Genomic DNA, 55135 nt, shown 5'->3' on the forward strand with positions numbered 1-55135 from the left:
TGTTCACCCGGTCCAGCAGGGGCGTGCGGCTGGTGGGCTGAAGGTCGGCTGTCGGCTCGCTCATGGCTGGCCTCCGGCGTGAGAAGGTAGGGCGGCGGGGAACATCCCCCCAGGGTAGCGGAAGGGGACCATCAGGGCTTCCCACCAAAGTTGCGCCCGGTCAGCAGCAGGCCCTCGGGCGTCCGCACGTCGCCCACGAAGGGCGAAAACCAGAGCTGCTGGGTCTGCGGAAACAGGCCGCCCACGTCGTCGCTGATCTGGCGCGTGACCACCCACACGTCGAAGCTCCCGGCGGGCGTGGTCACGCGGCGGCGGTCCTGCACGTCGTAGCGGTAGCGCAGGGTGCCCTGGGTCTGCACCTTGCCGTCGTCGCTGGCGAGCGTGACGCGGCTCTGGCCCTCCCAGCTCAGGCCCACACGCCAGGCACTCTCGGCGGGGGCCTCGGTCCAGGCGGGGTCCAGGCGCACGGTCACGCCCGGCTTGCGAAAGCCCAGGAGTTGCACCCCGGCCCCGCTGATCTGCCGGTACCACGTCTGGTCCGCGCCGCGCCCGGTCAGTTGAAAGGCCAGCGCGGGCTGCCCCGCGAACAAGGTCGGGCCGAGGGCACGCAGCGTGTAGGGCAGGCCGCCCGCCGCCTCGCCTTCCGGCAGGTACGTCCAGCCCAGGCCCGTCTCGCGCGGGTAAAAGGACACGCTGCTCACGCTGGTGCTGGCCTGCACGGGCGGCGCGGCGGTCTTGCTGGCCGCAGGCGCGCACGCCCCCAGCAGCAGGGGCAGCGCGAGCAGGGGCGCGGCCCACCGGGAGGAGGGACGTCGGGAGGAAACACGGCCTCGCATAGGGTTCAGGGTAAGGCGCGTCACCGGTTTATTCTGTCAGCATTCGCGGACTTTGCCTGACCGGGCGGGTCACTTCTGCCAGGACAGCCAGAGGAGACAGGCGCGGCGGGCACCAAAAAAGGGCGTGCCGGACGCCCCTTTTTGCCCCTCCTGCCGGGAGCCGGCGTGTTCAGCGAACCTCACCCCCACCCGTTCCGACCGGGAAGGGGCGGCCCAGGGAGTCCACCACGCGCACGTCGCGGTAGCGGCCCGGCACCCGCACGATGGTCCAGGGGCTGGTAAGGGCCTGGGTCGTGATGCTGCCGGGGCCGGGGGCGGTCACCGTCACGGTCAGCGTCAGCGTGTCGTCCTGGGCCGTGGCCCCGGTCACGCGCACGCCGTAGCCCCCGGTGGCCCGCTGGCCCAGGAATACACCGACCACCGTGTCACTGGCGGGCAGACTCGGAACGCTGGGCGTGCCCGTCTGCCGCCCGTAGGCGATGTTGTAGAGGGCACTGAGGGCGGATTGCGTGGTGGCGACCTGCACGGCGGCGGTGCTGGCGCTGGCATTGCTGCCGCTGGCGAGTTCAGTCAGGTTCACGCGGCCTCCGGGCGTGGGTGCAGTTCCGGTCGGGGTGCCGGGGGTCGTGGTGACGGTGCCGGTCGTGGCCGTGACGGTGGGCACGCCCGCCTGCACGTACAGCGCGGTCCGGCGGTACTCGCCGGGCGCGGGTTCCACGCTCAGGGGCGCGTCGGGCACGCTGGCCGGGTCCAGCACGGCAATCGCCAGCGCGCCCTGATTCAGCAGCACCGTGCCCAGGGCGTCGGCCTCGGCGTCGGTCAGGTTGCCCGCGCCGCGCAGGCCGCTGACGGGTGTGCCGCCCACGCCGCTGCCCGTGCCCGCGTTCAGGCGGGTCCAGGTCCGGCCGTCGGTGTAGTAGACCGTGCCGCCCGCCTCGTTCATGGCGACGTTGAACAGGCCCCGCGTATCGCGCGTGACCGAGAGCTTCGGCGTCAGGGTGCTGGTGCCCAGGCGGTACACGGCCTTGCCGTTCACGCTGAGGGTGCCGGGCACCGCCAGCGGGTCCTGCACCTGGGAGCGCAGCTCTGCGGCCGTTCCGCCGAGCTTCACGCTGGACTGGGCGCTGCCTCCCAGGTTCCCGTACACCCATACCAGGCGTTCCTGGCTGCTGCCGTACAGCAGCGCCTCATGAACCTTCAGGTTGCCGGGTCCGGTCATCGTGCAGCCCGCGAGAAGGCCCGCGCTCACGACGAGCGCGGCGGTCAGGGTCTTGGTCATGCGGTCAGCTTAGGGGGCGTGCCTGACCGCCGACTGAAGGTGCCCTTGAGCAAATACCCACAGAGCAGCGGCCCTCGCCACAACGGGCGGGCCTCCTGAGTTCAGGGCCGCGCCAGCAGTTCCCGCGCGTGCGAGAGCGCCGCCTCGGAGGTGTTGCCGCTGAGCATGCGGGCGATTTCCTCCAGCCGCTCCCCCGGCGACAGCAGGCGCACGCGGCTGACGGTGCGGCCGTCCTCCACCTGCTTTTCCACCTTGTAATGGTGGTCGGCGCGCGCGGCGATCTGGGCGAGGTGCGTGACCACCAGCACCTGCCGCTCCCCGGCCAGCCGCGAGAGCTGGTCGGCCACCGCCAGCGCCGCCGCCCCGCCGATGCCTGCATCCACCTCGTCGAAGACGACGGCGGGCGTGTCGGCCCCTAGCACCGTGCTGATCGCCAGCATCACGCGCGACAGCTCGCCGCCCGAGGCCACGTCGGCCAGCGGTCCCAGGTCCTCGCCGGGGTTGGCGGTGAAGTGCAGGGCCACGTCGCTTCGTCCCGCCGGGCCGGGCTGGGGCAGGGGCGAGAGGCGGAATTCCAGCCGGGCGTGCGGCATGCCCAGCTCGCGGATGACCCCCACCAGTTGCCGGGCGAGCGGCCCCGCCCTCTGCGTGCGCGCCGCGTCCAGCGCCTGACCGGCGCGCCCGACCTCGCGCTCCAGCCGTTCGGCCTCGGCCTCCAGCGTGCCCGCGTCCTGCTCGTCGCGGGTGAGGGCTGCGAGTTCCTCCTCGGCCCCCGCCTGAAAGGCCAGCACGTCCTCCAGCGCCGGGCCGTACTTGGCGCGCAGCTTGCCCAGCGCCGAGAGCCGGGCTTCCACCCGCGCGAGTTCTTCGGCATCGGGGGCGCTGTCCTCGGCCACCCCGCGCAGCTCGCCCACCACGGCCTGCACGCTGTCGAGGGCCGCCCGCAGGTCTTGCTGAAGCTGGGCGCTCGTCTCGTCGTACTTCGCCCCGGCATTCAGCGCCCGCACCGCCTCCGCGATCAGGCCCGCCGCGCTCGTCTCGCCGTCCGAGAGCAGCTCCAGCGCCCCCGCCGCCCCCAGCGCGATGGTTTCGAGGTTCGACAGCCGGGTGAGTTCCGCCGTGAGCGGTTCCTCCTCACCGGGCTGGGGGGCCACCTCCGCGATCTCGCGCACCTGGAACTTCAGCAGGTCAAGCTGCCGCGCCCGCTCGCGCTCGCCCGTGCGCAGCCGCTCCAGGCGGGTCCGTGCATCGGTCCACGCGCGGTAGGCGGCCTGGTAGGAGGCCAGTTCGCCGGGCACCTGTCGGTCGAGCAGCGCACGCTGGTTGGCGGGGGTCAGCAGGCTGACCGCGCTGTGCTGCCAGTGGATGGTCAGACGGCCCGAGGCCCATTCCTGAAGCTCGCGCACGCTCACCACCTCGCCGTCGAGCCGGGCCGTGCCGCGCCCCTGGGTGGTCACGCGGCGGCTGGCGCTGAACTCGTCGCCGCCCTCCCCGCCCCAGAAACCCGTCACCAGCAGGCCGTCCTCGCCGCTGCGGATCAGATCGGTGTTGGCGCGCGACCCCAGCAGCAGCCCCAGCGCGTCCACGATGATGCTCTTGCCCGCGCCCGTCTCGCCGGTAAAGGCGCTGAAGCCGCCCCGCAGCTCCAGCGTCAGGTCGCGGATGGTGGCAAGGTTGCGGACCTCCAGCCGCGATAGGGCCGCCCCCGCCGCCACCGGGGACGGCGCAGGCGGGGGCGGCGCGGAGGGAGCTGTGGCGGCGCGGGCCTTGCGGGTCACGCTCCCGAGTGTAGAGCCTCGGGACGGGGGCAGAGAGGCGCGCGGGTTACGGTGTCGCACCCGGCGCGGAAGGTGAGCCGCCGGGCGGCCAGAACATGAAACCCACGTTACGTTTTCCCCACACTCCCCGCCGGAGCTGCCTCCACAATGGGCCGCATGGTTGCCCCGCCTGCTGCCCTGGCGGGCGCGGGACACGAAAGGAGCATCACATGAAGAGCAACGATACCGGCGTGAGCGGCACCAGCCTGCTGCTGCTCGGTGGCCTGGCGGCCCTGGCCCTGAACCGCAATGCCCGGCAGAGCCTGGTGAGCGGCACCCGTGGCCTGCTCGACACGGCCCACGACACCCTCGACGAAACCGTCAAACCCGCCCTGGTGAGTGCCGCCCATCAGGCCCAGCACGCTGCACAGGTTGCCGCCCACAAGGGCGCGGAGACGCTGGAAACGCTGCGCGAGGAGGTGCCTGGCCGCCTTCAGCCCCTGCTGGAGAACGCGCAGGAGATGGCGGGAAGCGTGGCCGGGAAGGTGGCGGACAAGGCCGCCGACCTCACCCGTGAGGCCCGCAGCGCCGTGCAGGATGCGCAGGAGATGGCCGCCGAGCGCCGCCAGGAGGCCCAGAAGGCCCTGGACCACGTGAAGCACGAGGCGGGACACGACCTCAAGCACGCCCGCAAGGCCGGGCAGGCCCTGCTGGCGCAGGCGGAAGGCCGCGTGCAGTCGCTGGCCGGGCAGGCCCAGGACCTGGCCGAGGACCGCCGCCGTCAGGCCCGTAAGGCGCTGGAGCAGGCGCAGGAGCAGCTCGGGGACCACCTCAAGGACGCCCGCAAGGCTGGGAAGTCGCTGCTGTCGGAAGCCGAGGACCGGGCCGAGGACCGCCGCCGCGAGGCCCAGAAGGCCCTGGCGCAGGTGCGTGACCAGGCCAAGCACGACCTCAAGAAGGCGCGCAAAACCGGCCAGTCCCTGCTGGCCGAGGTCGAAGACCGTCTGGCGAGCCAGCGCCAGGACATCGAGCGTGAGCTGGCCCGCGCCCGCCGCCACGCCGAGAAGGAGCTGAAGCGCAGCAAGCGCCGCTGGGACGCCGACAAACTGGAACGCGCCGTCGAGCAGCGTATCGCCCCTGCCCGGAAGCAGGCGGCCCGCGACCTCGCCCGGCTGGAAAAGCAGGGCAAGGCCAAGCTCCGCGCTGCGAAGGCCAGAACGCACCAGAAGAGTGCCCAGGCCACCACGGACGGGGGCCTCGGGGGCGGGACGGTGGCCCTGCTGCTGCTGGGGGCCGGCGGTGTAGTCCTGGCACGCGTGCCCGCCGCGCGGCAGGCCGTGCTGAACGCCGTCGGCAGTGTCAGCCCGGAAGCCGCCGACCGCCTGCACCGCGCCGGTCGCAGCGCCCGTAACCTGGTGGGCACCATGTGGCTGGAGCGCATCGAGGAACCCGCCGCCCAGCCCCCGGCTCCCGCACCGGCCAAGGCCACCCAGGCAGGCACGACCGGCGGCACCTGGGGAGCCGCGGTGGAACCCGGCGCACCCGCCGCCAGCCGCCCCACGCCCGACGCTGGCGCGGCCAGCACCGGCAGCGCCAGCGGTGCGGGCCAGGCCGGGAATACCAGTCAGGCGGGGGGCACCGGTCAGGCGGACACCCGTAAGCCCAACTGAGGCCACACAGAACGACCACACAGAACAGCAGCCGGGCCGTCCTCCCCAGGGCGGCCTCTGCCTTGGCTGCGGCCCGCCAGAGCGGCCCCAGCTTCCGGGGTCGCGCGCTACACTCGGGCGGATGTCCGCCACGTCTGACGCGCCCCTGGCCCTGATCGGCCACTCGCCCCAAGCCGCCCGCGCCTTCCGGGAGGTGGGGGTGGTGGCGCTGAGCGTCCCTGGCGACGACCTGGGGCCGGTGCTGGAGGCCTGCCGGACCCTGCGCTTTACCGGGGCGCTCGTTCACCCCTCGCGCGAGGTGGCGGTGGCGGGAGCCGTGGACCTCGACCCGGACGCGCGTCGGGTGGGGCGGGTGGACGCGGTGGCCTTTACCGGCGGCGCGGTCGGTGGGGGTGCCCACGGCACCTACAGCCTGGCCGACGCCCTGATGGACGCCCTGGAGGAAAGCGGCTACGCAGCGCGCGGGGCCAGCGCCCTGTTCCTGGGAGGCGGCGCGGACCTCGCGCGGGCGCTGCCGCTGGTGCGCCTGGGCTTCGAGCATGTGGGCGTTGCCGCCGACAGCCTCCCTGACGCCGAGCGCTTTGCCCGCGACCTGCCCGCCAGCCTGCGCGCCTTTGCGGTCAGCCGCCGCGACCCGGCCCTGCTGTCCCTCGCCGAGCGGGCGGACCTGATTGTCCTGACGGGCGGCAGCCTCCCGGCGGGCCTGCTCCAGCCCTACCACACCCTGGCCGACCTCACCGGCCAGGGCACGACCGGCACCAGCGGCGCGGCCCACCTGAACCTGTCGTCCCTCCCCACCCTGCGCCTCTCGCGCCAGTTGCTCCACGCCACCGGCCAGCGCTACCGCCCCGAGGACCTGGCGGAGCTGGTGGGCATGCTGGACTGAAGAGCGGGGCGGAAGGCAAATGGCAGAAGGCCCTTCTCTCGCCTTCTGCCATCCGCCTTCTGCCAGCTAATGCGTACTGCGCGGGTCCAGCACGTCCCGCAGGCCGTCGCCCAGCAGGTTGAAGCCCAGCACGGTCAGGAAGATGGCGAGGCCGGGGAAGAGCATGGTCCAGGGGGCGTCCACGTAGTACTGGCGGGAGTCGCTGATCATGGTGCCCCACTCGGGCAGGGGCGGCTGCGCGCCGATGCCCAGGAAGCCCAGCGCGGCGACCTCGATGGTGGCGGTGGCGATGCTCAGCGCGCCCTGCACGATCAGCGGCGAGAGGCTGTTGGGCAGCACGTGGCGGAAGATCATGCGGCCCTGGGTGGCCCCGAGTGCCCCGGCCGCCTGCACGAACTCGCGCTCGCGCACGCTCAGCACGACCGCGCGGGCCAGGCGCATGTACACCGGCACCTGCACCAGCGACACGGCCAGCATGGCGGTGACGAGTTGCGGGCTGTGCAGCGCGAAGAGGCGGTCGAGGGCGGCGATCGGCAGCGGCGGGTTGTCGCTGGAAAAGATGCTGGCAAAGCCGATGGCGAGCAGGATGCTGGGAAAGGCCAGCATCACGTCGGTCAGGTAGCCCATCACGTTGTCGAACCAGCCGCCGAAATACCCGGCGAAGACGCCCAGCAGCGTACCCACGATCAGCGCCAGCACCGTGCTGACCACGCCCACCTTGAGGCTGAGCTGCGCGCCGTGCAGCACCCGCACCGCCACGCTGCGCCCCAGGTTGTCGGTGCCGAAGGGGGCCGCCCAGACATTCACCTGCCCACTGGCCGGGTCACGGTAGATGTCGGCCACGTCCTTGTTCCACAGCGCGGCCACGCTGGGCGGCTTGAGGTTCAGGCGGTAGTTGCGGTCGGTGGTGGGGTCGTAGGGCCGCAGAACCGGGGCCAGCATCGCCAGCAGCACGAAGGCGGCCACGATGATGGCCCCGACCTTGCCGGGGGTGCTGCGCCGGAAGCGCCGCCAGAAGAGGCTGGGCTGCCGCTTGCGGGCGGCTCGGGGAGGGGAGAGGGTGGTCATGAGATACCTCGGGGAGTGGTGAGTAGGGAGTGGTCAGTGGGAAAAGCTCGGATGGGAGCAGACGCGCCGGCTGCTGTTTCCACTCACCACTGACCACTTCCCACTTACCGGTATTGAATTCTCGGGTCCAGCATCGCGTAACTGAGGTCCACCAGCAGGTTCGCCACGCTGACCACCAGGGCCGCGAAGATCACGCCGCCCTGGATCACCGGGTAGTCGCGCTGGCTGATGGCGTCGTACAGCCAGGACCCCAGACCGGGCCAGGAGAAGATGGTCTCGGTCAGCACGGCCCCGCCCAGCAGGGCACCCGCCTGGAGGCCGATCACGGTGACGACCGGCAGCAGCGCGTTGCGCAGGGCATGCTTGAGGGTCACGGCGCGGCCGCCCAGCCCCTTGGCGCGGGCGGTGCGCACGTAGTCCTGCCCCAGCACTTCCAGCAGACTGCTGCGCGTGATGCGCGCGATGATCGCCAGCGGAATGCTGCCCAGGGCGATGGCCGGGAGAATCAGGTGCCGCAGGGCGTCCCAGGCGGCGGCGGGCTGGCCGCGCAGCAGGGCGTCGAGCACATAGAAGCCCGTGAGCGGTTGCAGATTCGTCTCGTTGCCCAGGCGGGCGCTGGGGGGCAGCCAGCCGAGTTTCACCGCGAAGAAGTAGGTCAGCAGCAGGCCCAGCCAGAACACCGGCATGCTCACGCCCACCAGGCTGATCGTGGTGGCGAGGTTGTCCCACACGCTGTTGCGCCGCAGGGCCGCCAGAATGCCGGCGGGCAGGCCGATCAGCAGGGCGAACAGCAGGGCCGCCAGGCTGAGTTCGGCGGTGGCGGGAAAGCGGGCGGCGAGTTCGTCGCGGATGGGGATGTTGCTCTTGATGCCGCTGCCCAGGTCGCCGTGGAGAAGCTGGCCGACGTAGCGGGGGTACTGCGCGTCGAGGGGGTGGGCCGGGTCCTGAAGGTTGAGAAACCAGGGCTTGTTCAGGCCGAGCTGTTCGCGCAGGGCGGCGGCGGCCTCGGGGGTGGCACGCTCGCCCAGCAGGGCGGTGGCCGGATCGCCCGGAATCGAGCGCACGAACGCGAACACCACCACGCTGATGCCCACCATCACCAGCACCGTTCGCAGGATGCGCCGTATCACGTAACTGCCCAAGGGATTCTCCTCATGCTCTGGTCGGAATGTTCCGCTGAAAAGGGGGTCGAAAAGGGGGAGGCGGGGCGGGCCAACGATCTCGCCCGCCCCGCCCGCGCGTTCCTGGAAGGACTTCTACGGTTGCCGTCCAATCCGTTCTCGAATCAGGAAAGCGCCGATTCGGTAACTCCTTTCCCGGCAACCGTTGGGTTCCTCCTCGCTCTGCTTCGCAGTCGTCGTGAACGGACGCCCCTGGGGACGCCACTCCTCAGCTTTGCAAGTCCGCTCGGGTTGAACAGTTCCTGTCACTGTTCAAGCGGAATCCGTATTACTTCTTGCCGGTGACGGTGATGTTGTTAAAGGCCTCGCTGCCGAGCGGGCTGGGCACCCAGCCCTTCACGTAGCTGCGGGCGGCGGCGAGCGGCTGGCTGTGCGCCACGGGCACGCGGTAGGCGGCCCCGTAGGTGATGTCGTGCACCTGCGCGTAGACCTTGGCCTTGTCGGCGCGCGTCACGGCGGCGCGGCCCTGTTCCAGCAGCCGGTCGAGCTGGGGCGACTTCCAGTTGATGTCGTCGCCCGCGTTCGGCCCGTAGTAGGCGCTGTAGAAGTTGTCCGGGTCGCCGTAGTCGCCGGTCCAGCCGATCATGTACATGTCGAAGCCGGGTTCCTTGTTGCGGTCCTCCAGGTACTTGGCCCAGTCCTCGGTCTTGAGGTTCACCTTGATGCCGATGGCGCTCAGGTCGGCGGCGATGGCCTCGGCAATCGGCTTGGGCTGCGGGAAGTAGGGGCGGCTGACCGGCATGTACCACAGGTCCACGGCAAAGCCGTTGGGGTAGCCCGCGTCGGCCAGCATCTTCTTGGCGGCCTGGGGGTCGAACTTGTAGTCGTCGGGGACACGGGGGCTGTTCGCCCAGGCCAGCACCGGCGGCAGGAAGCTGGCGTTGCTGATGCCCAGGCCCGGCCAGAAGGCCTCCACGATGGCCTTTTTGTTGATTGCCATGCTGATGGCCTGGCGCACCTTGTCGTTCTTGAGGTACTGGTTGCGGTTGTTCATGCTGACAAAGCCCACGTTGAAGGAGGGCCGCTTGACTGCCACCAGGCTCTTGTCGGCCTGCACGCTCCTGAGGCTGTCGGGCGTCAGGTCGTTGGCGAAGTCGATGGTTCCGGCCTTCAGCTCGTTCAGGCGCTGCGAGGCGTCCTTGATCGAGCGGATCACGAGCTGATCCACCTTGGGCTTGGTGCCCCAGTACAGCTTGTTGGGCAGCAGCGTCACGCGGTCGCCGGTGCGCCAGCTCTGGAACATGAAGGGGCCGGTGCCGATAGGCTTGCTGGCGGGCGTGCCGTACTTCGCGCCGTCCTTTTTGATGGCCGCCGGGCTGGCGATGCCGAAGTAGCCGGAGCCGATCACGTCCGGAAACACGCTGCTGGGCTTGTTCAGCTCGAAGCGCACGGTGGAGTCGTTGACCTTCACCACGTTCTTGAGGATGGAGGAGGCGTCACCCTTGTAGCCGCCCATCAGCTGGCCCCAGATCTCGTAGGTGTGGCCCTGGTCGCGGTAGCCGTAGGCGTTTTTGGGGTCCCACCAGCGGTTCACGTTGAAGATCACGGCGTCCGCGTTGAAGGGGGTGCCGTCGTGGAACTTCACGTTCTTGCGGAGGGTAAAGGTCCACTGGGTCGCGTTGGCGTTGGCCTTCCAGGCGGTGGCGAGGCCGGGCACCGGCTCGGTGGTGCCGTCCTTGAAGTCCACCAGCGTGTCGTAGATCTGGCGCTGCACCGCGATGCTGATGCCGTCGGTGATGTTGCCGGGTTCCAGGCTGACGGGGTCGCCGTTGTTCCCGAACACGAGCGTGGCGGCCCCAGCAGTGGGCAGCGTGGCGAGGAGGGCGGTCAGCAGCAGTTTCTTCATGGAGCCTCCGTGTGCCGCTTCATGTGTCCGGCCAGGCATGACCCTGTTCCGGTACGGCCCCGCCTGCCGGGTGGCAGGCGCAGGGCCTCTGAATGGCAGCTAAAGCACAAGTGTGCGTTCAGGGTAGGGGTGCTCAGGAACGGTGTCAAGGGAAACGGTTCAGGGCGTGGGCGTCAGGTCGCCCAGGTCGGCGCGGGGCTGCGCTGGCCCCAGGGTCACCTCCTTCTCGGCGCGCGGTTCGTTCGCCTCGCCCACGAGGCCGTTGCCGTTGCGGTCGCGGCCCCCGATCACCTGGAAGGTATCGTCGGGCAGGTAGGCGGTGAAGCGGCCCAGGGCGTCCAGTGCGGGCTGGAAGACCCGGCCCCGGCTGCCCTGCACCCGCAGCCCCAGGGTGTCGCTGACCGCGGGTGCCCCCAGCGCCGCCGCCGCGTTGATCAGGCCGTACCCGAAGTCCTCGTCGCGGCCCGGGGTGCCCAGATCGGTCGCGGTCGCCACCAGGCGGGCCAGCGTGTCGTCGCGCCCCTGCGTGACACCCTTGCTGAGCAGCAGGGCGGCCAGCGCGCTCACCTGCGGCGCGGCCTGGCTGGTGCCCGCGTAGGACTGGTACATGGGCTGGTTTTTCGCGTAGTTCCAGTCGGTGGAGAAAATCTGATCCGGGTAGGGTTCGCCGTTCAGCTTCGCCCCGTTGAAATAGGTCGGTCCCCGGTTGATGTCCACGCCCCCCGGCGCGGCCAGCATCACCTGCGGGTAGCTGTTGCTGTAGCCGGCATGCGAGGGCGCGCTGCTCCCCGAGAGGGTCACGGCCCCGACCGCCACCGCGCCCTCGCATGCGGCGGGGTAGTAGGGCACGCTGCCGTAGCCGTTGCCCGCCGCGACCACCACCAGCGCCCCCGCGTGCGTCGCGTCGGCCACCGCCTCGCACATGGGCCGGGCGGTGTCGGTGCCCACATCGCCCCCCAGGCTGAGATTGATGACCTGGGCGGGGTGGGGGTTGTGGTATGTCTTGCCCTCCAGCGTGATGTCCAGCCCCGCCGCGTAGCGCACGGCGTTCACCACGTCCGCGACCTCGGCGTTGTCGGCGGCGTCAATCACGCGGATGGGCAGCACCTTGACGGGGGCCTTGTAGGCGGCCCCCACCACGCCGCTGGTGCTGCATGCCTCGCAGCCGGGAAAGCGCGGCATCTCGCCCCAGCGCGCCGCGATGATGCCGGTGACGTGGGTGCCGTGGCTGCCGCCGGTGCGCGTCGGGGTGTTGGGGTCGGTGGGGTCGGTGTCGGGGCCGTCGCCGTCGCCGTTGTCGTAGGGGTGTGTGTCTGTGGCGGGCCGGAAGCCCAGCACGTCGAGCGCCCCCTCGTCCGGGCCGTACAGCGCGCCCTGAAGGTCGGGGTGGTCGAAGCGGACGCCCGTGTCTACCACTGCGACCGTCACCGGACGGGTGTAGCCGCCCGCCTCCATGTCGCGCCACACCGCGCCGTAGCCCAGCAGCCGGTAGGCCCACTGGAGGCCCGCGTACTGGTCGGTCGGCACCACGGGCGCGGCGAGCGCCTGCCCGCTCACCTGCTGCCCGTGCAGCACGGCGTTCGGCACGGCGTATTCCACATTCGGGTCGGCCCGCAGCGCGGCCAGCGCCCCCGCCACGTCGTCCGTCTCCAGGTGGACAGTGCGCCCGCCCAGGTCATCCCGCGCCGCACGGGGCACGTTCAGGCGGTCCACCGTCTGCCGGGTGGTGGCCTGCGCCGCGGTACTCAGCGAAGCGGCCGACACGGCGCGTCCCAGTGCGACCGCCTGCGCCGCCGCCGAGCGGTACTTCACGATGACGCCGCGGGCCTCCGGGACCTGTCCGGCCGGGCTGGGCGACTTTGCGCCCCCCACGTCGCTGCCCTGAATCCGCGCGGCGTCCACCACCCGCCCGGTCAGGGTGTACTGGTCCGCCGTGACCGTGAAGGTGGTCTTTCCACTCTGGCCCCCCTGCTTCCAGCTCACCGTCACGGCGGCGCTGAGCTGCGGCTGGTCCGCCGTGGCCGGCGTGCCCTGGGCACGGTCTGCCGTGAACTTCAGGGCCATTGGGCCGCTGCCGCTCAGGGGCGAGACTGTCAGCCACGCGGGCAGGCTGGCCGTGTCCACCTCCCAGGTGCCGCTGAAGGCCTGGGACGCCGTGCCCGTGGTCGCCGTGCCGAGCGGAACCGTCTGCGCCGAGGGCGTGGGGGGAGTGCCGGGAGTGCAGGCAGCCAGCAGCAGGGCCAGCGTGAGCAGGACGGGAGCGCGTTTCATGTGTGCCCCAGGATGCCGCATCCTGGCTGACGGTTTGTGAAGGCGGGTGGGCAGTGGCCCTCCGGCGGGGCAGAATGTGCGCCGTGCCCAGCGGACGTGTCCATAACCTCATCAACATCGCCACCTACAGCGTCCTGGCCGCCGGGGTCCTGCTCGCCACGCGGCAGCACCTGCTGACCGTCACGCCCGCCCAGGCCCTGAACTTCACCCTGGGCTTTTTCGCGGGCACCTTCCTGCTCTCGCCCGACCTGGACCTCGCCGAGGGGCGGGTGGACAGCAAGCGGCGCTGGGGCCTGCTGGGCTTTTTGTGGGTGCCCTACGGCATGCTCTCCAGCCACCGGGGCCTCTCGCACACCTGGGTGGTGGGGCCGCTCACGCGCCTGGCCTACCTGGCCGTCATCGCGGCGCTGCTGCTCGGCCTGCTGCGCTTCGTGTGGCCCCACTTTCCCCTTCCTGGCCTCCCGCAGCCGTTCAGCTTCAAGGTGCTGCTGCCCCTGCTGCTGGGCTACTACCTCAGCCAGTGGCTGCACCTGATCGCCGACGGCGTGCGGCCCGACCACGGGATGCGGCATGTGCGGCGGAAGGTGCGGGGGAGGGGTTAATCCCGCCGGACCTCCCCCGGCAGTTGCACGCCATCCGGCAGGCCGTTTCCAGCCGCGACCGGTTTTGCCGTTCCGTCCAGCTCGACCCAGCCCACCCGGAGGTCGTCCTGGCCTGCCGGATGCGCCGGCGAGACGCGGAGGGTGCGGTACCTCCCCGTCACAGCGGAGCGCCTGCCCTGGGTGCGGGCGAAGGGACCCGCGAGCCGCTCCAGCGTGTCGCCCTGGCCCGCCCGCTTGCCCGGCCCCTCGCCCCACAGTGAGGCCGGGGGCAGACCCACGGCGGCCTGCCACACCTGCACCCGCCAGCCCTCCCGCACCTCGTAGGCGCTGAGCGTGCGCGCCTGCCACACGAAGAAGCGCCGCACCTCGCCCTCGGGGTACAGAATGACGACTGGCCCCGCGCCCGCATCGCCCCGGTTGTAGTCCTCCGGCAGCCCGGTCCTCTCCCGGAGTTGCCCCGCCAGGACCCGCGCCTCCCGCAGTTCGCCGTGCCCGATAACGCGCAGGGCGGCGCGGAGCCGGGGCAGCAGCGAGACGGTGAGGGTGCTGCCCTGCCAGGTCACGTCGACCCTGGAGAGCGTACGGAGGGCCGAGGCCGCGATCAGCGTTTGTCCCTCCACTACCACAGGTGGCGGGACCTGCCGGGGCGCGAGTTGCTGTCCGGAAGTCGGGAAGGCCCACCCCAAGCGGGAGATGCTCCAGCCCGGCGTGGACGGGTTCAGGGGCGCGGCCCACAGAAAGGCCGTTCCCCGTCCGCTGTCCTGACATGTCAGGTCGGGGCGGTGGGCGTTCAGCCACGCGCAGGGCAGGTACGCCCGCCCGTTCACGAGGCGCGACCCCGGTACCTCCACCGGCGTGCCGTTCCAGCCCGTGATCGGGAGGGCCGACGCGCAGGCCCAGAACGTGGAGAGGCCGAGGACCAGCAGCCGGGCAACCATGCGCCCAGTCTGCCCCCCCGGCCCGTCAGCTTTCTGACCGCGCCCGCGTCTGGAAGACCATCACGTCGCTGCCCTCCTCCAGCGGGCCGCCCTGGAAACTGCCCGTCACGCGCGGCGGCTCGAAGCCCGCGCAGCGCAGCAGCCATTCCATTTCAAAACGGGTGTAGTACCGCTGCGTCAGCGTGTAGTGCTGCCGCCGCAGCAGCCCGTCGGGGGCCGTGGTGTCCACGAAATACTCGGTGGTCACGTGCTGCCGGGGCCGGTCGTGCCGTTGCACCAGAAAGACGTCGGTGCGCGAGCCGTCCGGGCGGTGGAACGTCTCGCCCTCGTGCCGCAGCGTGTTCATCTCGCCGTAGCGCGGCACGTAGAGGTCGAACACGAACGCGCCGCCCGGTGCCAGGTGCGCCCGGAGGTTTTCCAGCGCGGCGAGCTGCTCGCCCGGCGTGTAGAGGTGCATCAGCGCATTGAAGGGCGCGATGACGAGCGGAAAGCGTTCCTCCAGCCGGAAGGTCCGCGCGTCCCCCTGCACGAAGGTCAGGTCCAGCCCCTGCTCCCGCGCCCTTGAGAGGCCCCGCTCGATCATGCGCGCGCTCGGCTCCAGCCCCACCACCCGCACGCCCCGCCGCGCCAGGAACGCCGTCACGCGGCCCGTGCCCGCCCCCACCTCCAGCACCGGCCCGCCCGCCCGCTCGGCCACCCCCGCATAAAAGTGCAGGTCGTCGCGGTAGAGGTCGTACTGGTGGTCGTAGAGGGCGGCGAAGTCGTTGTAGTTCACGGAGAAGAGGGTAGTCGGTTGTGGGTTGTAGGATGTGGGAAGTTCCTCCTACAACCTACAGCCCACGACCTACAACCTTTCCCCATACCGCTCCAGAAACGCCGCCCGCCCCAGCACGCTCAGCCTCGGCTCGGGCGCACGCGGGTCGCTGCCGTAGGCGCGGCGCAGCACGTTGGCCCAGGCACGCAGGCGGCGGGTGTCGGCGGAAGTGAGGTCGTGCGTCTCGAAGCCCAGCGTGGCGAGCAGGGGCGAGAGGGCGCTGAGGCAGAAGACGACCCGCGCGCCCTGCAATTCCGGGCGGGTCTGGAGGTCATGGGCCACGTCGCGGAAGTCCTCGCGGGCGAGGCGCACGCTGCGGCGCAGGCCCAGGTCCACCAGCAGCGGATTGTTGACGTGGAACTCGGCGGCGGGGGTGCCCTGCGGCACCGGGGTGCCGTCCGCGAGGGTGACGCCGTTCAGGGGAAAGCGCACCGGGCCGACGCGGAAGAGGTTGTCCGCCCTTCCCCCGGCGGGCTGCGTGCCCCCCAGCCGGTCGAACACCCGGTCCAGCCCCCGCATCAGGCGGCGCGGCAGGTCACGCGGGGCGAGCGGCGCGGCCCCGTCCAGTTCACCCAGGGGGAGGAGCGCGTAGCCCCGTTCCCGCAGGTCCGCCAGCAGGCCCGGCAGCAGCGGCACCGTGTTCCGTGCGCCCGGCCCCGCGTCGTGCAGCACGACCACTGCGCCGGGGAAGGCCAGGGCGTTCACCCGCCCCCGCACGTCTGCGGGCGTGAAGGCGGGATGCCAGTCGTGGCCCTCCACGCTCCAGTGTGCGCCCCGCACCCCTGCCGCGCGTTGCCCCAGCAGCGTGGCGAGGGTATATGCCCCGTGGGGGGGACGGTGCAGGCGGACCGGATGCCCCGTCACCGCCGACACCCGCCGCACCGCCCGCAGCGGGTCCAGGAAGGCCCCCCACGGCGTCCGCAGCCAGGCGTGAACGTGCCGCGCGGCATGGGCCTCCACCTCGTGCCCCTCCTCCAGCATCCGCCGGATCAGCTCCGGGTGCGCCTCCGCCCGGCCCGCAATGACGAAGAAGGTGGCCCGTGCCCCGGCCGCCCGCAGCGCGTCCAGCACGGCGGGCGTGGCCTTCCGGTCGGGGCCGTCGTCGAAGGTGAGGGCCAGGGCCTTGTGCTGCTGCCGACCCTCCCGCACCAGGCCCAGGTTCAGCCGTTGCGCCAGCAGGTAGGGGAGGGCGACATAGCCCAGCAGCCCTACGGCCAGCCAGCCCCACCGCCTCATGCCCGTCCCAGCCTCCGCAGCAGCGCGGCGGCCACCCGGTCAGCGGCGTCGGGGACGCTCAGGGCACGGGCGTGCGTGCCCAGCCGGGCGTGTTCTTCCGGGTCCAGCGCCCTCAGCACGGCGGGCCGCACCTCCGCCAGTTCGCGTGCCCACAGGCCCGCCCCGTGCCGCACCAGGTAGTCGGCGTTGTGTTCCTCCTGGCCGGGAATCGGCTCAAAGATGACCTGCGGGATGCCCAGCGTGGTGGCCTCCGCGACCGTCAGGCCGCCCGCCTTGCCCACCACCAGGTCGGAGGCGGCCAGCAGTTCGGGAAAGTCAGTGGTAAAGCCCAGCGCGTGAATGGTGGCTCCCCCCACCCGTGTCACGCCGCGCCGCCGCGCCCCCGCCAGCACCAGCACCTGTACCCGCCGCCCCAGGTGGCTCAACTCGTTCAGCACCCGGTTCAGCGCCCGGTAGGTTCCCGTGCCGCCGCCCGACACCAGCAGCAGCGGTTCGTCCGGCCTCAGCCCGTGCTTCTCGCGCAGGGCCGCCCGGTCCGCCCCCAGCAACTCGCGGTAGACGGGGGCGATGGGGATGCCCGTCACGGCCACGTGGGCCTCGGGGATGCGCCAGTGGCCCACCATCTGCTCGCGCGCCTCCTCCGAGGCCACCAGCAGCAGTTCGGCCTCGGGCCGCGCCCAGTGGTGGTGAACCCGGTAATCGGTCACGACCAGGGCGTTCAGGAAGTCCACCCCGAGCTGGCGGCGTGCCGTGTGGGCCAGCGCGACCGGCGTGGGATAGCTGCTCACGACCACCTCGGGCCGCACCTCGCGCACGTCGCGCCGCATCCCGCGCAGGCCCAGCCAGCCGAAGGTGCCCGTCAGCGCGCGCGGCTCGGTCTCCTGGTCCGTCCACTCGTAGAACGCCTTGTACATGCCCGGCGCGTAGCGCAGCCAGGCGTCGTAGGTGCCCACCGTCACCGCCCGCTCGAAGGCGTTCAGGTACGCGATGAAGTCCGCGTGCCGCGCCCGGAGATCCACCCCCGCCGCCCGCAACGCCCGGTCCAGCGCGTCGTTCGCCTGGTGATGCCCGCTGCCGAAGGAGGCGGAGAGAATCAGGGCGCGCAGTTCGGGAGGGGGAGGCGGTGCGTGGTGCGCGGTGCGCGGTGAATGCTCTGCCTGCACACCGCGTCCCGCGTCCCGCGCACCTTCCCTCACGCCCGCCTCAGCAGCCACAGCCCCAGCCCGGCAAAGACGATGTTCGCCAGCCACACGCCGAGTTCGGGCAGGCCCGGCAACGTTCCGGCGAGCGTCAGGCCGACGAAGAAGACGAGGTAGTACGCGACGGCGATCATCAGCGCGATGCCCAGCGAGACGCCCAGGCTGCGGCCGTAGCGCAGCGCGAAGGGCAGCGCGGCCAGCGCCAGCACCAGATTGCCGAAGGGCAGGGCCAGCTTGCGGTTGAGGTTGATGCGGGCGTCCTGCCGCTCCTGCTCGGGCACGCCGGGCGCGGTCAGCTTGGTCATCAGTTCGGGCCAGCCCTCCGCGTCTGCACCGATGGCATCGGCATATTCCGCGATGGTCCGCTTGCGCGAGAGGCCGGTGTCGAGGTTCAGGGTGCTGCCCGCGTCCTCCGGAATCACCACGCTGGGAAAGACTTCCTGCACGGCGGCGCGAAAGGCGGCGGGGTCGTTTTCCGGCACACGCGCCAGCCCGGCGGCGGCGGCGTAGTTCACGGTGTACACCTGATACCCGCGCAGGGAAAGCTGGTTGTTCTCGAAGTGCCCGCTGTCCGCGAAAATCACGGTGGCGCGTCTGGGGTCGTCCGCCTGCCAGCGTTCCACCCGCACATTCTTCAGCTCCCGCCTGGTGTGGTCATATCCCCCCAGCCACAGCGTGAGGTTCCCCCCCAGGTCCATCGTCTTCCCGATGACGTGCGAGAGGCCCGCGCCCGTCAGCGCGTCCCAGTACAGCCCGCGCGTCTCCACGTTGGCGCGGGGAGCCACCCATAGGCTCAGCCAGACGGCGAGGGCCGTGACCAGCGCCGCCACCACCGCCACCGGCCGCCCCACCTGCCCCAGCCCGATGCCGCCCGACTGCACCGCCACCAGTTCGCGCTCGGTGGCGAGCCGCCCGAACGCCACCACCGTCATCAGCACCACCGCCATCGGCAGCACCTTGACCAGCGTGTCGGGCACCTGATAGGCGATCCACTGCCCGATCAGCGAGAGCGGCACGCCCCGCAGCCACTGACTGCTGATAAAGAAGTACCCGAAGCTCAGAATCGCCGTGAACAGCAGCGTGCCGCTCACCAGCGGCGGCAGCAGCTCGCGGGTGACGTAGCGGGTGAGGCGGGTCAAAGGGGGACTCCTGCGGAGTGGTGCGCGGGATGCGGGACGCGGTGCGCAGTCAAAAGCTCAGCTGCCGTGCCCCCGCGGAGAGGGAGAAGCCAGGCCTGGCCCCCGCTCCTCGTTTCCGCGTACCGCGCACCGCGCACCACCACCTTCCTCACCCTTTCCCCACCGCAAACAGAATCGTCGCCTCCGCCGCCACCTGGCCGTCCACCTCGGCGCGGCAGGTGGTCTTGCCCAGGCCGCGGCGCAGGAACTCCAGGCGCGCGTGCAGGTGAAGCTGGTCGCCGGGAATCACCTTGCGCTTGAAGCGCGCGCCCTCCACGCCCGCGAGGTAGCCGACCGTGCCGGGTTCGAGCTGCTCGTGCAGACAGAACATGCTGGCCTGTGCGAGGGCCTCCACGATCAGCACCCCCGGCATCACGGGTTCCTGCGGAAAGTGGCCGGGAAAGAAGGGTTCGTTGATCGTCACGTTCTTGAGGGCGTGGGCCTCGCCGTTCCCGGCGCTCAGCACCCGGTCCACCAGCACGAAGGGAAAACGGTGCGGCAGAATCTTCAGCACGTCCTGAATGAGCATGGGTTCCATCAGCGGGACTCCTTGGGGGCGGGAGGGACGCGGGGCCGCGCCCGTCTCCCCGCCGTCAAAACGCCCCAAGGGTAGCACGGGTCACCAAAAGCTCCCGGCGTTCAGGTCAGCGTTCAGCCCCGCGGCTTCAGGAAGGCGACCAGCCCCGCCAGCAGACTGGTGAGCAGCGTCAGCGCGATGGCCTGGCCGAAGGAGGAAGGGCCGCCCACGCCTGCCCGCGCCCCCAGGAGCGTTTCCACGCTCCCCACCGTGCGCAGCCACAGCGGGGCGTTCGGGTTCAGGCTGGCGAAACTTCCCAGCGTGAGCAGCGCCAGCGCCAGCGTGAGCAGGCCCAGCAGGACGACGCCCAGCCACCTCAGGATTCGCACGTGTTTTGCCTCTCGCCTGTCATCGCCGGGCATTCTAGAGAGGCGGCGCGTGTGTGCGGTGAAGAACTTCACGCCCCGGCCGCTGCGCTCGGCGGGCGCTACACTCGGCCCGTGACTCCCCCGCCCGACCTCCCCGCCCGCGTCCGCGTCACCCGCCCGCCCCTGCCCCTCGCGCCCAGCCTGCGCATGGCCGTCGCGCGGCTGTGCCCCCAGGCCCCGCAGGACGCCCTGACGGCGGCGGCCCTCGCCATCGCGGGCGGCGCGACGATTGGCGCGGCCCTGAAGTGGGAGGGCGGGGAGGCCCTGGGCGTCGAGACAGGTTGGCGCGGGCGCGGCATCGAGGAGGCATTGGCAGGGGCTGTGGGGGGTGGGTTGTAGGTTGTGGGGAGGCTCCCCGTCTTTTCCCACGGCCCACAACCCCTAACAACCGTTTGGTAGCCTGAGCGTATGACCACCATCACCGCCGCCGAGGGGGGAATGGCCTTCGCCCTCTCCGACGATCAGCGCATGATCGTGCAGCACGTGCGCGAGTACTGCCGCGCCGAGATTGCCCCCAAAGCCGCCGAATACGACCGTAGCGGCGAGTACCCGCGCGAGCAACTGCGCGGCCTGGCCGAGCTGGGCCTGCTGGGAGCCACCGTGCCCGAACAGTGGGACGGCGCGGGCCTGGACTCCGTGACCTACGCCCTGTGCCTGGAGGAAATCGCCGCCGCCGACGCCAGCGTGGCCGTAATTGTCAGCGTGCAGAACGGCCTGCCGGAGCAGATGATTCTGAAATACGGCACCGACGCGCAGCGCGAGCGGTACCTGCGCCCCCTCGCCCGTGGTGAACACATCGGCGCGTTCTGCCTCACCGAACCGGGCGCGGGCAGCGACGCGGCCAGTCTGCGCCTGCGGGCCGAGCGCGACGGCGACGCCTGGGTGCTGAACGGCTCCAAGGCCTGGATCACCTCCGGCGGGCAGGCGAACACCTATTTGGTGATGGCCCGCACGGGGGGTCCCGGTGCGCGCGGCGTCTCCTGCTTCATCGTGCCGGGGGACACGCCTGGCCTCAGCTTCGGCCGCCCCGAGGAAAAGATGGGCCTGCACGCGGCCCACACCACCACCGTCACCTTCGACGGCGTGCGCGTGCCCCAGGACAACATGGTGGGTGAGGAGGGCCAGGGCCTGATCATCGCCCTCGCCAGCCTGGACTCGGGGCGCATCGGCATCGCCATGCAGGCGCTCGGCATCGCCCGCGCCGCCCTGGAGCATGCCGCCCGCTACGCCAGCGAGCGCGAGCAGTTCGGCAAGAAACTCCGGGAGTTCGAGGGCGTGTCCTTTAAGGTCGCGCGCATGGCCGCCCGCACCGAGTCGGCCCGCCTGGTCGCCCTCAAGGCCGCCTGGCTCAAGGACCAGGGCCAGCCCTACGGCAAGGAGGCCAGCATCGCCAAGCTGCTCGCCTCGGAGGCCGCGGTGGACTGCGCCCGCGACGCCATCCAGATTTTCGGCGGCAACGGCTACAGCCGCGAGTACCCGGTGGAGCGCCTCTACCGCGACGCCAAGGTGACCGAGATCTACGAGGGCACCAGCGAGATTCAGCAGCTCGTGATCAGCCGGGCGGTGTTCGCGGAGTACTGAGGAGAGGGCAGATGGCAGATTGCTGAAGGCAAAGGCTTTCGGATGCCTTCTGCCATCTGCCCTCAGCCTTCTGCCTCCTCCAGCGCCCCGTCCAGCGCCGCCAGCAGCTCCTCCACCTCCGCGTCCGTGATGCTCAGCGGCGGGCCGAGCAGCAGGTGGTCGCCGCGGGTGCCGTCCACCGCCCCCGTGCCCGGGTAGGTAATCAGGCCGCGTTCCCAGGCCGCTTTTGCCACCCGTTCCGCGATACCCGGCGTCCCGAACGCCTCCCCGGTCGCCGGGTCGCCCAGCACCAGGCCCAGCAGCAGCCCCTGCCCCCGTGCTTCCAGCACGACGGGGTGCCGTTCCTTCAGTTCGCGCAGGCCCGCCAGCAGCCGCTCCCCCTGCACCCGCGCCCGCTGGGTCAGCTCCTCGCGCTCCACGATGTCCAGCACGGCGAGGCCCGCCGCCACGCTGACCGGATGGCCCGCGTAGGTGAAGCCGTGCTTGAAGGCCCCCGAGCCGTTCATCACCGTGTCGTAGACCTCTGGACTCGCGGCGAGGCCTGCCAGGGGCGCATACCCCGCCGCCAGCCCCTTGCCCAGCACCACGAGGTCTGGGGTCACGTCGTCATGCAGGCGGATGGCCAGCGGCGAGCCGCAGCGGCCCATCCCGCTCATCACCTCGTCGGCCACGAACAGCACACCGTATTCGCGGCAAATCTCAGCGATGCGGGCGTGGTAGCCCGCATTCGGGGTCAGCGCCGCGTCCGACGCACCGACCACCGGCTCCGCGATAAAGGCCGCGACGCTTTCCGGCCCGGCCTCCTCCAGCACGGTGCGCAGGCGTTCGGCATCGGCCTCGCCGGAAAGGGTGGGGTCCGGCCTGGGCATCTTCGGCCAGGCGGCCTCGTTCAGCAGGGGCGCGTAGATGGCCCGCCGCGCCCCCATCCCCGATGCGGCCAGTGCTCCCAGCGAGGCCCCGTGGTAACTGGGCACTCGCGTAATGACCTTGTAGCGCCCCGGCTCGCCCCGTTCCACGTGGTACTGCCGCGCGAGCTTGATGGCGCTCTCATTCGCCTCCGAGCCGCCCGAGACGGCCCAGAAGCGGAAGTCGAGCAGACCCAGAAACGTCATCAGCCGCGCGGCATACTCCTCCAGCACGGGCGAGGTGAACTGCGACCCGTGGACGAAGGGCAGTTCGCGGGCCTGCCGCGCCAGCGCCTCCGCTACCTCCGCCCGCCCGTGCCCGATGTTCGCCACCAGCGCGCCGGAGGAACCGTCCAGATACCGCCGCCCCCCGGCGTCGTAGAGATACACACCCTCGCCGCGCACGGCGGTCGGGTAGGGCTTGCGGGAACGGTAGAAGACGCTGGAGGTGGGGGAATCGGTCATGCGGGGAGCCTTTCGGGGGAGCGGTCAGCTTTCAGCCGTCAGCAGTCAAAGAGGGGTGGGAAGGCCAGCCAGGCGTGCAGCGGGGGCGAGCCTTCCACTTCCAGCGCACGCAGAAGTAGGCGGCAGGCCGCGCGGTGCGGGCCGAGGTCGGGGAAGGGGAGACGTTCTTCATAGCCCTGACGGAAGGCCTGCCCACCCTCTGCCGAGAGCAGCACTTCCCAGAGGCACAGGTCGAGTTCCGGCGGGGCGAAGGCCGACGCCTCCACATCCACCAGCGCGAAGGGCTGCCCACCCCGCCACACGAACTGCGTGCCGTTCCAGTCGAGCAGCATCGGCACGGCGCGGGTGGGGGCCGGGGCGGCGGCGAAGGCGGCCTCGACCTGCGGCCAGTGGCCCACCCAGGCCTCTGCATCGAAATGCTCCGCCACCTCGCGCACCACTTTCAGGGCTTGGGGGTAGAAGTCGGTGAGGGGACGTGCGTTCTGACTGCTGACCGGCCCGAAGCCCGCTGCGGCGTGGGCATGGATCGCCGCCACCCGTCGCCCCAGTTCCGCCGCATCCGCCTCCTGCAAATCGCGGGGGGCTTCGCCTGAGACGAATTCCACCTGCAACGCCGGACCACCGCGAAAGTCGGTGATGCCCAGCACGTCCGGCACGGCCCACACCCCCAGCCTCTGCCAGAAGCGGTAAGCGCCAGCAGTGGCGTGCAGGTCACGCGGGTCCACGCCGAACAGCCGCGCGAGGCCCAGCATGAAGGCGCTGACCTCCGGCGAGGTCCACCACGAGCGGCGCAGGATGACTGGCCCCTCTGCCGTCTCCACCCGCCACACGTGCGAGGCCCGGCTCGAATCGCCCGCGTTCAGTTCGGTGACGGTCCCCTCCGCTGAAAGCTGACCGCTGACGGCTGGAAGCTCCCTCACCACGTGTCCCCGCCCCCCGGAGGAGGCCACGCCCCCAGGGCCTGTCGCACCGTCACCACCTGCCCGAAATGGTGTGCCGTGTGCAGTGCGAAGTCGGCCAGCAGCTCCCCGATGGTCTCGTCGTGGTTGACCGGGTTGGCGAGGTCGGGGCGGGCGGTGTGGGTGTCGATGCGGGCCAGCAGCTCGTAGAACTCGCTGCGCACCCGTGTCCAGTCCGCCTCGCCCACCTCGGGCCAGGTGTCCGCCGCGTGCTTCGGGTACGGCAGCGCCTGGCCCATCTCGATGATGTCCAGCATCCAGCGGTTCCACCAGTTCACATGCGCGACCAGCTCGGCCACGCTGTGCGGCAGGTGCTCGGGACGGCGCGCGGCCGTCTGCGCGTCCAGCCCGCTCAGCGCCGCCTCCACGCCCACGAACGCCTGTCCCCCCCGGAACAGCTTGGGCAGCAGGCGGGCAAAGGCGAGCTGGGCGCGATCAAGGCGGTCGGGTTGGGGGTCAGTCATAAGGCCAGTTTCGCAAAAGGAGGAGGCTTTGTTAGGGTGCCGGGATGAAGATGGGCGAAGCTCCCCGGATACGGACGGCAGGTGAGTTGGGAGTCGCGCTCCGCACCCCGGCCGACGTGGGCGAGCTGATAGGCGCGGCCTATGATCTGGACGGCCTGATCCTGACGGAAGCCGACCTGGCCCCCGAGTTCTTCCGGCTGCGCAGCGGCCTGGCGGGCGAGGCGTTCCAGAAGTTCACGAACTACCGCATTCGTGTGGCCCTGGTACTGCCGGACTTCGCGGCCCACGGCGAACGCTTCGCGGAGCTGGCCCATGAACACGCCGCACACAGCCTGATCCGCTTCTTGCAGACCGAGGAGGAGGCCCGGAACTGGCTGGAGGCCAGCGCCGGGGCCTGACCCGACCCAGTACTGCTCAATACTTCTGCGCCACCGTCTTCGTCTGAAGGAACCAGAACAGGTAATCCGGGCCGCCCACCTTGGCGTTCGTGCCGCTCATGCCGTAGCCGCCGAAGGCGTGGGTGCCCGACAGCGCCCCGGTGCACTTGCGATTCACGTACAGGTTCCCGACGTGAATCAGGCGGCGGGCCTCGTTGATTTTCTGCGGGTCGCGGCTGTAGAAGGCGGCAGTCAGGCCGTACTCGGAGTCGTTGGCGAGGTCGATGGCGTGCCGCCAGTCGCGCGCCCGTGTAAAGCTCAGCACCGGCCCGAAAATCTCCTCCTGAAAGAGGGGGTCGCGCGGGTCCACGTCCGCGAAGATGGTGGGCTGGATGTACCCGCCCTCGCGCTCCCCGCTCTCGGCGCGTTCGCCGCCCAGCACCAGACGGGCCGTGCCCCTGCCCTTCTCGACGTAGCCCATGATGCGGTCCGCGCTGCCCCCATGAATCACCGGGCCGAGGGCCGCGTTCTCCTCGGGCGAGCCGACCTTCAGTTCAGAGGCGAGCTTGACCACCTTGTCCAGCAGCTCGTCGTACACGCTGTCCTCGGCAATCACGCGGCTGCACGCGCTGCACTTCTGCCCCGCGTACCCGAAGGCCGCCTGCACGATGCCCCGCGCGGCGTCGTCGAGGTCGGCGTCGGCGCAGACCACCGTGGGGTCCTTGCCGCCCATCTCGGCCATGACTTTTTTCAGCCACTTCTGGCCCGGCTGCACCTTCGCGGCGCGCTCCATGATGCGGCAGCCGATTTCCTTGGAGCCGGTAAAGGCGATCATGCGGATGTCCTTGTGGTCCACCAGCGGGTCGCCCAGCACGTCGTCCGTGCCGGTCAGGAACTGGATGACGTTGCGCGGCAGGCCCGCCTCGAACAGCAGCTCCACCAGCAGCAGGCTGCTCAGCGGCGTCTCAGAGGCCGGTTTCCACACCACGGTGTTGCCCGCCGCCATCGCGCCCAGCGCCATCCCCAGCGGAATCGCCGCCGGGAAGTTCCAGGGGCTGATGACGGCCACCACACCAATCGGCTCGTACACCATCGTGACGTGTTCGTCGGGCATGGGGTAGACCGGCTTGCCCTGTGCCCACTTCAGCGTCTCGCGGGCGAAGACCTCGAAGTGGTCCACGCACTCGGCAACCTCGCCGTCCGCCTCGGCCCAGTTCTTGCCGTTTTCCAGGCCCATCACCGCGTTGAACTCCATCCGGCGGGCGCGCAGCAGGTCCGCGGCCCGCTTGAAGATGGTCGCGCGCTGCATCGGGTCGGAAAAGCGCCACTCCTCGAAGGCCGCCTTGGCGCACCCGATGGCCTCTTCGAGCTGCTCCGGCGTGGCCTTGGGAAAGCGCCACACCACCTCGCGGGTGTCCGCCGGGTTGTGGACGTCGAACGTCTCGCTGCCCTCGACGGACTGGCCGCAGATATACATCGGGAAGCTGCGGCCCACGTACTTCTCCCGCACCGTTCGGTAGGCCTCGCGCTGCTGCCCGGCCACCTCCTCGCGGCCAAAGTTGAAATACGGCTCATGTTCGAACGGGAGGAAGCCCTCCATCAGCGTGCTGGTCATTGTCCTGCCTCCTTGAGATGGAGGCGAGCTTAACACGTGCCTCATGGCGGCGCAAAACCGCTGTCAGACGGCAAAAAAGCCCGGATATAGGTGTGCGGAGAGGGGGGCTGTCTCCCGCCCGACCTTACAAACGTCAAGTGCTGGAACGGGCCTCCCCCGCCCACAGCGCCGCCCCGATCAGGCCCGCGTCCACCCCCAGTTCTGCGTGGACGACTGCGGGCTGGTAGCGCTGTGGGAAACAGGCGAGCGACGAGCGCACCCGCGACAGGTAGCCGGGGCGTAGGCCCACGCTGCCACCCAACGCCACCCGCGTGATGCCCAGCAGGGCTGCCACGTCCGCGATTTTCCAGGCGATCAGGGCGGCGGAGCGGGTGTATTCGGCTTCGGCGGCCCCGTTCCCGGCCTCGGCGGCGTCACACAGCGCCCTGGCATCCTCGTGCCCCAGCGCCCGCGCCTGCCCGCCCAGCGCCGTGCCGCTCGTTTCGAACTCCAGCGGTCCCAGGCGGCCCAGCGGCGGCACTTCCTCGCCCTCCTGCCACACGGCGGGCACGCTCACGAAGCCCAGTTCGGCGTCCAGCCCGTTTGCCGCAAGGTGCAGCCGCTCCCCCAGCACCAGCCCCGCGCCTACCCCCGTGCTGACGGTGATGAACATGAATTCGGAAGCTCCCCGGCCCGCCCCGGCCCGGAACTCGCCCCAGGCGGCGGCCCGCGCGTCGTTGAGCACCGAGCAGGGCAGCCCCAGCCCTTGCGCGAGGCGCTCCGCCAGCGGAATGTCGGTCCAGCCGGGAAAGGTGTGGGTGGCCGTCGCGGTCACGCGCCCCCGCGCCACTGCGCCCGCACAGGCCACGCCGACGGCCACTGCCTCCGAGGTCAGTGGGGCGGCCAGGTCCAAGGCGGCCGCCATCACGGCTTCCGGTGTGGCCGGTTTCGGCGTGCGTGTCTCGCGCCGCTGCGTGACGCGCCCGCCTTCCACTAGGGCTGCCCGCATGGATGTGCCGCCGATGTCGAGGGCGAGGAGGGGAGACCCTGTCATGGCCGCACCTCCCTCAGACGGCCCTGCCCGTCCAGCAGGAGACGCAGGGGCAGGCGAACGTCATACAGAATAAAGTCGGTGGTCTGTCCGGCACGCTGGCTGATGCTGAGGCTGAGCGCGCCACGCACCGGGGCCAGCGGTACCCGCCAGGTCTGCCCCGGCTCCAGCCGCTGCCAGCCGGTACAGTGCGTGGCCGCGCAGGTCGCCACCTCCACCGAACGGGTGCCGCCATTTCGCAGCGTGACGCCTCCCCATGCCCCCCCACCTGCCAGCGCTACGCCGGCCAGGGCCAGGGCCAGCCAGTACGGGTGGCCCTTCATGCCCGCACCCTCAGCGGAAACACCCCCGTGAACAACCGGGGCCACGCCAGATGCGCCTCCCCGACCTCCAGCGCCAGCCCAGTCTGGGCAAAATGCCGCTCCCACAGCGCCCGGATGCGCGGCGTGATGAGTTCTCGCAGATGCACTTCGGCCGCCGCCCGCTGCCCGCCCAGGTCGAAGGGGCTGGGATGGTCCAGCTGGGCGCGCACCTCGGCTCGCGCGAACGCCTGGTACAGCGCGTCGTCCACCATCCGGGCGAAGAGGGCCTCGGCGTGGGCCGCCCGGTCCTGCACCAGCGGCGCGAGCTTGCCGAACGCCACCGCGCTGCCCAGCGTGTTCCCCGCCGTGTTCCAGGCGGCATACCCGGCGAGGTCGGCCAGCGGCAGCACCTGCATCAGCGTCCACAGCCGCCGCTCGGCCCCGTTGGGGTAAGCAATGTCCGCGACACTCACGGCCCGCCCCGCCGCCAGGTCCTCTCGCAGCGCATCCACGAAGGCGGGCAGATGACGGTGCGGCGTGTCCACCGTGGCGAAGTCGGGCTGGAAACTCGCCTGCCGGGTTCCCGGCGTATTGACCGCCAGCACGAAGTCGGCCTCCGCAGGTGTGTCTGCCAGCCGGCATCCCGCCGCGCGCAGGTGTGCCCGCACGAGTTCCCCTGCCGGGCGGTCCTCGTAAATCAGTTCAGCCCCTGCACCCAGCAGCCCGCTGTAGCGCACCCAGGCCCGCACTGGCTCCGGCCGCAGCGCGCGGGCCATCAGCGCGCAGGGCACCTCGTCGGCCCCCGGATACACGTCCAGCCGCTCCCACACGCCCAGCTCGTCGGCGCGGGCCTCCAGCAGCCGGCGGTCGAAGGCGGCCAGGCCGTAGGGGGTGGTGTCGTCCAGGGTCAGGCACAGGTGCGTCAGCGTGCCCCCGGCCAGCAGGTCCAGCGCGGCGAGGTGCAGCGCCCGGTTGCGTTCGCGGGTGCCCACCCAGTCGGCCAGGATGTCCGGGGGCAGGGCCGCGTGGGCCGCGTCCAGCGCCGCCCGCTCGCCCTCCCCATGCCGGGCGTGGCGGTCGAAGGCCGTGGAGTAGGCCCGCAGCTCGCGCCCCCACTCGCCGTAGTAGGGCTTTTCCTCGTGTGGGTCGTTGTCGTGGGCCACCCGCACAATCACCCCGAAGGCGTAGACGCGCAGCCCCGGATTCAGCGCCCGCACCTCCCGCAGCACGTCCAGCCGCTCCAGCACGGTGTCCAGCGGGTCGGACACCCGCCGCGCCGGAATCATGCCCCCCAGCGTCAGCGTCTCCAGGCAGACGACCAGGGCGTCCGCCTCCCGCGCCTCGTCCAGCAGCCACTCGTGCAGCCTTCCCGTATCGCCCGGCGTGAAGAAGTCGGGCAGAGCCTCCGGCGGCGGCACCCGCACCTCTGCGCCGGTCATGCGGGCGAGTTGCGCGGGATGCTCCAGTGTGGGGGGCCGGGTGTCGGGGGGAATCAGCAGCAGGCGGGTCACGTGCGTCAGTCTAGAAAGAAGCGCAGCACGGCGTCGCGCATGCCCCGGCTAGTGTAGTGCCCCACACCGGGAAAGACCGCCTCGTGAAAGTTCTCCGGACAGCCCGCCCGCGCATAAGCCTCGCGGTAAGCCGCGGCCGTCGGGACATGGTGGGCGGCGAGGGGGAATGCCGGGTCGCTGTCGCCGCTCGCCAGCAGCAGGGGTGTGGGGGGCGCGTCCTCCGCGTGGGTGACGGGCCGGTGCGCCTCCAGAAAGGCCCGGAGGTCGGGGCGGCGCACCTCCGGCTCCTCCCACACGCCGGAAGTAATCAGCGCTGCCGCCCGCGTCACCCGCCGTTCGTTGCGGGCCAGGGTCTGCGTCACGTAGCCGCCCATGCTGGAGCCGGTGATGGACACGGGCAGCGGGCCGAACAGTTCCGCCAGCGCGTCCAGCAGCGCCGGGGCTTCGGCCACTGTGCGGCGCACACTCTCCCAGACGTACTCGCGGGCGTTCAGGCTGGGCGGCGTTTCCTCCACCCGCTCGCCATGCAGCGCCGCGTCGGGGATGACGACGGCCCAGCCCTGCGCGGCCAGGGCGGAGTACACGCCCAGTTTTCCCTCCTTCGCCGCCCAGGCCCCGTGGTACACGAGGCACACCTGCCGCACGTCCGTCATCTCCGGGGGCCGCTCTATCAGGCACGGCACGCCCGCCAGCACGCGCCGCTCTATCAGATACGGCGTGCCCGCGTATTCCGGGGCGGCGTGGGGGTCGGCCGGGTTGAAGGTTCTGGTGTCCGTCATCCTCCCGCCTCCACTCGCGTTGCGTGCCCGTCCGCGTCCAGCCGCCATACGTCTGGATTCCGCAGTCCCGCCCAGCCCACGTAGTCCAGCCCCAGCGCGAGCGCCAGCAGGTTGCCGTGGGTCACGACCGCCGTGATGCCGTCCGGGTTCCGTGCGCCGGAAAGGGCCGCCTGAATCCTTCGCCGGGCTGCGCTGGCCGCCTCGCCGCCCGGCAGGCGCAGCCAGGGCAGACGGAAACTGGCCCGGAGGGCCGTGCGCCAGTAGGGCACTTCCCGGCCACTCAGCACCCGCTCGGTCAGCCGCGCGTCTGTCTCGACCTCCAGCCCCAGCCGCTCAGCGAGGGGCTGCGCGGTGTCCACCGCCCGCGTCCAGGGACTGCTCACGATGCGCGTGACGCCCAGCCCGGCCAGCGCCTCCGCCAGCCGCTCCGCCTGCACTTTCCCTTCGGGCGTGAGAGTCGCCTCGGGTGCCTGTCCGCCCGCTTTCGCATGGCGGATGAGCAGCAGGGTGCCGCTCACTCCGTCGTCTCCGCCGCCTGCCTGGGCGCGACGATGTTGCGAATTAGGCGCATCTGCCCCCGGTGGCTGACCTCGTCCTCCATCACGTGAAACCAGGCCCAGTGGTGGTTCGGAAAGTCGAAGCCCGGCACCGTGAGGCGCGAGGCCAGCCAGGCGTCGTCCTTCTGCGCGAGGGTGGCGAGCGTGTGCCCGCGCGACGCCTCCAGCTCGGCCAGGTACCATTCCAGCGGGCGGCCCCGCACGGCCTCACCGCCCTCCGCGCCCATAGTCAGGCCGGAGCGGTAGGGGCCGAACTCGGGGATGCTCTCGCTGAAGGGGTCGCGGCCCTCGAACGATAGCCAGTGGTACACCCGGTCCACCGCCGCGATGTGCGCCAGCAGCATGCCGATGGAGTTGCGGAAGCCCGGCGGCGTGGCGTCCAGTTGCTCCACGCTCAGGCCCCGCACGGCATCCAGGGTGGTCATGCGCGCGTAGTTCAGCATAGCGGTCAGCGCCCCGATATGCGGATTGGAGTGCCCGTCCGGCTCGATGCGGTACCAGTGCTGCCACTCCTGCACTTCATTGGTCGGTTCGGCGCTCATTGGCCCAGCGTAATTCATACGGATTCCGTCTGTTTCGTTAACAAACCGGGAAAGCGCCGGTTTGCCAACTCCACGCCCGGAACCCGTTTCTCTCCTTCTCGCGCTGCTCGGATTGAATCACTTCGTCAACGATTCAATCGGAGTCCTTATCAGATCACGTGGCCCAGCCGCCGCATCTCTGCCTGGAGGGCTGCCACGTCCACCCCCCGCACCTCCCCGCCGTGGTCCCGCGCCGCCCATGCCGCCGCAATTCCGGTCGCCTCGCCCATCGTGTGGCAGTTCTGCTGTACCCGGATGGCCGACTGCGCCTCGAAGGTGCTGCTCGCCGCCCGCCCCGGCACCAGCACATTTCGCAGGCCCACCGGCACCAGCGCCCGGTACGGAATCTCGTGGTAGGCGTCGGGGGCAAAGTAGGGCGCGGTGCCGTCGCGCTCGTGCAGCAGCCGCGCGCCGCCCTTGACGCTGTGAATGTCCACCGGGTAGTGGTTGCGGCAGATGCTGTCCGGAAAGCGGCGGCAGTCCAGAATGTCCTCCACCGTCAGCGTGTACTCGCCCACGATGCGCCGCGTCTCGCGCACACCGACCATCGGGGCGACGGTGCCGATGTAGGCGGCCTCGCATCCCGGAAAATAACGGCGGCAGAAGGCCGTCAGGCGGTCAATCGCCGCCCGCCCGTCCGTCTGCGCCGCCGAGAGGTGCCAGGGATTTGCGCCGTCGTTCAGGTCGGCCCGGATGCGCGGGCAGTTGAAGCTGATTTCGCCGGGCCGCCCCGGTACGCTGAAGCCCTGGAAATAGTCGCCGTCGCGCTCCTCCAGCACGCCCGCCGTCACCGCCTCCCGGAACAGGGGTTCCAGGCTGGAGTTCCACCCCCACACCATCCAGAAGTGCAGGAAGTCGGGGGAGGCCTGGGGCTGTCCGTGTTCGCCTAGGAAGGCCGTCAGCCGCCCCGTCTCCACCCCCGCCAACGTGAAGCGCAGGCTCATCGCCTGGTGTACGCCGTCCTCGTCGCCCGCATGGAAGGGGGACCCGGCCCGCGCCACCACATCCGCGTCGCCCGTCGCGTCGATGAACACGCCCGCGTGGAAGGCTTGCAGGCCGCCCTTGTTGTGGAGGACCAGGGCGGTGAGGTGCGCGGGAGGCGGTGCGCGGTGCGCGGTCGGTTGGGCCTCTGCAACCAGCGGCGCGACCACCTGCGTGTGGTACAGCACCTCCCCGCCTGCCTCCAAGAGCATCTGCTCCAGCACCACCTTCAGGCCCTCGGGGTTGAACCAGTTGTCGTTGCCGCCCGCGTCGGTGGCCCCGTCGCCCCGCGCACGCAGCCGGGCCTTGAGTTCGTCCGTCAATCCCCGGTTGAGGTTCTGCCCCGCCGACACGTTCCGCATCAGCGGCGTGACCCAGGCGTTCGTGCCGGTGCCGCCCAGGCTCCCCAGCGCCTCCACGACCAGCACCCGCGCTCCGGCCCGTGCGGCAGCGATGCCCGCGATGGCCCCGGCAGTCCCGCCCCCTGCGACGATGACGTCCCAGGTGCGGGGTTCGGTGGAATAAGGAAGGGTCATTTGACGCTGACGGTGCCCCACGTTTTCCCGTTCACGACAATCTCAAAGGGGCCGACGCGGGCAGGGGTGCCGGGGTCCGTGTAGGTCTTCGTCTCGTTCCGCACGCTGGCGGAACAGGCCACGCCGACCGGAACGCTGCCGCGTGTGGTCAGCGTCAGGCGGCTGGCCGTCCGCTGCGCGCTGAAGCCGTCGAAGCTGCCGCAGCCAAGTCCCACTGTGACCGCGACGTTCATGACTTCAGTTGCTCCTACACTCGCCGGAAATTGCACGTCCGCGACCCCCGGAGTGTTCGGCGTCCAGATGAGTCCGCAGGCGCTCAACGGCAGGACGAGGACGGCAGCAAGCAGCATTCTTTTCATGCGGTCATCCTGCCATGGCGGAAATGGAGTTCCGCACACATCTGCCTCACCCCTTCACCGCCCCCTCGATGCCCTTCATGAAGTACCGCTGCCCGAAGGCGAAGATCACCAGGATGGGCAGGACCGTGATCACCGCCCCGGCCATCACCGCACGCGAGTTGGTGCTGAAGGTGCCCGACAGTTCCAGCAACCCCGCAGAGAGCGGCATCAGGTTCTTGTCGGGCAGCATGATGCGCGCCCACAGGAAGGAGTTCCAGTACGCCACGAACTCCAGAATGCCGAAGGCCACGATGGTCGGGAGCGCCAGCGGCAGCATGATGCGCCGCCAGATCGTGAGTTCCTTCGCGCCGTCAATGCGGGCGGCCTCGATCAGCTCGATGGGCACCCCCAGGTACGCCTGACGCAGCAGAAACAGCCCCACGATGCTGGCGATGCCCGGCAGCACGACCGCCGCGTACTGCCGCACGGCGTCCAGCACCGGATTGGTCTGTTGCAGCAGCCCCAGCTTGATGGTGGTGATGTAGTTGACGATCAGACCCGCCTCGTTGGGCAGCACCATCAACACCAGGATCGAGTAGAAGATCAGGTCGCGCCCCGGAAAGCGCATCTTGGCGAGCGGGTACGCGGCCAGCGCCGCCAACGTGACGGTGAGGGTCACGCCCGCCGTGCAGATGATCAGGCTGTTCAGAATCAGCCGCCAGAACGGCACGGTGGTGCCCGTCAGCACCTCCACGTAATTTTTCAGGCTGACGCCGCTGGGCAGCAGCTTCGCCTCGTAGATGTTCCCGGTCGGCTCCAGGCTGGTGATCAGCGTCCAGTAGAACGGATAGAGCATGATCAGGGCAATGACGCCCAGCACGACGTAGGCCGCGAGGTTCGCCACCCGGTCCTTGCGCCGTTTCCTGGCCCGGAGATCGGCGGCCGTTTTGCTGACCGCTGACGGCTGATCGCTGACCGCTCCTTTAAGCATCCGCCTTCCCCCCCCGCGTCAGTTTGAAGTTGATCAGCCCGAAGAGGATGCTGATCACGGCGATCAGCAGCCCGGCGGCGGCGGCCAGCCCGTACTGGAAGTCCACGAAGGCGCGTGAGTAGGTGTAGAACAGCGCCGTGTAGGTGCTTCCGGCGGGGCCGCCCTGCGTCATCACGTAAATCTCCTCGAAGACCTTGATCGCGCTGATGGTCGAGAGCAGGCTGCACACCAGAATGGTGGGGCGCAGGCCCGGCAGCGTCACGTTCAGGAACACCTGCCAGCGGGTCGCGCCGTCGATCACGGCGGCCTCCTCCAGCTCCCGGCCGATGGCTTGCAGGCCCGCCAGATACAGCACCATGTAATACCCGATGCCCTTCCAGAGCGTCACGAACATCACCGCGTAGAGGGCCGTGAGGGGGTTGTTCAGCAGGCTGCCGCCCCCGTGCAGGCCCAGCGCCCCCAGCACGGCGTTCACCGGGCCGTCCTGCTGATACATCCAAGTCCAGATCAGGCCCACCACCGCGAAGCTGGTCACGACCGGCACGTAGTAGGCCGTGCGGAAAAAGCCGATGCCCCGCAGCGGCCGGTTCACCAGCATGGCGACCGCGATGGCGAGAATCTGAATCACGGGCACGACCAGGATGTACTTGAGGCTGTTTTTCAGACCCGACCAGAACTGAGAGTCGGCGGCGAGGGTGCGGAAGTTCTCCAGCCCCACCCACTCGGGCGGGCTGATGATGTTGTATTTCGTAAAGGCCAGGTAGGTGCCGAACAACACCGGCCAGGTGTGGTACAGCACCAGCAGGGCGAGAAAGGGCAGCATGAAGGCGTAGGCGATCAGGGTGTTGCGCACCGTCACGCGCGCCCCCCTGCCGCCCCGCGCGTGCTGTGCCCGGCGCGACTCACGCCGCTGGGTGGTGGTCATGCCCGGCAGTCTACGCACAAGCACCCGCCCGGGGCATGAAAAACCGGCCACCCCGTGGGGAAGCCGGTTCCAACAGGCGCTGCTGGGAGGTTAGTGGCCGTCGCCGTCCTGCGCCTCGCGCTTGCCGGAGTTGTACTCGGCGTGGGCCTCGGCGTTGTGAACCTCGGCCTTGGCGCGGTCCTCGGCGGCCTCGGTGCGGTCCTTCAGGTTGTCGGCGGTGCCCCCGAAGTTGCTGGCGATGTCGTGCCCGGCGGCGCGGGCGCGGTCGGCCCCTTCCTTCAGCTTGGCTCCGGCGGCGTCGGCCATGTTCTCCAGCGTGCTTTTGTCGTCACTCATCAGTGTGAACCTCCTGGCTTTGGATTCCCGCTTGGGTGGACGCAGCATCGCGCGCCCCGCACCCGCCCGGGTGAAGGGAAGCTTGAGGGGTTCATTACCCTTTTCCTGACTCAGCCTTAAGGAAAGGCGGGACAGCCGCGGAATGTTGGACCGTGTGTACACCTCCCCGGTAACAGGGACACCCCTGCCCCCGCCGGGCCGGGTGGGGGTAGAGTTGGACCGTCATGACTCAAGCCACCGATCCTCATATCAAGGTGCCCGCGCAGGGCGAGAAGATTCGCATGGAGGGGGGCAAGCTCCTGGTGCCCAACCGCCCCGTCATTCCCTTCGTGGAGGGCGACGGCACCGGCCCCGACATCTGGCGCGCCTCGGTGCGCGTGTTCGACGCCGCCGTGCAGCAGGCCTACGGCGACGAGAAGAAGCTCGAATGGATGGAAGTCTACGCGGGCGAGAAGTCCACCCAGGTCTACGGCGAGGGCGAGTGGCTCCCCCAGGCGACCCTCGACGCCTTTAACGAGTACCTCTTCGGCATCAAGGGGCCACTCACCACGCCGGTCGGCGGCGGCATCCGCTCGATCAACGTCGCGCTGCGCCAGATGCTCGACCTGTATGCCTGCGTGCGCCCGGTGCAGTACTTCCCCGGCGTGCCCAGCCCGGTCAAGCGTCCCGAGGACGTGAACATGGTGATCTTCCGCGAGAACACCGAGGACATCTACGCGGGCATCGAGTACAAGGCGGGCACGCCGGACGCTGTCAAGCTGCGTGACTTCCTGATCAACGAGCTGGGCGTGGACAAGATCCGCTTCCCCGAGACGTCCTCGCTGGGCGTCAAGCCGGTGAGCCAGGAAGGCACCGAGCGCCTGGTGCGCGCCGCCATCGAGTACGCCATCGCCAACGGCCGCAAGAGCGTGACCCTGGTCCACAAGGGCAACATCATGAAGTTCACGGAGGGCGGCTTCCGCGACTGGGGCTACGACCTCGCCAAGCGCGAGTTCGGCGGCGTGGAACTCGACGGCGGCCCCTGGCTCCAGCTTCCCAACGGCATCGTGATCAAGGACGTGATCGCCGACAACTTCCTGCAACAAATCCTGCTGCGGCCCACCGAGTACGACGTGATCGCCACCCTGAACCTCAACGGCGACTACATCTCCGACGCGCTGGCCGCGCAGGTGGGCGGCATCGGCATCGCGCCCGGTGCGAACATCAACTACGTGACGGGCCACGCCATCTTCGAGGCCACCCACGGCACCGCGCCCAAGTACGCGGGCAAGGACGTCATCAACCCCAGCTCGGTCATCCTCTCTGGCGAGATGATGCTGCGCTACATGGGCTGGGTCGAGGCCGCCGACCTGATCATCCGCGGGCTGGAGCAGACCATCGCGCAGAAGACCGTCACCTACGACTTCGCGCGCGGGATGGAAGGCGCGACCGAGGTCAAGACCAGCGAGTTCGCGGACCGCATCATCGCGAACATGCGGCAGATGTAATACGGATTCCGATTGAAGGGTGTTGAAGACACCCGGAAATCCGACCAGAGGGAGAAGGAACAAGGGCGGATTTCGGGAGATGGATGAACAGGCGGTGCCCTCCCGCCTGTTCAGGAATTGGACGGAATCCGTATAAGCACGCCGGGCCAACAAGCGGGGGCAGAGAGCCATAGTGGCCTCTGCCCCCGCTTTTGCTTGAGTCGGCTTCAGCCTATCGCCAGCATCCGCTCGATGGGCCGCAACGCCCGCACGCGAATCTCCTCGGGGACGGTCACGCGCGGCTGGAGGTTTTCCAGGCTGCCCCGGATGTTCTCCAGCGTAATCATCTTCATGTACTCGCAGCAGGCGGTGCGGCTGACGGGCACGAAGGTTTTGCCCGGCACGTCCTTTTCCAGGCGCGTGACCATGCCCGTCTCCGTCACCACGATAAAGGTCTGGGCCTCGCTCGCCTGCGCGCGGTGAATCATGCCCTCGGTGGAGTAGAGCTGCAACTCCGGAAAGGCCGACAGAATCCGGCTGGAGCAGCCGCACTCGGGGTGAATCAGCAGCTCGGCGTCCGGGTGCGCGGCCTGCTGGCCCTGCACATCCTCCGGGCGAATCGCCTCGTGGACATGGCAGGCCCCGTCCCACACGTCCATCTGCCGGCCCGTCTCGCGGATGACGTGTGCGGCCAGGAAGCGGTCGGGGGCGAACAGCACCGGCACACCGTCCGGCAGGCTCCGCACAATCTGCACGGCGTTCCCGCTGGTGCAGCAGTAGTCGGACTCGGCCTTCACGTCGGCGGTGGTGTTCACGTAGGTGACGACCAGACCGCCGGGGTGGCGGGCCTTCCAGTCGCGGATGCCCTGGGCCGTCAGCGTGTCGGCCAGCGAGCAGCCCGCGCGCAGGTCGGGCAGCAGCACGACTTTCTCGGGGTTCAGGATGGCCGCCGTCTCGGCCATGAAATGCACCCCGGCGAACACGATGACTTCGGCGTCGGTCCGCGCCGCCTGCCGCGAGAGGCCCAGCGAGTCGCCCACGAAATCGGCTATCTGCTGCACCTCGGGCCTCTGGTAGTTGTGCGCCAGAATCACGGCGTTCTGCTCGCGGCGCAGGCGCTCGATGTCGGCGCGAATCTGCGCCTCGTCGGGCAGGACTTCCAGTTGCAGCAGGTCGCGGTGCGGAATCTGCGCGGGGGGGACGACGGGGCGGATATTCGTCATTTCAGTTCTCCAGGGTCAGGTTGAGGCTGATGTCCAGCGCTGGGGCCGAATGCGTCAGCGCCCCCACGCTCACGAAGTCCACGCCGCTCGCCGCCACATGGGGCAGACGCTCCAGCGTCATGTTGCCGCTCGCCTCCAGCGTCACGTCTGGCGCGAGGCGGTCACGCACCCGCACGGCCTCGGCCAGCAGGTCGTCGCTCATGTTGTCCAGCAGCACGCGGTCGGCCCCGGCGCGCAGGGCCTCTTCCAGCCCGGCCACGTCGGGCACCTCGCACTCCACCTTCAGCAGGTAGCTGTGGCCCCGTGCCCGTTGGATGGCCGCCGTGATACCCCCCGCCGCCGCGACGTGGTTGTCCTTGATCAGGATGCCGTCGTCCAGCCCGGCGCGGTGGTTGGTGCCGCCGCCCTGCCGCACCGCCTCCTTTTCGAGGTCGCGCCACAGCGGGGTGGTCTTGCGCGTGTCCAGCAACCGCGTGTGCCCTCCGCCCAGCGCGTCCACATGCCGCTGCGTGAGGGTGGCGATGCCGGAGAGCCGTTGCAGCAGGTTCAGGGCCACCCGCTCACCCGACAGCAGGGGGCGGGCCGGCCCGGTGACGCTGCCAATCACCCCGCGCTCCCGCCACTCGCCCTCGCGGGCCGACCACGTCACCCGCAAGCCGGGGTCCAGCAGCGCGAACACCCGCGCCGCCACCGCGAGGCCGCTGGGGACGCCCGGCTCCTTCAGCAGAAACTCGGCGCGGGCGGTCTGTTCCGGCGGGATGGTCGCCAGGGTGGTCGCGTCCCCCCGCCCGATGTCCTCGGCGAGGGCGGCGCGCAGGCGGTCGTCGAGGCTCAGCACGGCGACCTACGGTCAACACGGCCAGTCGTGAATGAAATCACGCGCTGAACCTTAGCACGCCCGCACCCACCGGCACCTGCTCCAGCCGCGCCCCCCGCCCGTCCCGCCATTGCACCATGTGCAGCGGCGTGCCCTCACGCGGAAAGTCCGAACGGAAGTGCCCCCCGCGCGACTCCTCCCGCGCTAGGGCTGCCCGCAACACCAGCTCCCCAATCAGGGCAAGGTTGGCCGCCTCCAGCGCCGCGCGGCTGTCGCCGGGGGCAGGGGAGAGGCCCCACCCCGCCAGCGCCGCCCCCAGCCCCGCCGCGTCCCGCCGCAGGCCCGCCGCCGCGCCCAGGCGTTGGCGCAGGGTCGCCAACCCCGCCGGGTCCGCACCGGGGGCCGCGACTGCCTCACCCTCCTCCAGGGGCAGGGCACCCTCGGCCAGCGCCGCCCGCGCCGCCCTGGCCCCGAACACCAGCCCCTCGGACAGGCTATTGCTCGCCAGGCGGTTCGCCCCGTGCAGGCCGCTGGAGGCCACCTCGCCCGCCGCGTACAGGCCGGGCAGGGTGGTGCGGCCCCGCGCGTCCGTCTGCACGCCGCCCATCGTGTAATGCACGGCGGGCTGCACCGGGATGGGGTCGCGGCCCAGGTCCAGCCCCAGTGGGCGCAGCGTGGCGGTGACGGTGGGAAAGCGCGCCTCCACCCATTCCGCGCCCAGGTGCCGCAGGTCCAGAAACACGCCGCCCGTCGCGGCCCTCTCGGCGGCAATCGCGCGGGCCACCACGTCGCGCGGGGCGAGTTCCAGCGCCGGGTCGTAGCGGGCCATGAAGCGTTCGCCGCGCGCGTTCAGCAGCACGCCGCCCTCGCCCCGCGCCGCCTCCGTCACCAGGTGCGCCTCGCCCCCGGCCACGACCGCCGTGGGGTGAAACTGCACGAACTCCAGGTCCCGCAGCACCGCCCCGGCCCGGTAGGCCAGCGCCAGGCCGTCCCCGGTGCCCTCGCGCGGCGCGGTCGCCACCGGGTACAGCCGCCCGAAGCCCCCGGTGGCGAGCAGCACGCCCCCCGCCCGCACCCGCAGCGGCCCCCCGGGGGTCAGGAAGTCCGCGCCCACGACCCGGCCCCCCGCGAGGCGCAGGTTGCGGGCAAAGGCCCCCGGCAGCACCCGCAGGCCCGGCCCCTCCCCGGCCCCCAGGGCGCGGCCCAGCGCGAGGCTGATGGCGTGCCCGGTGGCGTCCCCGGTATGGCGGATGCGGGGGCGGCTGTGACCGCCTTCCAGGGTGCCGTGCGGGGCAAAGGCCACGCCCAGGTCGCGCAGCGTCTCCACGTGCGCCCGCGCCTCCCGCACGAAGGCCTCCACCGTCTCCGGCTCGCACAGGCCCCGCCCGGCCCGCCGCGTGTCCAGCGCGTGCGCGGCCTCGTCCCCGTCGGCCAGCGGCGCGGCGATGCCGCCCTGTGCCCAGCGGGTCGAGCCGCCCATCAGGGGTGTCTTGCAGGCCAGCACCACGTCCGCGCCGTAACTGCGGGCCGTCAGGGCGGCATACGCACCCGCCACACCGCCGCCGATGACCAGCAGTTCCGTTTCCAGCGTTTTCACGGCCCGCAGGGTAAGGGAAGCAGGCCGGGGCGAGGCCCACCCTGTACACTCCTGCCATGACGCGCGTCCTGTTCGCCCTCGCCGGCGTGGTGCTGCTGGCCCTGACCGCACTGGCCCTGGTGTGGCTGGCGGGGCAACTGCTGGTGGGCCTGGGGGCCTTCGTGGTCGGCCTGGCGGCGGTGCTGGCGCGGCTGCTGCGCTTCCTGCTGCTGGCCGGCGTGCTGGGCGGCCTGGCCTACTTCATCGCGAGTGCGTGGCGGCCCGCCCGCGAGGTGCGCCGGTGAGCGCCCCCGACCGCTTCCTGGGCCGCGCGGACGTGTACGCCCAGGCGCGGCCCTCCTACCCGGATGCACTCGGCGCATGGCTGGCGGAACGGGGCCTGCTGCCCGGTGGCGTGGCCGACGTGGGCGCGGGCACGGGCCTCTTTACCCGCCTGCTGCTGGCGCACGGGGCGCAGGTTCACGCCGTCGAGCCGAACCCCGAGATGCGTGCTCAGCTGGCCGCCGGCTTGGCCGAGGCCGTGGCCGCGGGCCGCCTGACCGTCCACGACGGCACCAGTGAGGCGACCGACCTGCCGGACGCCAGCGTGTCCCTCGTCACCGCCGCGCAGGCCGCCCACTGGTTCGCGCCCGCACCCACCGTCCGCGAGTTCCGCCGCATCCTGCGCCCCGGCGGGCACGTGCTGCTGGTCTGGAACGACTGGCGGGGCGAGGCTGTCCCCTTCAACCGGGCGTATGGGGAGGTGGTCATGAAGTTCGCCGAGGGCATGCCCGAGGTGGTGACGCGCGTGCCCGACGCCGAACTGCCGCAGCTCCTCCCCGGCGGCTTCGAGCAGGTCACCTTCGGGAATCCCCTCTCCCTCACCCGCGAGCGCCTCCACGCCCTCGCGGCCAGCGTCAGCTACCTGCCCTCGCCCAGCGATGCGGCCTACCCGGCGATGGTGCGGGAACTGAATGCCCTCTTCGACGCCTCTCAGCAGGGCGGCGCGGTCACGCTGGCCTACCGCACGCACGCTTACCTGGGTCGCCTGGCGTAACCGTCACTTCATTTGGGAAAACAAAACAGGCTACAATAGCCGGCTGTGACGCGCGCTGTCCTCCTGAGTGTTTAGGGCTTCTCCGGCGGCGTCTGGAGGCTTCTTGAGTTACTGGCGCAACGAAATCAAACCGCTGCTGGACGCGGAGACGGGCACCTTATTTAAGCAGGCCCCCATCCGCGTCACGCTGGCGTTTCCCAACCGCTACTCCGTGGGGATGGCTTCTCTGGGCTATCAGGTCATCTACCGCATGTTCAACCAGGAAGAGGGCGTCGCCTGCGAGCGTGCCTTCCTGCCCGACGACGTGGAGGCCTTCGAGCGCACCGGTCAGCCCCTCCCCACCGTCGAGTCGGGCCGCGCGGCGGGCGACTGCGAACTGTTCGCCCTGAGCGTTTCGTTTGAGCTGGACCTCACCAACATCATCCGCACGCTGGACGTGGCGGGGATGCGCCCGCTGCGCGAGGAGCGCGACGACACCGACCCGGTCGTGATGATCGGCGGTCCCTTCACGTCCTCCAACCCCTATCCGCTGACGCCCTTTGCCGACGTGATCATCATCGGGGACGGCGAGCAGATTGTGCCGGTGGTGTCGGAAGCCCTGCGGGAGGCCAGCACCCGCGAGGAGTTCTACGACCTGATCGACGGGATGCCGGGCGTCTTCCTGCCCGCGCGGCATGTCCACGAGCCGACCTGGGCGACCGCGCCCAAGGAACTGCTGCCCGCGTACTCGCAGATCGTCACGCCGCACAGCGAACTCAGCAACATGTTCCTGGTCGAGGCGCAGCGCGGTTGCCCCCGCCCCTGCACCTTCTGCCTGGCCCGCACCATGTACGGCCCCAACCGCAACAACCAGGCGCAGGAACTGCTCGACGTGATTCCCGACTGGGTGGAAAAGGTCGGCCTGGTGGGCGCGGCCCTGTCCGACTTCCCGCACACCAAGTATGTGGGGCGCACGCTGACCGACCGCGGCATCAAGCTGGGCGTCAGCTCCATCCGCGCCGATACCGTGGACGCCGAACTGGCCGAGATTCTGAAGGCGGGCGGCCTGCGGACCTTCACGGTCGCCTCCGACGCGCCCAGTGAGCGCCTGCGCCGCTGGCTGAAAAAGGGCATCACCACGGAAGACCTCGTCAAGACCGCGCAGATCAGCCGCGACCTGGGCTTTTCGGGCATCAAGGTCTACATGATGATCGGCCTCGGCCCGGAGAACGACGACGACATCACCGAGCTGATCGCCTTTACCAGGGACCTCGCCAAGATCAACCGCGTGGCCCTGGGCATCAGCCCCTTCGTGCCCAAGCGCCACACGCCGCACTTCGCGGACCCCTTCGCGGGCGTGCAGACCATCGAAAAGCGTCTCAAGCGCATCCAGAAGGAACTGCGCACCACCGCCGAACTCCGCAACGTGTCCGCCAAGTGGGCCTGGGTCGAGAGCGTGATCGCCCGCGGCGGCCCCGAGGTGGGCATGGCCGCCTACCGGATTTACCGCCAGGAGAGCATCGGGGCCTGGAAAAAGGCCCTGGAAGAGGTCGGCTGGCGCGACGAGTTCGAGGCCAACACGCCCGCGATCGGCCTCCCGCCGGGGCAGTACGAGGCCCGGGACGTGAGCGCCCACGCGCAGGGCCTGGCGGTATAGGGACGCAGAAGGCTCAAGGCAGAAGGCAGATGGCAAGCGTTAGGCCATCTGCCTTCTGCCCCTTACGCCCTCGTCTCCCGCAAGCTGCGGTCAAAGAGTGGCGCGAGCTGCGCGTCGAAGCGGGCCAGCACCGGCCCCAGAATTGCGGTGAGCAGCACGTACACGGCGGCCAGCGGCCCCAGCGTGGGTGCGAGGCCCAGGCCCAGCCCCGCGATCAGGATGCTGAACTCGCCGCGTGGGATCAGGGTGGTGCCCGCGCGGTAGCGTCCGCGGGTCTGCACCCCGGCACGGGCCGCGCCCCACCAGCCGGTGAAGAACTTGGTGGCGCTGGTCACCACCGTCAGCAGCGCGGCGGGCAGCAGCACGCCCGGCACGCTCCCCAGGTCCAGTTGCAGCCCGAAGAACACGAAGAACACGGCGGCAAAGAGGTCGCGCAGCGGCTCGATCAGGGGGCGGGTGCGTTCCGCGACCTCGCCCGAGAGGGCGATGCCCACCAGAAAGGCCCCGATCGCGGCGGACACCTTCAGCAGGTCGGCGGCCCCCGCCACGACCAGGACCAGCCCGAACACGCTCAGCAGCAGTGCCTCGCTGCTCTGCACGTTGACCACGCGGCTCAGCACGTGCCCGTAGCGCAGCGCCAGAAAGAACGCGGCGGCAAACGCGGCGAGCGCCACCAGCAGGTTGACCCCGATGGCGGCGAGCGTCCCGCCCAGCAGCAGCGCGGCGACCACCGGCAAGTAGGCGGCCATCGCCACGTCCTCCAGCACGCAGACGGCCAGGATCACCGGCGTCTCGCGGTTGCCCAGGCGGCCCAGGTCGCCCAGAATCTTGCTGGCGATGCCGCTGGAACTCAGGTAGGTCACGCCGCCCAGCAGCACGGCGGCCAGCGGCGCAAAGCCCAGCAGCAGGCCCGCCAGCAGCCCCGGCGTGAAGTTCAGCCCGAAGTCCAGCAGTCCCACCTGCCGGTTGGCCCGGAGGTTGTCGCGCAGTTCGCGGCTGGTGTATTCCAGCCCCAGCGTGAAGAGCAGCAGCACCGCGCCAATCTCGGCCCCGATATGGATGAACTCCTCGGGCGCGTCCCCCAGGTGCATAAAGGCCCCCAGGCCAATCCCGGCGAGCAGGTACAGCGGAATGGGCGTGATGCCCAGGCGTCCGGCTGCCCGGCCCACCAGCGCCAGCGCGAGAATCACCGCGCCCAGTTCCAGAAACAGTTGAGCCAGGGGCACGTCGGACCTCATACGGATTCCGTCCAATTCCTGAACAGTCGGGAGGGCACCGCCTGTTCATCCATCTCCCGAAATCCGCCCTTGTTCCTTCTCCCTCTGGTCGGATTTCCGGGTGTGTTCAACACCCTTCAATCGGAATCCGTATCACAGGGCAGGTGAGCGGCGGGAACGGCGTGCAGAACGGTGAGGGGAAAGCAGGGGGTCAGCCCTCGCCGCTGAGCAGCTTCGCGGCGCTGACCACGCCGCCGGGCGTGCCCACCACGACCACCGTGTCCCCCGCGTGCAGCGGGAACTCCGGGCCGGGCGCGGGGATGGCCTGACCGTCCCGCATGACCGCCACGATGCTGGCCCCGGTGCGGGTGCGCATCATGGTGTCGCCCAGGGGCCGCCCCGCGTAGGGGCTGATGCCGGGCACATTCACCCAGTCCATCGCCAGGCCCTCGATGTCCTGCGTGAGCCGCGCCACGTGCCGGGTGATGGTGCTGCCGCTCAGCAGGTCCGCGACCGCCTCGGCCTCCTCGTCGCTCAGGACGATGTTCTGCGCGCAGGCATCGGGGTCGTCGCGGCGCGAGACGAAAATCTCCCGCCGCCCGTCACGGTGCCGGATCACGCCCACGCGTTTGCCGAAGCGGCCATCGAAATCATGCCGCACGCCCACACCGGGCAGGGGAGTTTCTTCCAGCTTGACCATGCCGACAGCATAAAGCCGCCCGACAGGGGAAACCGGGCAGCAGGGAGGCTGTGGACGCACGAACTTCATACAAACTCCGATTGAATCGTTGACGCAGTGATTCAATCCGAGCAGCGCGAGTAGGAGAAAGACGGGTTCCGGGCGTGGAGTTGGCAAACCGGCGCTTTCCCGGTTTGTGGGCGTTACAGACGGAATCCGTATCAGTTCTGGATGCTGAGGAAGGCGGCCTGGTTGCGGTAGAAGTCCCGCACCCCGCGCAGGGTAATGTTTCCGGTGATGTCCAGATGATCCCAGCCCGAGAGTTTGCCCAGGCGGTACCAGCGCCCGTTCTGGGTGGGCTGGCCGGTGTAGGCCTCGCTGGGCTGACCGATGGGGGCGTCCATGTAGTTGGAGGGGGCGATGCCGTCGTTCTCCCACCAACTGCTGTCGTAGGTGACGCCGCCGAACGCACTCTTGCCGAAGACGTTGCCCATCCCCGGCGTCAGCGGGCGCGGGAAGGGGTAGGCGGTGGGGAGCAGTTCCGCACTCATGGTCACGTCCGGGTAGTGCCAGCCGGTCAGCAGGCCCGCGTGGCTGGCGCTGGTGGCCCACGAGAAATACCGCGTCACCTTGCTGCGCCCGATAAAGACATTCTGCTCCTTCGCTCCGTCGGGCCGCAGGTCCCAGGCGCAGGAATCCTTGCTGGTCATCATGCGGGAGTGGGCGACCCGGTCGGCATAGGCGCTCAGGCTCTCGCCCGGCTGGCGTTTCAGGCCCCACTGCCCCGCGTCGAAGTCGTAGACAGTGAAGTCCGTCGCGTTCGCGCCCAGCAGGCCGCCCGCCGTCACGATCAGCTTCTGGAGTTCGGGAATTAGCGTCTGGAGGTTGTCGGCGGCCGGGCTGCCGTCATTGGGCGAGCTGATGGTCATCACGTTCCTGACCCAGCCCGCGCGCCTGCCCGTATACAGGTTGCCCTCCGCGGCGTTGGCCGGGCTGCCGTCGTCAAGCAGCTTGACCAGCAGGCGCGAGGTGGGGCCGCCCATGCTGTGCCCGATCAGGTTGACGGGGTGTCCCGCATCCCACTGCGGGTAGAAGCCGGGGTAGCACTTGGCGGGGTCATTCCGGGTGTGCCCGAACTCCGCGCTATGCGCCGCGCCATAGTCCACGCAGCCGCCCTTGATCTGCGCGTACAGTTCGGCGGCGCGGTCCCAATTGCTGCTGAAAGGACCCACGCTGGCCGTGTAGACCTGATAGCCCAGTGCCTTCAGGTCCTCCTGCACGTCGAAGAAGCCGCCCCAGTACTTCACGAGGCCGCCCATCTCGTCGCGGCCGAACCCGGTCATGCCATGGACCAGGATGATCGGCACGCTCTTGTCGACGGCCTGCGCGCTCAGTTTGCGGCCCCCGGGGAGGGCGGTGGACAGGTCCGTGACCGCGCCCAGCTCTGCCGGCTCGGGGGTCAGGGTCGGCAGCAGGGCCTGACGCGCCGCGTAGGTGTCGGCAGAGGTACCCGCTGGGGCGGCGGTGGGCGGGGCCGACGCCGCACGGTTGGCAGTGGAGGTCTGGCCGCACGAGGCCAACAACAGGGCGAGCGAGAGTGAAGCGGCAACCTGGGGCGCGGAACCCTTCATGATGAACCCCCCTCCCGTCCAGAACGCCGAGCTGTTCGCGCGTGGCGCTCCCGCCTGGTCCCTGGACGAGGTGCAAAATTGTGGTGCGTCCAGAATTTTGCCAGATCCCCCGACGACTTGTTGGACCCTCAGTCCAAATTTGAACTCCCCTTCTACCTTACATATGGTAACCGAAGAGCGAAAAATCCAGGCAATCTCACGCTCCTTGTCGGTGCAGGTGCCAGAATGCCCGCATGACTGCTGCCTCCTCCCCCCACCCCCCTGACCGGCCGCAGACGATGGCGGAAAAGATCCTCTCGCGGCGCGGCATCCGGACCGTGTATGCCGGCGAACTCGCCGTCGTGGACGTGGATCAGGTGATGGTCGTGGACTCCATCGCGCAGAGCTTTATCGGGCGGATGGAAGAAGACCTGGCCGCAACGCCGAAGTTCCCCGAGCGCGTTTCCATCGTCGTCGATCACGTCGCGCCCGCCTCCACCGTCAGCGTCGCCCAGGCGCAGAAGGAGGCGCGCGAGTACGCGGCGCGGACGGGCGTGCGCCTCTTCGACGTCGGAAGGGGCATCTGCCACCAGGTGCTGATGGAAGAGCGCCTCGCGCAGCCCGGCTGGCTCGTGCTGGGGTCGGACAGCCATTCCACCACCTACGGCGCAGTTGCGGCCTTCGGCACCGGCATGGGCGCGACCGACATCGCCCTGGCCGCCGCCAGCGGCAAGACCTGGCTGCGGGTGCCCGAAAGCGTCAAGGTCACCTTGACCGGCGACCTCCAGCCCGGCGTGACGGCCAAGGACGCCGCCCTGGAAATGATTCGCGTGCTGGGGGCCGACGGGGCCACCTACCAGAGCATCGAGATCCACGCCGGGGACCGCTTCACCCGCGGCGAGCGCATGACGCTGGCGAACCTGTGCGTGGAGGCCGGGGCCAAGGCCGGGCTGGTCGTGCCCGGCGGCGAAATCCTGACGGACTACGGCTACGACATCCCCGACTGGGTGTACCCCGACCCCGGCGCGGAATATGTCCGCGAGGTGGACCTCGACCTCTCCAACCTGCGTCCCCGCATGAGCGCCCCCAGCGAGGTGGACAACGTCCACGACGTGGCCGAGCTGCGCGGCCTGAAGGTCGATCAGGTCTTTATCGGCACCTGCACCAACGGCCGCCTGGAAGACCTCCACGCCGCCGCCAAGGTGCTGCGGGGCCGCCGGGTGGACCCCTCCACCCGCCTGCTGGTCATTCCCGCTTCCAGCCAGGTGATGGAGCAGGCGCTGGAGGACGGCACGCTGCTGACCCTCCAGCGCGCGGGCGCGGCGCTGGGCACCCCCGGCTGCGGCCCCTGCATGGGCCGTCACCAGGGCGTGCTGGCCCCCGGCGAGGTCTGCGTTTCCACCTCAAATCGCAACTTCATCGGGCGGATGGGCGACAAGGACGCGCAGGTGTACCTGGCCTCGCCCGCGGTGGCGGCGGCGACGGCGGTGATGGGGCGGATCGCGCTGCCGGAGGACCTGGGCCGTGAACCCGTCCGGGGGGCCGTCTGATGCCCCGCGTCTGGAAATTTGGCGACTCCGTTAATACCGACGACATCCTCCCCGGCAAGTTCGCGCCCTTCATGGCGGGCGAGGACGTGTTTCAGACCTTCGCCTTTCATTACATCCGGCCCGAGTTCGCGGCGGCCGTCCGGCCCGGCGACGTGCTGGTGGGTGGGCGCAACTGGGGCCTGGGCAGCAGCCGCGAGTATGCCCCGCAGGCCCTCAAGAAGCTGCGGGTCGGCGGCATCATTGCGCCCTCGTTCGCGCGCATCCACTACCGCAATCTGCTGAACCTGGGCATTCCCGCCTTCGAGGCCGACCTGACCAAAGTCCTTCAGGACGGCGACGAGGTGAGCCTGGACGTGGAAACGGGTGTGCTGACACGCGGGGTGGACACTTTCCAGCTTCCGCCCCCGCCCGACTTTCTGCGCGAGGCCCTGCGGGAAGGCAGCATCCTGGCCTTTTTCAAGAAGTACGGCCGCTTTCCGGGGGAGCAGCCGGGCGAACAGTCCGCGCAGGGCGACCCGTAAACTGGGGGCATGGCAACCCTGGAAATCGACTGCCCCGTGTGTGCGGAGGTCCTGGAACTCACCGACGCCGACCGCGCCGAGCTGGCCGTGGGCGACGTGATCGTGTGCGATTCCTGCAACGCCGAGATGGAAGTGACCCGCAACGGCCCCGGCGAGGACTTCGAGCTGGAACTGCTGGGCATCCTGACCGTCTGCCCCAACTGCGGCGAGGAGTTCGACGTGACCGACGACATGCTGGCCGCCGCCCCCACCATCGAGAACGCGGACGGCACGATCGCCAGCGTCGTGTCCTGCCCCCACTGCCGCGCCCAGATCGAGCTGGAGTTCGAGGAAGAGGCCGGAGATTCTCTAGACAACATCACCTGAAACCTATTTCATGCTTTAACCTGTCATTCGCAAGGAGTTAGCTATGCCCATTGTTCAATTTGAAAACCCGGAAACGGGCGCAATCATCGAACTCACCGACCCCGAACTCGGTGAACTCGTCATCGACGACGAAACCGGCGTGGAATACGAGGTCGTCTCGGTGGCCCCCCCCCGCCTGGAGCCGGCCCCGCAGGAAGCGGAGGATTGGGGGGAGTAAGCTCTCAGCCGTCAGCGGTCAGCTCTCAGCCCCGTTGCTGAAAGCTGACCGCTGATGGCTGACCGCTTCCCAGGATCTTATGGCCGAACTCGCCGTCCTCTACGACCGCATTCGCCCCGACGAGAAGATGCTGTTCGAGGCGCTCGACGGCCTCGGGGTGTCCTACGACAAGGTGTATACCCCGCAGCTCCGCGTCACCTTCGACGAGCAGGGCCGCGCGCAGGTGCCCTGGCGGGTGGCGCTGGAGCGCTGCGTGAGCCAGACGCGCGGGCACGCCGTCACCCGCGCCCTGGAGGGCCTGGGCGTGAAGGTCGTGAACCCCTCGCACGTCATCGAGCTGTGCGGCGACAAGCTGGCGACCAACGCGGCCCTGGCCCGCGCGGGCCTGCCCACGCCGCGCACCGGGGTCGCCTTCGACGGCGAGGCGGCGCTCGCCCTGATCGAGGAGCTGGGCTACCCGGTCGTGCTCAAACCCACCGTCGGCTCGTGGGGCCGGATGGTCAGCCGCATCAACGACCGCGACGCCGCCGAGGCGATCATCGAGCACAAGGAGGTGCTGGGCGGCCCGCAGCACGGCGTGTTCTACGTGCAGGAGCTGATCCACAAGCCGCAGCGTGACATCCGCGCCTTCGTGGTGGGTGGCGAGTGCATAGGGGCCATCTACCGCACCTCGGAACACTGGATCACCAACACGGCGCGCGGCGCAAAGGCCAGCAACTGCCCAGTCACGCCCGAAATCGCGGACCTGGCGACCCGTGCCGCCGCCGCCGTCGCCGGTGAAATCGTCGCCATCGATCTGGTCGAGGACCCGCAGCGCCACAACGACTGGGGCGGCCTGCTGGTGATCGAAATCAACCACACGATGGAGTTCAAGAACTCGGTGAGCACCACGGGCGTGGACATTCCCCGCCTGATGGGCCAATACGCGCTCGGCCTGCTGGGCTAGGTGACACACTGGGGGCATGTTCGACCCCCGGTTGATTCGGAATCTGCGGCGGTTTTCCAGTCAGGTGGAGGCCGCCGCCTACCTCGATCTGGTGGCCGGGCTGCTCACGGGCCTGGAACTCGCGGGGGACGACCTGCGCTTTCATTTCAACCCCACCTCCAACGGCAAATACTTCCTGCCGCTGACCATCAATAACCGCTACATCGTCATGAAGGGCCGGGACGTGGAGGGCGGGCCGACGTGGTGGCTGATCCACCCCGGCCCGCCCTTCATCCTGGACATGGAAGCGGACGAGATTCTGGCCTCGCTGCCCTTTGCCCACAAGCGCCACGACGCTCCCGAAGCGGCCCCCATGCTGGCGCAGTACCGCGCCGCCTTCGTCCGGCAGAACCTGGGCGAGCTGCTGCCCCGCGTGCTGGCCCTCGCCGCGCGCGACCTGGCCTCCTGCCGCGTGACGCCCTGCCGCGCCAGCCACAGTCCCCTGGCCTATGCGCTCGCCCTCGACGACGCCGCGCGGGGCGAAGTGCTGCCGGGCATCGCCTTCACGGGTTTCGCACACCGGACGGGAAGAGGGGAGAGGCGCTAGAGCATTTGTCCGAATTACGCCGTTAGAGGAAAAGCGCCTCCAACGGCTCCATTCTCCCAAACGCTCTCCTTATTTCGCTCGCTTCGCTCGGTCAAAAAGACAGTCTCTTTTTGACAAATGCTCTAGGCCCTCTGGCCTACGTGCTTTGCGGGCTTGTATCCGTAGGGCGGGGAGGTCATGATTCATTCTTATGGACGAGACTGTTTCAACCTTGAGAACATGATGGACCCTTCCCCCGACCGGCCGGAAACGGCCACCCGCGACGACGCCGCGCAGCTCGGCCGGGAGATGAAGCGCCTGCACCGCCTGATCAGCAGCCACGTGCTGGTGAACATGCAGGACGAGCTTCAGGACCACGACCTCACCTTCACGCAGATGACGGCCCTGCACCAGCTTCGCGCCCAGGCCCCCCTGACCGTGACGGCGCTGGCCGAGCGCATCAGCCTGAGCGTGGCCGCGGCCAGCCATCTGGTCGAGCGGCTGGTGCGCCGCGGCCTGGCCGAGCGCCGCGAGAACCCGGAAAACCGCCGCGAGAAGCTGGTGGTGCCCAGTGTTCAGGGCCTGAAGGTGGTGGCCCGCATGGACGACCAGTTTATCGGCGCGTATGTCGCGGCCTTCAGCAGAGCGCGGCCGGGGACGATACACGCGGCGACCGCCTCCATTCGCGCCTTGCTGGCCGAACTCGCCCCTGCCCCCTCCCAGGAGAACCCATGACCGCACCGACCCCACCCGGCTCCCCACCCCAGCGCATCGACTACGCGCAGACGCTCGATATGGCCACCAAGCGCGTGATCCTGTTCGGCGTGCTGCTGGGCCTCTTTCTCAGTGCGCTGGATCAGACCATCGTCGCCACCGCCATGCCGCGCATCGCCGCCGACCTCCACGGCCTGAACCTGTACACCTGGGTCACGACCGCCTACCTGCTGACCAACACGGCGCTGGTGCCGATCTACGGCAAGCTCTCGGACCTGTACGGGCGCAAGCCGGTGCTGATGTTCGGCATCGCGGTCTTTCTGCTCGGCTCCGCGCTGTGCGGCCTGTCGGGGGAGGCCTTCCTGGGCAACCTCTTCGGCGGCGGCATGATGCAGCTCGTGGTGTTCCGGGGCCTTCAGGGCGTCGGGGCCGCCGCGCTCGGCTCGGTGGCGTTCGCGATCATCGCGGACCTGTTCGAACCCGCCGAGCGCCCCCGCTATCAGGGCCTGTTCGGGGCGGTGTTCGGCCTTAGTAGCGTGATCGGGCCACTGCTGGGCGGCTTCCTGACCGACAACATCAGCTGGCGCTGGGTGTTCTACGTGAACCTGCCGCTGGGGCTGATCGCGCTGGCCTTTATCGCCACGCGGATGCCCCGCCTCGCCAGTGGCCTTCAGGCGAAGGTGGACTGGCTGGGGGCCTTTTTTATCCTGCTGTTCACCGTGCCGCTGCTGCTCGCGCTGACCTGGGGCGCGGATCACACCTACGCCTGGACCAGCCCCACGCTGCTCTCGATGTTCGGCCTCAGCGCCGCCGCGCTGGTCGGCTTCCTGTTCACCGAGAGCCGCCACTCCAGCCCCATCCTGCCGCTGACCCTGTTTCGCAATCCGACCTTCGCCTGGGGGGCCGTGGCCCGCTTTCTGGTGGGCGCGGGCTTTCTGGGGGCCATCCTCTTTCTCAGTCTGTACCTCGTGCAGGTGCAGGGCGTCAGCGCCACCAAGGCCGGGACCGCCACCATTCCCCTCACCGTGGGCCTGATCATCGGCTCGATTGGGGCGGGGCAGATTGCCAGCCGCATCGGGCGCTACAAGCCGCTGATGCTGGTCGGGCTGGTCCTGGCCGGGCTGGGCTTTTTCAGCCTCAGCACCCTGAACGCCGACACGCCCTACAGCGGCGTGGTGCTGCGCATGGTGCTGCTGGGCCTGGGCCTGGGGCCGGCGCTGCCGCTGTACACCACCGCCCTGCAACTCTCGGTCAAACCCTGGGAAATCGGCGTGGCGACCAGTGCCGGACAGTTCTTTCAGCAGATGGGCAGCACCATAGGCACCGCGATTTTCGGCGCGGTCCTGACGGCGGGCCTGACCAGCAACCTCTCCACGCAGTTCGCCGCGCAGGCCGCCGCCCAGCAGGGCACGGTCGCCACCACCCTGCGGAGTATCGGGGACCGTATCCGCAGCAACGAGGGCAGCAGCGCGTCCCAGGACCGCAACGCCACGCCCCAGACGCCCGCGCAGATCCGCGCGACCTTTGCCACCCTGCGCCGCAATGTCACGCAGGCCATCGAGACGGGCGACCGCACGGCCATCGCGGCCATCCAGAAGGACCCCACTCTGCCCGCAGAGGCCAAACGGCAGCTCACGAACCTGCCCGCCGGGGGAGTGGCGGCGGGCGTAAGGGCCGGGTTCAACCAGACCTACAGCGCTATCGCCGGGGCCGTGAACAGCGGCGACCCCGCCCGCCTGGCTGCCGTTGCCGCCAATCCGCAACTGCCTGCCGAGCTGCGTGCCCGCCTGGCGCAGATTCCCCCGCAGGCCCTCCAGAACCCGCAGGCCCGTGCCGGGATTCTCGCGGGTATCAAGCAGGGGCTGGACGCCGCCGCCCCCGCCGCTGCGCAGCAGGCCCAGCAGCAGGCGCTGAGCGCGGCGCTTCAGGGCGTGAACGACGGCGAGCAGATTGCCCTGTCCAGCGCCCGCGCGACCCGGGTGGCCTTTGCCGACACCATCGCCAGCATCTACCGGTATTCCATCCTGGTGGCGGCGCTGGCCTTTCTCGCCACGCTGATGATGCCGAATCTCCGGATGCCCACCCGGCAGGAGGGAGAGCGGCTGGCCCCAGCGCACGTGGAGGTGTAGTGGGGAGGTAACGGAAGCGGGAGGGGGCGGACGTGGCTGAATTGCACGTCCGCCCCCCTGTTTTGCCACTTTTCAGCCTCTCACGGCGCGCTGTCGCCTTCCGCGGGCAGGGGCCGGAGCTTCGCCCCACGTCCCTGCCGGGCCGCGTCAGGCCTCGTTCCGGCGCAGGTGCTTCTGTTCCCAGATCAGGTCGCGCAGCACCCAGCCGCTCCCGGGAAAACGCAGCCCGGCGCGAATCTCGCTCAGCAGGTAGTCGCGCACGGTCCACTCGTCCAGGCCGCTGGCGATCACCTCGCCCAGGTTGCGCTCGCCGTTCAGGGCGGCGGCGACCGGGGAAGGCGTGCTGCGGGTGGTGCCGGAGCGCAGGCGCAGGGTGTGCCAGGCGTAGCGCCCGGTCGGCTCGACCTGGCCCTGCCGCACGGCATTCGCCAGCACCTGCGCGACCTCGAACAGCGGCAGCTCGGCCTGGCGGGCGGCGGCACGCACGCTGCGGCCCTCCTCGCTGTCGAACAGCGGCACCTGGCCCCGGAAGACGCGGCTGGGACTGCCGATCAGGGCGCACAGCTGTTCCCACTCGTCCGAGGCGCGCGCCCAGTCGGTCGTGAAGTGGCCGTAGGGGGCCAGGGGCGAGCCGGTCACCGTGCTGGGCCGGAACTCGAAACTGCCCTCGCGCGGCAGCATCGGGCTGGCCTGGATGGCGTCCACGCCCAGCCAGTCGAGAATGCCGCCGCCGACTATCTCGCCGCCCACAAAGGCGACCGTGTACGGCACGTCCGCCTTCACGTCGAGTACGCCGGTCTGACGGGTCGTGTTGACCAGTTCCAGGATCCCCATCAGGGGCAGGTCGGAAAGGAGTCCCTGCATGTGTGAGGGTCAGATTACCATTCCCTCACCTGCTGCGCTCCGCAAGTCCAGCCAGGCTGCCCCCAGCTCCCCACTCACGTCGGTGGCGATCAGGCCGTAGCCGTACCGCTCGCCCGCCCGTTCCCCCGCCCGCGCGTGGAGCCGCACGCCCGCCACGGCGGCATCGGCGGCCGTCAGCCCCTGCCCCAGCAGCGCGGCCACCACCCCGGAGAGGGTATCGCCCATGCCCGCGCTCGCCATGCCGGGATGCCCGCCCCGGCTGACACTCAGACCCCCCGCGTGCGCGACCACGCTGGGGCCGCCCTTGAGCACCACTGCGCCCCCGAAGTGCTCTTGCAGCGTGCGGACGGCGGCGAGGGGGTCACGGGTCACGTCCGCCGTCCCCACACCCAGCAGCCGCGCCGCCTCGCCGGGATGCGGCGTCCAGACGCAGGCCGCATGTCCGGCCCCCGCCAGGCCCGGTTGCAGGGCGTCGGCATCCAGCACGGTGGGGACATTCCAGGCCAGCACCTGCCGCGCCAGGGCCTCAGCCCGTGGCCCCAGCCCCATGCCCAGGCAGACGGCATCGGGCGGGCCGGCCTGGCGGGCCTCCTCCAGCGCCGCGCCCAGGTCCGCGTGCCGCCGCACCATCAGTTCCGGCGTGACGAGCGGCACCTCGGCCTCCGAATGCACCGTGACCAGCCCCGCCCCCGCCCGCAGCGCCCCCAGCCCCGCCAGCGCTGCCGCGCCGACCGTGCCGGGATGCCCGCCGACCACCCACACGCGCCCCGCGGTGCCCTTGTGGGCGTCAGCAAAACGCACCGGCAGCCGCGCCCCCACCTCCGCGTCGTTGTGCCGGGCGGCCAGCGCGTGTTCCGCCAGCCAGGGCGGGGGCACCCGCAGCGGGGCCAGCAGGACCTCCCCGGCCCGGTGCGCGGCGGGGCCGAACAGCAGCGCGGTCTTGAGGCCGGTCAGCGTGACCGTCAGGTCGGCCCGGACGCTCTCGTCCGGTGCGTCCGCCCGCGTGGCGTCCAGCCCGCTGGGCAGGTCAATGGCAACCACCT

56 protein-coding genes (2 of these 56 cut by a window edge) are annotated in these 55135 nt (G+C 70.2%); 18 read left to right on the forward strand and 38 right to left on the reverse strand.

Annotated elements, in window-relative coordinates; genetic code table 11:
* The 4 genes from dxs to recN form a co-directional block, all read right to left on the reverse strand.
* Positions 1-64, reverse strand: the beginning of a protein-coding gene (dxs, locus tag ABEA67_RS04090) for a 1-deoxy-D-xylulose-5-phosphate synthase (RefSeq protein WP_345461256.1). 1838 nt of this gene lie to the left of the window's left edge; only the first 64 of its 1902 coding nucleotides appear in the window; it begins with the start codon at positions 62-64; its stop codon lies beyond the left edge, outside the window.
* A 67-nt stretch (positions 65-131) separates the two neighbouring features.
* Positions 132-836 (reverse strand): hypothetical protein, encoded by a 705-nt coding sequence (locus ABEA67_RS04095; RefSeq protein ID WP_345461259.1) that lies wholly within the window; start codon positions 834-836, stop codon positions 132-134.
* A gap of 169 nt (positions 837-1005) precedes the next feature.
* On the reverse strand, positions 1006-2115 hold the full coding sequence (locus tag ABEA67_RS04100) for a protease complex subunit PrcB family protein (protein ID WP_345461262.1): 1110 nt from the start codon (positions 2113-2115) through the stop codon (positions 1006-1008).
* A gap of 101 nt (positions 2116-2216) precedes the next feature.
* Entirely contained in the window at positions 2217-3893 is a 1677-nt protein-coding gene (gene recN / locus ABEA67_RS04105) for a DNA repair protein RecN (RefSeq protein ID WP_345461265.1), read from the reverse strand.
* 209 nt (positions 3894-4102) lie between these two features.
* On the opposite strand from recN, the gene ABEA67_RS04110 reads away from it, so the two are divergent.
* On the forward strand, positions 4103-5542 hold the full coding sequence (locus ABEA67_RS04110; protein WP_345461268.1) for a coiled-coil domain-containing protein: 1440 nt from the start codon (positions 4103-4105) through the stop codon (positions 5540-5542).
* 121 nt (positions 5543-5663) lie between these two features.
* A complete protein-coding gene (locus tag ABEA67_RS04115) occupies positions 5664-6428 on the forward strand; it encodes a shikimate dehydrogenase (protein ID WP_345461271.1) in 765 nt (254 codons plus the stop codon).
* Between the two features lie 66 nt (positions 6429-6494).
* Here ABEA67_RS04115 and ABEA67_RS04120 read toward each other — a convergent pair whose 3' ends face one another.
* The 4 genes from ABEA67_RS04120 to ABEA67_RS04135 all read right to left on the reverse strand — a co-directional run bounded on the left by ABEA67_RS04120 (position 6495) and on the right by ABEA67_RS04135 (position 12794).
* Positions 6495-7496, reverse strand: a complete 1002-nt coding sequence (locus tag ABEA67_RS04120) for an ABC transporter permease (protein ID WP_345461274.1) — start codon at positions 7494-7496, stop codon at positions 6495-6497.
* Positions 7497-7600: 104 nt separating this feature from the next.
* Positions 7601-8638 (reverse strand): ABC transporter permease, encoded by a 1038-nt coding sequence (locus ABEA67_RS04125; protein ID WP_345461277.1) that lies wholly within the window; start codon positions 8636-8638, stop codon positions 7601-7603.
* Between the two features lie 307 nt (positions 8639-8945).
* Positions 8946-10523 carry an ABC transporter substrate-binding protein gene (locus ABEA67_RS04130; RefSeq protein WP_345461280.1) on the reverse strand — a complete coding sequence of 526 codons (1578 nt, stop codon included), beginning with the start codon at positions 10521-10523 and terminating at the stop codon, positions 8946-8948.
* Between the two features lie 159 nt (positions 10524-10682).
* On the reverse strand, positions 10683-12794 hold the full coding sequence (locus tag ABEA67_RS04135) for a S8 family serine peptidase (protein WP_345461283.1): 2112 nt from the start codon (positions 12792-12794) through the stop codon (positions 10683-10685).
* 83 nt (positions 12795-12877) lie between these two features.
* Here ABEA67_RS04135 and ABEA67_RS04140 point away from each other — a divergent pair, with 83 nt between their 5' ends.
* On the forward strand, positions 12878-13396 hold the full coding sequence (locus ABEA67_RS04140) for a metal-binding protein (RefSeq protein ID WP_345461286.1): 519 nt from the start codon (positions 12878-12880) through the stop codon (positions 13394-13396).
* Here the strand turns inward: ABEA67_RS04140 and ABEA67_RS04145 are convergent.
* The 7 genes from ABEA67_RS04145 to ABEA67_RS04175 form a co-directional block, all read right to left on the reverse strand.
* Positions 13393-14334: a hypothetical protein gene (locus tag ABEA67_RS04145; RefSeq protein ID WP_345461289.1), complete on the reverse strand. Its 942-nt coding sequence runs from the start codon at positions 14332-14334 to the stop codon at positions 13393-13395. The two genes, ABEA67_RS04140 and ABEA67_RS04145, sit on opposite strands and share 4 nt — an antisense overlap.
* Before the next feature lie 25 nt (positions 14335-14359).
* Positions 14360-15109, reverse strand: coding sequence for a class I SAM-dependent methyltransferase (locus tag ABEA67_RS04150; RefSeq protein ID WP_345461292.1), 750 nt, complete (start codon positions 15107-15109; stop codon positions 14360-14362).
* Between the two features lie 69 nt (positions 15110-15178).
* A complete protein-coding gene (locus tag ABEA67_RS04155; protein WP_345461295.1) occupies positions 15179-16384 on the reverse strand; it encodes a polysaccharide deacetylase family protein in 1206 nt (401 codons plus the stop codon).
* Complete coding sequence (locus ABEA67_RS04160; RefSeq protein WP_345461298.1) at positions 16381-17580, reverse strand: MGDG synthase family glycosyltransferase; 1200 nt, start codon at positions 17578-17580, stop codon at positions 16381-16383. Before ABEA67_RS04160 ends, ABEA67_RS04155 begins: the two co-directional genes overlap by 4 nt.
* The gene (locus tag ABEA67_RS04165) at positions 17577-18722 is read right to left on the reverse strand and encodes an LptF/LptG family permease (protein WP_345461301.1); all 1146 of its coding nucleotides are present in this window, start codon (positions 18720-18722) and stop codon (positions 17577-17579) included. The genes ABEA67_RS04160 and ABEA67_RS04165 overlap by 4 nt, the downstream gene beginning before the upstream one ends.
* A 148-nt stretch (positions 18723-18870) precedes the next feature.
* Entirely contained in the window at positions 18871-19299 is a 429-nt protein-coding gene (fabZ, locus tag ABEA67_RS04170; RefSeq protein ID WP_345461304.1) for a 3-hydroxyacyl-ACP dehydratase FabZ, read from the reverse strand.
* Between the two features lie 113 nt (positions 19300-19412).
* Positions 19413-19667, reverse strand: a complete 255-nt coding sequence (locus ABEA67_RS04175) for a hypothetical protein (protein WP_345461307.1) — start codon at positions 19665-19667, stop codon at positions 19413-19415.
* A 111-nt stretch (positions 19668-19778) separates the two neighbouring features.
* Between ABEA67_RS04175 and ABEA67_RS04180 the strand changes: the two genes are divergently transcribed.
* Both ABEA67_RS04180 and ABEA67_RS04185 read left to right on the forward strand, forming a co-directional pair.
* A complete protein-coding gene (locus ABEA67_RS04180; protein WP_345461310.1) occupies positions 19779-20045 on the forward strand; it encodes a hypothetical protein in 267 nt (88 codons plus the stop codon).
* Between the two features lie 69 nt (positions 20046-20114).
* Positions 20115-21287, forward strand: coding sequence for an acyl-CoA dehydrogenase (locus ABEA67_RS04185; protein WP_345461313.1), 1173 nt, complete (start codon positions 20115-20117; stop codon positions 21285-21287).
* A gap of 62 nt (positions 21288-21349) precedes the next feature.
* On the opposite strand, the gene ABEA67_RS04190 is transcribed toward ABEA67_RS04185, so the two are convergent.
* From ABEA67_RS04190 to ABEA67_RS04200, 3 genes are read right to left on the reverse strand one after another with little or no spacing between them, the layout of a single operon-like run.
* A complete protein-coding gene (locus ABEA67_RS04190; protein ID WP_345461316.1) occupies positions 21350-22657 on the reverse strand; it encodes an aminotransferase family protein in 1308 nt (435 codons plus the stop codon).
* A 38-nt stretch (positions 22658-22695) separates the two neighbouring features.
* Entirely contained in the window at positions 22696-23577 is an 882-nt protein-coding gene (locus ABEA67_RS04195; RefSeq protein WP_345461319.1) for a hypothetical protein, read from the reverse strand.
* A complete protein-coding gene (locus ABEA67_RS04200; RefSeq protein WP_345461322.1) occupies positions 23574-24080 on the reverse strand; it encodes a DinB family protein in 507 nt (168 codons plus the stop codon). Before ABEA67_RS04200 ends, ABEA67_RS04195 begins: the two co-directional genes overlap by 4 nt.
* A 44-nt stretch (positions 24081-24124) precedes the next feature.
* Here ABEA67_RS04200 and ABEA67_RS04205 point away from each other — a divergent pair, with 44 nt between their 5' ends.
* Positions 24125-24478 (forward strand): DUF4180 domain-containing protein, encoded by a 354-nt coding sequence (locus tag ABEA67_RS04205; RefSeq protein ID WP_345461325.1) that lies wholly within the window; start codon positions 24125-24127, stop codon positions 24476-24478.
* A 16-nt stretch (positions 24479-24494) separates the two neighbouring features.
* Here the strand turns inward: ABEA67_RS04205 and ABEA67_RS04210 are convergent, their stop codons facing one another.
* The 12 genes from ABEA67_RS04210 to ABEA67_RS04265 all read right to left on the reverse strand — a co-directional run bounded on the left by ABEA67_RS04210 (position 24495) and on the right by ABEA67_RS04265 (position 34939).
* A complete protein-coding gene (locus tag ABEA67_RS04210) occupies positions 24495-26072 on the reverse strand; it encodes an L-glutamate gamma-semialdehyde dehydrogenase (protein ID WP_345461328.1) in 1578 nt (525 codons plus the stop codon).
* A gap of 133 nt (positions 26073-26205) precedes the next feature.
* On the reverse strand, positions 26206-27105 hold the full coding sequence (locus ABEA67_RS04215) for an ROK family protein (RefSeq protein ID WP_345461331.1): 900 nt from the start codon (positions 27103-27105) through the stop codon (positions 26206-26208).
* Entirely contained in the window at positions 27102-27425 is a 324-nt protein-coding gene (locus ABEA67_RS04220; RefSeq protein ID WP_345461334.1) for a hypothetical protein, read from the reverse strand. The genes ABEA67_RS04215 and ABEA67_RS04220 overlap by 4 nt, the downstream gene beginning before the upstream one ends.
* Positions 27422-28915, reverse strand: coding sequence for a DUF4127 family protein (locus ABEA67_RS04225; protein ID WP_345461337.1), 1494 nt, complete (start codon positions 28913-28915; stop codon positions 27422-27424). The genes ABEA67_RS04220 and ABEA67_RS04225 overlap by 4 nt, the downstream gene beginning before the upstream one ends.
* A 5-nt stretch (positions 28916-28920) precedes the next feature.
* Positions 28921-29694 carry an alpha/beta hydrolase family protein gene (locus ABEA67_RS04230; protein ID WP_345461340.1) on the reverse strand — a complete coding sequence of 258 codons (774 nt, stop codon included), beginning with the start codon at positions 29692-29694 and terminating at the stop codon, positions 28921-28923.
* On the reverse strand, positions 29691-30212 hold the full coding sequence (locus tag ABEA67_RS04235) for a histidine phosphatase family protein (RefSeq protein ID WP_345461343.1): 522 nt from the start codon (positions 30210-30212) through the stop codon (positions 29691-29693). The genes ABEA67_RS04230 and ABEA67_RS04235 overlap by 4 nt, the downstream gene beginning before the upstream one ends.
* The gene (locus ABEA67_RS04240) at positions 30209-30793 is read right to left on the reverse strand and encodes a DinB family protein (RefSeq protein ID WP_345461346.1); all 585 of its coding nucleotides are present in this window, start codon (positions 30791-30793) and stop codon (positions 30209-30211) included. Before ABEA67_RS04240 ends, ABEA67_RS04235 begins: the two co-directional genes overlap by 4 nt.
* A 149-nt stretch (positions 30794-30942) precedes the next feature.
* A complete protein-coding gene (locus tag ABEA67_RS04245) occupies positions 30943-32349 on the reverse strand; it encodes an FAD-dependent oxidoreductase (protein ID WP_345461349.1) in 1407 nt (468 codons plus the stop codon).
* Complete coding sequence (locus tag ABEA67_RS04250; protein ID WP_345461352.1) at positions 32346-32708, reverse strand: hypothetical protein; 363 nt, start codon at positions 32706-32708, stop codon at positions 32346-32348. Before ABEA67_RS04250 ends, ABEA67_RS04245 begins: the two co-directional genes overlap by 4 nt.
* Positions 32709-32754: 46 nt before the next feature.
* Positions 32755-33678 (reverse strand): carbohydrate ABC transporter permease, encoded by a 924-nt coding sequence (locus tag ABEA67_RS04255; RefSeq protein ID WP_345461355.1) that lies wholly within the window; start codon positions 33676-33678, stop codon positions 32755-32757.
* Positions 33671-34603 carry a carbohydrate ABC transporter permease gene (locus ABEA67_RS04260; RefSeq protein WP_345461358.1) on the reverse strand — a complete coding sequence of 311 codons (933 nt, stop codon included), beginning with the start codon at positions 34601-34603 and terminating at the stop codon, positions 33671-33673. Before ABEA67_RS04260 ends, ABEA67_RS04255 begins: the two co-directional genes overlap by 8 nt.
* 90 nt (positions 34604-34693) lie before the next feature.
* Entirely contained in the window at positions 34694-34939 is a 246-nt protein-coding gene (locus ABEA67_RS04265) for a hypothetical protein (protein WP_345461361.1), read from the reverse strand.
* A 224-nt stretch (positions 34940-35163) separates the two neighbouring features.
* Here ABEA67_RS04265 and icd point away from each other — a divergent pair, with 224 nt between their 5' ends.
* Positions 35164-36426 (forward strand): NADP-dependent isocitrate dehydrogenase, encoded by a 1263-nt coding sequence (icd, locus tag ABEA67_RS04270; RefSeq protein WP_345461364.1) that lies wholly within the window; start codon positions 35164-35166, stop codon positions 36424-36426.
* Positions 36427-36632: 206 nt separating this feature from the next.
* Here icd and nadA read toward each other — a convergent pair whose 3' ends face one another.
* Genes nadA through ABEA67_RS04285 form a run of 3 tightly spaced genes read right to left on the reverse strand, consistent with a single transcriptional unit; the run spans position 36633 to position 40042 of the window.
* A complete protein-coding gene (gene nadA, locus ABEA67_RS04275; protein ID WP_345461367.1) occupies positions 36633-37628 on the reverse strand; it encodes a quinolinate synthase NadA in 996 nt (331 codons plus the stop codon).
* Position 37629: 1 nt separating this feature from the next.
* Positions 37630-38466, reverse strand: coding sequence for a carboxylating nicotinate-nucleotide diphosphorylase (gene nadC, locus ABEA67_RS04280; RefSeq protein WP_345461369.1), 837 nt, complete (start codon positions 38464-38466; stop codon positions 37630-37632).
* 37 nt (positions 38467-38503) lie between these two features.
* A complete protein-coding gene (locus ABEA67_RS04285) occupies positions 38504-40042 on the reverse strand; it encodes an L-aspartate oxidase (RefSeq protein ID WP_345461371.1) in 1539 nt (512 codons plus the stop codon).
* Positions 40043-40098: 56 nt separating this feature from the next.
* Here ABEA67_RS04285 and ABEA67_RS04290 point away from each other — a divergent pair, with 56 nt between their 5' ends.
* The 3 genes from ABEA67_RS04290 (at position 40099) to ABEA67_RS04300 (ending at position 42714) form a co-directional block, all read left to right on the forward strand.
* Positions 40099-40326 (forward strand): hypothetical protein, encoded by a 228-nt coding sequence (locus ABEA67_RS04290; protein ID WP_345461373.1) that lies wholly within the window; start codon positions 40099-40101, stop codon positions 40324-40326.
* Positions 40323-41078: a methyltransferase domain-containing protein gene (locus ABEA67_RS04295; RefSeq protein WP_345461375.1), complete on the forward strand. Its 756-nt coding sequence runs from the start codon at positions 40323-40325 to the stop codon at positions 41076-41078. The genes ABEA67_RS04290 and ABEA67_RS04295 overlap by 4 nt, the downstream gene beginning before the upstream one ends.
* Positions 41079-41181: 103 nt before the next feature.
* Positions 41182-42714 carry a B12-binding domain-containing radical SAM protein gene (locus tag ABEA67_RS04300; protein ID WP_345461377.1) on the forward strand — a complete coding sequence of 511 codons (1533 nt, stop codon included), beginning with the start codon at positions 41182-41184 and terminating at the stop codon, positions 42712-42714.
* 62 nt (positions 42715-42776) lie between these two features.
* On the opposite strand, the gene ABEA67_RS04305 is transcribed toward ABEA67_RS04300, so the two are convergent.
* From ABEA67_RS04305 to ABEA67_RS04315, 3 genes are all read right to left on the reverse strand, one after another.
* The gene (locus ABEA67_RS04305) at positions 42777-43940 is read right to left on the reverse strand and encodes a cation:proton antiporter (protein WP_345461380.1); all 1164 of its coding nucleotides are present in this window, start codon (positions 43938-43940) and stop codon (positions 42777-42779) included.
* A 202-nt stretch (positions 43941-44142) separates the two neighbouring features.
* Complete coding sequence (locus tag ABEA67_RS04310) at positions 44143-44631, reverse strand: cation:proton antiporter regulatory subunit (protein WP_345461383.1); 489 nt, start codon at positions 44629-44631, stop codon at positions 44143-44145.
* A gap of 200 nt (positions 44632-44831) precedes the next feature.
* Entirely contained in the window at positions 44832-46241 is a 1410-nt protein-coding gene (locus ABEA67_RS04315; RefSeq protein ID WP_345461386.1) for an esterase/lipase family protein, read from the reverse strand.
* A 233-nt stretch (positions 46242-46474) separates the two neighbouring features.
* Here ABEA67_RS04315 and ABEA67_RS04320 point away from each other — a divergent pair, with 233 nt between their 5' ends.
* The 8 genes from ABEA67_RS04320 to ABEA67_RS04355 all read left to right on the forward strand — a co-directional run bounded on the left by ABEA67_RS04320 (position 46475) and on the right by ABEA67_RS04355 (position 53228).
* Positions 46475-47770 carry a homoaconitate hydratase family protein gene (locus ABEA67_RS04320; RefSeq protein ID WP_345461389.1) on the forward strand — a complete coding sequence of 432 codons (1296 nt, stop codon included), beginning with the start codon at positions 46475-46477 and terminating at the stop codon, positions 47768-47770.
* Positions 47770-48291, forward strand: coding sequence for a LeuD/DmdB family oxidoreductase small subunit (locus ABEA67_RS04325; protein WP_345461392.1), 522 nt, complete (start codon positions 47770-47772; stop codon positions 48289-48291). The genes ABEA67_RS04320 and ABEA67_RS04325 overlap by 1 nt, the downstream gene beginning before the upstream one ends.
* Positions 48292-48300: 9 nt before the next feature.
* Entirely contained in the window at positions 48301-48657 is a 357-nt protein-coding gene (locus tag ABEA67_RS04330; RefSeq protein ID WP_345461395.1) for a hypothetical protein, read from the forward strand.
* Between the two features lie 43 nt (positions 48658-48700).
* A complete protein-coding gene (gene lysW, locus ABEA67_RS04335) occupies positions 48701-48874 on the forward strand; it encodes a lysine biosynthesis protein LysW (protein WP_345461398.1) in 174 nt (57 codons plus the stop codon).
* A gap of 79 nt (positions 48875-48953) precedes the next feature.
* Complete coding sequence (gene lysX, locus ABEA67_RS04340; RefSeq protein ID WP_345461401.1) at positions 48954-49820, forward strand: lysine biosynthesis protein LysX; 867 nt, start codon at positions 48954-48956, stop codon at positions 49818-49820.
* 16 nt (positions 49821-49836) lie between these two features.
* Entirely contained in the window at positions 49837-50406 is a 570-nt protein-coding gene (locus ABEA67_RS04345; protein ID WP_345461404.1) for a hypothetical protein, read from the forward strand.
* A gap of 219 nt (positions 50407-50625) precedes the next feature.
* Positions 50626-51120 (forward strand): MarR family winged helix-turn-helix transcriptional regulator, encoded by a 495-nt coding sequence (locus ABEA67_RS04350; RefSeq protein ID WP_345461407.1) that lies wholly within the window; start codon positions 50626-50628, stop codon positions 51118-51120.
* Positions 51117-53228: a DHA2 family efflux MFS transporter permease subunit gene (locus tag ABEA67_RS04355; protein WP_345461410.1), complete on the forward strand. Its 2112-nt coding sequence runs from the start codon at positions 51117-51119 to the stop codon at positions 53226-53228. The genes ABEA67_RS04350 and ABEA67_RS04355 overlap by 4 nt, the downstream gene beginning before the upstream one ends.
* A 147-nt stretch (positions 53229-53375) precedes the next feature.
* On the opposite strand, the gene ABEA67_RS04360 is transcribed toward ABEA67_RS04355, so the two are convergent.
* Both ABEA67_RS04360 and ABEA67_RS04365 read right to left on the reverse strand, forming a co-directional pair.
* A complete protein-coding gene (locus ABEA67_RS04360; RefSeq protein WP_345461413.1) occupies positions 53376-54092 on the reverse strand; it encodes a DUF4388 domain-containing protein in 717 nt (238 codons plus the stop codon).
* A gap of 9 nt (positions 54093-54101) precedes the next feature.
* On the reverse strand, positions 54102-55135 hold the 3' portion of the coding sequence (locus ABEA67_RS04365) for an NAD(P)H-hydrate dehydratase (RefSeq protein ID WP_345461415.1). 454 nt of this gene lie beyond the right edge of the window; 1034 of the gene's 1488 nt are visible here — the last part of the coding sequence; its start codon lies off the right edge, out of view — the gene reads right to left on this strand; it ends in the stop codon at positions 54102-54104.

It is taken from the genome of Deinococcus carri (genome assembly GCF_039545055.1).
GTDB classification, from domain to species: Bacteria; Deinococcota; Deinococci; order Deinococcales; family Deinococcaceae; genus Deinococcus; species Deinococcus carri.

Coding starts and splice junctions, on each gene's coding strand:
- ABEA67_RS04095 (WP_345461259.1), bottom strand. CDS start 836: ATGCGAGGCCGTGTTTCCTCCCGACGTCCCTCCTCCCGGTGGGCCGCG.
- ABEA67_RS04100 (WP_345461262.1), bottom strand. CDS start 2,115: ATGACCAAGACCCTGACCGCCGCGCTCGTCGTGAGCGCGGGCCTTCTC.
- ABEA67_RS04110 (WP_345461268.1), top strand. CDS start 4,103: ATGAAGAGCAACGATACCGGCGTGAGCGGCACCAGCCTGCTGCTGCTC.
- ABEA67_RS04115 (WP_345461271.1), top strand. CDS start 5,664: ATGTCCGCCACGTCTGACGCGCCCCTGGCCCTGATCGGCCACTCGCCC.
- ABEA67_RS04120 (WP_345461274.1), bottom strand. CDS start 7,496: ATGACCACCCTCTCCCCTCCCCGAGCCGCCCGCAAGCGGCAGCCCAGC.
- ABEA67_RS04130 (WP_345461280.1), bottom strand. CDS start 10,523: ATGAAGAAACTGCTGCTGACCGCCCTCCTCGCCACGCTGCCCACTGCT.
- ABEA67_RS04135 (WP_345461283.1), bottom strand. CDS start 12,794: ATGAAACGCGCTCCCGTCCTGCTCACGCTGGCCCTGCTGCTGGCTGCC.
- ABEA67_RS04145 (WP_345461289.1), bottom strand. CDS start 14,334: ATGGTTGCCCGGCTGCTGGTCCTCGGCCTCTCCACGTTCTGGGCCTGC.
- ABEA67_RS04155 (WP_345461295.1), bottom strand. CDS start 16,384: ATGAGGCGGTGGGGCTGGCTGGCCGTAGGGCTGCTGGGCTATGTCGCC.
- fabZ (WP_345461304.1), bottom strand. CDS start 19,299: ATGGAACCCATGCTCATTCAGGACGTGCTGAAGATTCTGCCGCACCGT.
- ABEA67_RS04185 (WP_345461313.1), top strand. CDS start 20,115: ATGACCACCATCACCGCCGCCGAGGGGGGAATGGCCTTCGCCCTCTCC.
- ABEA67_RS04190 (WP_345461316.1), bottom strand. CDS start 22,657: ATGACCGATTCCCCCACCTCCAGCGTCTTCTACCGTTCCCGCAAGCCC.
- ABEA67_RS04200 (WP_345461322.1), bottom strand. CDS start 24,080: ATGACTGACCCCCAACCCGACCGCCTTGATCGCGCCCAGCTCGCCTTT.
- ABEA67_RS04205 (WP_345461325.1), top strand. CDS start 24,125: ATGAAGATGGGCGAAGCTCCCCGGATACGGACGGCAGGTGAGTTGGGA.
- ABEA67_RS04210 (WP_345461328.1), bottom strand. CDS start 26,072: ATGACCAGCACGCTGATGGAGGGCTTCCTCCCGTTCGAACATGAGCCG.
- ABEA67_RS04215 (WP_345461331.1), bottom strand. CDS start 27,105: ATGACAGGGTCTCCCCTCCTCGCCCTCGACATCGGCGGCACATCCATG.
- ABEA67_RS04220 (WP_345461334.1), bottom strand. CDS start 27,425: ATGAAGGGCCACCCGTACTGGCTGGCCCTGGCCCTGGCCGGCGTAGCG.
- ABEA67_RS04230 (WP_345461340.1), bottom strand. CDS start 29,694: ATGACGGACACCAGAACCTTCAACCCGGCCGACCCCCACGCCGCCCCG.
- ABEA67_RS04240 (WP_345461346.1), bottom strand. CDS start 30,793: ATGAGCGCCGAACCGACCAATGAAGTGCAGGAGTGGCAGCACTGGTAC.
- ABEA67_RS04245 (WP_345461349.1), bottom strand. CDS start 32,349: ATGACCCTTCCTTATTCCACCGAACCCCGCACCTGGGACGTCATCGTC.
- ABEA67_RS04250 (WP_345461352.1), bottom strand. CDS start 32,708: ATGAAAAGAATGCTGCTTGCTGCCGTCCTCGTCCTGCCGTTGAGCGCC.
- ABEA67_RS04255 (WP_345461355.1), bottom strand. CDS start 33,678: ATGCTTAAAGGAGCGGTCAGCGATCAGCCGTCAGCGGTCAGCAAAACG.
- ABEA67_RS04260 (WP_345461358.1), bottom strand. CDS start 34,603: ATGACCACCACCCAGCGGCGTGAGTCGCGCCGGGCACAGCACGCGCGG.
- ABEA67_RS04265 (WP_345461361.1), bottom strand. CDS start 34,939: ATGAGTGACGACAAAAGCACGCTGGAGAACATGGCCGACGCCGCCGGA.
- icd (WP_345461364.1), top strand. CDS start 35,164: ATGACTCAAGCCACCGATCCTCATATCAAGGTGCCCGCGCAGGGCGAG.
- nadA (WP_345461367.1), bottom strand. CDS start 37,628: ATGACGAATATCCGCCCCGTCGTCCCCCCCGCGCAGATTCCGCACCGC.
- ABEA67_RS04290 (WP_345461373.1), top strand. CDS start 40,099: ATGACGCGCGTCCTGTTCGCCCTCGCCGGCGTGGTGCTGCTGGCCCTG.
- ABEA67_RS04310 (WP_345461383.1), bottom strand. CDS start 44,631: ATGGTCAAGCTGGAAGAAACTCCCCTGCCCGGTGTGGGCGTGCGGCAT.
- ABEA67_RS04315 (WP_345461386.1), bottom strand. CDS start 46,241: ATGAAGGGTTCCGCGCCCCAGGTTGCCGCTTCACTCTCGCTCGCCCTG.
- ABEA67_RS04320 (WP_345461389.1), top strand. CDS start 46,475: ATGACTGCTGCCTCCTCCCCCCACCCCCCTGACCGGCCGCAGACGATG.
- ABEA67_RS04325 (WP_345461392.1), top strand. CDS start 47,770: ATGCCCCGCGTCTGGAAATTTGGCGACTCCGTTAATACCGACGACATC.
- ABEA67_RS04330 (WP_345461395.1), top strand. CDS start 48,301: ATGGCAACCCTGGAAATCGACTGCCCCGTGTGTGCGGAGGTCCTGGAA.
- lysW (WP_345461398.1), top strand. CDS start 48,701: ATGCCCATTGTTCAATTTGAAAACCCGGAAACGGGCGCAATCATCGAA.
- lysX (WP_345461401.1), top strand. CDS start 48,954: ATGGCCGAACTCGCCGTCCTCTACGACCGCATTCGCCCCGACGAGAAG.
- ABEA67_RS04345 (WP_345461404.1), top strand. CDS start 49,837: ATGTTCGACCCCCGGTTGATTCGGAATCTGCGGCGGTTTTCCAGTCAG.
- ABEA67_RS04350 (WP_345461407.1), top strand. CDS start 50,626: ATGATGGACCCTTCCCCCGACCGGCCGGAAACGGCCACCCGCGACGAC.
- ABEA67_RS04355 (WP_345461410.1), top strand. CDS start 51,117: ATGACCGCACCGACCCCACCCGGCTCCCCACCCCAGCGCATCGACTAC.
- ABEA67_RS04360 (WP_345461413.1), bottom strand. CDS start 54,092: ATGCAGGGACTCCTTTCCGACCTGCCCCTGATGGGGATCCTGGAACTG.